The following is a 57,671-nucleotide window of genomic DNA, read 5'->3' on the forward strand; positions in this document are numbered from 1 at the left end:
GCGGGGCGGGCCGGTGGGGCCCGCCCCGCCGCGGCCGGGTCAGCCGCCGAGCTCGGTGAGCAGCTGCTGCATCTCGGCGATCTCGGCGTTCTGGCTGTCGCGGATGGACTGGGCCAGCTCGAGGGCCTCCTTGTTGCGGCCGTTCGCGGAGTGCTCGGCCGCCATCTCCACCGCGCCCTGGTGGTGCACGATCATCTGCTCGAGGAACAGGCGGTCGAACTCCGGGCCGGTGGCGGACATCAGCGCGTGCATGTCGCCCTCGGACATCATCCCGCCCTCGCCGTGATCCATGCCGCCCATGCCGCCCCCCATGCCGTGGTCCATGTGGCCGCCGTCGGCGTCCCAGTCCTCCAGCCAGCCGGACATCGTCTCGATCTCGGGGTCCTGCGCGGCCTGGATGCGGGTGGCCAGGTCGAGCACGCGGGGATCGGCTGCCCGCCCTTCGGCCAGCTCGGCCATGGCGATCGCCTGCCGGTGGTGCGGAATCATGCCTCGGGCGAAGGCGACGTCGGCGTCGTTGAACTCGGCCTGCACGGCCGAGGAGTCGGCCGAGGAGTCGGCCGAGGAGCTGCTGCCGTTCATCATCGAGCCGTGCCCGACGGCGTCGGTGTCGTCGTCGGCGCAGCCGGCGAGGACGAATGCGCCGGCGAGCAGGGCGGCCGTGAGGCCGGTCAGGCGTGCGGTGGTGCGGGTCATGGTGGGTCTCTCCTGGAACTGCGGAACTGGGCCGGTGGACGTGCGCGTACACCGCCGCCGGGCCAGTCCGGTCGCTGAGGGCGGGGCGGTGCAGGCGGTCGGCCTAGATCCGCAGCAGGCAGAGGGCGTGCAGGTCCGGCGGGCGCAGCGGTGCCAGGCCCGCGGAGGCGTGCGTGCGCAGCCGCGCCCACGCCGCCGGTAGGAGCGTCAGCAGGCGGGGCAGCAGCAGGGCGACCAGCACCGCCAGCCCGGCGGCGAGCACCGCCAGGCACAGCGCCCACAGGTGCCCGACCGCTCCGGCCGGCGCGCTGCCGTGGTCGGCGGCGAGCAGGCCGGCCAGCGGGGCGGCGGCGACCATCGCGGCGGTGTCGTGGACGGTGCTGTGCGCATCGAGGCCGTGGCTCACCGCGCCGGTGCGCAGGCCGCCCTCGAGCACCCCGGTGGGGGCTGCGGCGACCGCGGCGCCGTCGGGACCGGCTGTGTGCCCGGTCCCGACGGCGGTGCACTGCAGGCCGTGCATCGCAAAGACGGCGGCCAGCAGCAGCAGCGCTGTCCAAACTCGTGCCGCCATGCCCACCCCCTCCTGAGCGAGGCTACGGCGACCGGGTCGGTCAGTGCCGGCCGGCGGCGGTCGGCTCCGCGGCCGCCCCAGAGCGCCGGGCCGGGGCCGCCGGGCCGGTGGTGACCTCGGCGACGCTGGCCTCCGGGCGCAGGTCCAGCCGCCGCAGCAGCTGGGCGTTGGACGCCACGACGACGGTGGACAGGCTCATCAGCAGCGCACCGACCTCCATCGGCAGGACGAAGCCGATCGGGGCGAGCACCCCGGCGGCCAGCGGGACCGCGATCAGGTTGTAGCCGGCGCCGGCCCAGAGGTTCTCCTGCATCTTGCGGTAGCTGGCCCGCGACAGCCGGATCACCGACACCACCGCACGCGGGTCGGAGGAGGCCAGGATGATCCCGGCGGACCCGATCGCGACGTCGGTGCCTGCACCGATCGCCAGGCCCACATCGGCGCGGGCCAGGCTCGGGGCATCGTTCACCCCGTCGCCGACCATGGCCACCGCCCGGCCCTGTTGCTGCAGGGCGGCGACCTTCTCGGCCTTGTCCTCGGGGCGCACCCCGGCGAACACCTGGTCGATGCCGAGCTCCGCAGCCACCGCGCGGGCGACCGGCTCGGCGTCACCGGTGATCATGACCACGTCGATGCCGAGCGCGTGCAGCGCGGCGACCGCCTCCCGGGACGCCGGCCGGATCTCGTCGGCCAGGGCCAGCGCCCCGACGACGTGCCCGTCGACGAGCACGTGCAGCACCGTCGCGCCCTCCTCTGCCCAGGCCCGGGTGTCGGGCAGCGGGGTCAGGCCGTGCTCGGTGAGCATGTGCGGGCCGCCGACGGCGACGGTGTGCCCTTCGACGGTGGCGGTGACCCCGACCGCGGCCGACGCGCGGAACTCCGTCGCCGGGGACACGGGAAGATTCCGCTGCCGGGCGGCGGCGACGATCGCACGCGCCAGCGGGTGCTCGCTGTCGGTCTCCGCGGCGGCGGCCAGCGCCAGGACCTCGTCCTCGGTCCGGCCGACCCCGGCGATGTGGTTGACCGCCGGCTCGCCCTTGGTGAGGGTGCCGGTCTTGTCGAAGAGCACGGTGTCGACGGTGCGCATCCGCTCCATCGCCCCGCGGTCCTTGACCAGCACGCCGCCGCGCGCGGCCCGCTCGGTCGAGATGGACACCACCAGCGGGATCGCCAGGCCCAGGGCGTGCGGGCACGCGATGACCAGCACCGTGATCACCCGAACCAGCGCGCTGTCCGGCGCGCCGTAGAGGCTCCACACGACGGCGGTGATCCCCGCGGCGGCCACGGCGAACCAGAACAACCAGCCGGCCGCCCGGTCGGCCAGCAGCTGCGCGCGCGTGGTGGAGGACTGCGCCTCGGCGACCAGCCGCTGGATGCCGGCCAGCGCGGTGTCATCCCCGACCGCGGTCACCCGCACCCGGATGGCGGTGTCCGTGGCCACCGTGCCGGCCACCACGGTGTCGCCGACCCCGCGGCGGACCGGCTTGGACTCTCCGGTGATCATCGACTCGTCCACGTCGGCGGTGCCCTCGATCACCTCGCCGTCGGCCGGCACCCGCCCACCCGGACGGATGACGACCACGTCACCGACGGCCAGCTCGGCCGGCGGCACGGTGACCACCTGGTCGCCGACGACCTTCTCCGCCTCGTCGGGCAGCAGCGCGGCCAGCGAGTCCAGCGCCGAGGAGGTCTGGGCCAGGGAGCGCATCTCCAGCCAGTGCCCGAGCAGCATGATCACGATCAGCAGCGCCAGCTCCCACCAGAAGTCCAGCTCGTGGGAGAGCGAGCCGACCGTGGCACCCCAGGAGGCGATGAACGCCACGGTGATGGCCATGCCGATGAGCAGCATCATCCCGGGCCTGCGGGTCCGGATCTCCCCGACCGCGCCGGTGAGGAAAGGCAGCCCGCCCCAGACGAAGATGACCGTGCCCAGGACCGGGGACACCCAGGTCAGACCGGGGACGTCGGGCAGCGGGTAGCCGACGATGTCGGCGAACATGCCACTGAACAGCACCGTCGGCACCGCCAGCGCCAGCATAATCCAGAACAGCCGGCGGAACATCGCCACGTGGTGACCGCCGTGACCGCCGTGACCGCCGTGACCGGCGTGCCCGCCGTGCGCCGCGTGACCGCCGTGGTCCCCCCGGCCGCCGTGGTCTTCATGCCCGCCGTGCACCGCGCGGTCGCCATGGCCGTCGGGGGCGGAGCCGGCGACGGCGCGCAGCGGGTCCTCCACGCCCAGGTGGCTGTCGCCGGGAGCGACCGGCAGTCCCTGTCCGTGCGTCGGCCCGTGGCCGGGGTCGTGGTGGTGGTGGTGGCCGGGCGCTGCCGCGTCCGTCTGCCCCGTGTGGCGGCCCGGGCGGGTCGTCGGATCTGACATGACCGTCTCCTCTGCCTCGCGCTGCTCCACCGACCGGCAGCCGAATCCCGCGGAAGACGGGTGAGTGGCAGCGCGGCGGCCCTGCACCGCCGTCAACCCTATACCCCGCCGGGGTATTTCCCCGACCCTGCTCAGCTCACGATTCAGCCGGTGACGCCGGCCGGTGGGCCGATCGTGCCGCCGTCGCGTCGGCACCGCTCCGTGTCCCAGGGCGACGAGCACGGCCGGCGGCAGGGTCAGCCGGCGGTGGACGTCGACGGGCACCCGGGTCAGCAGCGGGCTGTCGGCGGCGGCGCGGATGACAACGTGCCCGTTCTCCCGGGAGGCGACGAGCAGGGTCTGCGGCGTCCAGCCCAGTGCGCCCAGCGCCTCGCCGAGGTTGACCCGGTTCTGCGCGTCGATGCGCGGTGCGTGCGCGTGCCGGACAGCGCCGTCACGTGACAGCCGCGGCGTGCGGTCGGAGATGTGCACGACGGGGCCGGCACCTCGGCGGCGGCACCGCCACCGGCGCTGTGCGGCGCGGCCTTCGGGTGGAGCGCCCAGGTGCCCGGGTGGGCGCGCGGATGGCGGCGGTGCGGTGGCCGGTGTGGCCTGCCGTCGACGGCGCGGGACGGGGTCCCGGCCATCTGGAGGGACCGGGGAATTCCCGGTCTGGAGTGGGCAAGGGGGGAGTTGAACCCCCACGTCCTTTCGGACACACGGACCTGAACCGTGCGCGTCTGCCATTCCGCCACTTGCCCTGGCGAGGGAGAACAGTATCAGCTGGCACGCCCACCGCCGCCGGGGGGTTCCGAGACCGCTCGCCCCGCGGACGACGTGCGGGGCGTCGCGTCTTCCTGGGCGGTCATGCGCGCCCGGCCCGGCTACGATCACGGGTGGCAGAGTGGGACGTCCGGCGAGCGCAAGGGAGCGACTGTGGGTGTGCTGCAGCGCTTCGAGCGCCGGCTCGAGGGGATGGTCGGCCTCGCCTTCGCGCGCCTCTTCAAGGGCAAGGTCCACCCCGCCGAGATCGCCAAGGCGCTCCAGCGCGAGGCCGACGAGCAGCGCTCCATCCTCGGCGAGGGCCGGGTGCTGGCGCCCAACGTCTACGTCGTCCGCCTCGGGGAGACCGACTTCGAGCACCTGGGCCAGTGGTCCGACCAGCTGGCCGGAGAGCTCGCCGACATGGTCACCGAGCACATCGAGGACGAGGGCTACCAGGTCTTCGACAAGGTCACCGTCGCGCTGGAGCGGGACGACGAGCTGACCACCGGCGTCTTCGAGGTCAGCTCGCAGGTCGCCGACCCCGCGCGCCCACCGGTCCGGGCCGACGCGCCGCCGCTGGCCTCCGCCCCGGTCGCCGGCCACCCCCCGCTGCCTCCGCTCCCGCCGCTGCGCGGGCGGATGGCCACCGACACCGGGAAGCAGAACCCCTCGGTGCTCGGCCGCGCGGGCTCCCGCACGACGATGACCCACGTGCTGGTCGTCGACGGCCCGGGCACGCGGCACGAGCTCTCCACCGGCCGCAACGTCATCGGCCGGGGCACCGAGGCGGACATCCGCATCCCCGACACCGGCGTCAGCCGCAAGCACGTCGACGTCGTCCTCGACGGCGACGTCGCCACGGTGGAGGACCTCGGGTCGACCAACGGCACGCTGGTCAACGGCCGGCGCGTCAGCCGCCAGCCGCTCAGCGACGGCGACGTCATCCGCATCGGTCACTCCGTCCTCGTCTACCGGCAGGACGGGGCGTGACCGGCTCCGTGCGGTCAGGAGAATCCGGCATCCGGGAGCAGACCTCCCGCCGCGATGCCGGGCAGGTGTCTGCCGGGGTGCGGCCGTGACCGAACTCGTAGTGCAGATCTTCCGCTTCGGCTTCCTCCTGCTGCTGTGGCTGTTCATCTTCGCCGCGTTCCGCGTGGTGCGCGCCGACCTGTTCGGCGGGCGTCCGGGTCGCGTCGCCACCGTGCCGCCCCGCTCGGCCACGCCGAAGAAGCGCGGCCACCGCGGTCCCAAGTCCCTGGTGGTCACCGCCGGGCCGCTCACCGGCACCAAGATCACCCTCGGTGACCAACCCATCCTCATCGGCCGGGCCGACGACTCGACCCTGGTCCTAACCGACGACTTCGCCAGCTCCCGGCACGCCCGCCTGACCAACCGGGGCGGCCAGTGGTACGTCGAGGACCTGGGTTCGACCAACGGCACCTACCTGGACCAGCAGCGCGTGCAGGGCCCGCTGCAGGTCGCCCCCGGCCAGCCGATCCGCATCGGCCAGACCGCACTGGAGCTGCGTTCGTGACGTTGGTCCTCCGCTACGCCGCGCGCTCCGACCGCGGCCTCATCCGCGGCAACAACCAGGACTCGGTCTACGCCGGGCCCCGGCTGCTGGCCGTGGCCGACGGCATGGGCGGCCACGCCGCCGGCGACGTCGCCAGCAAGGTGGTGATCGCCGCCCTCGAGCACCTCGACGAGGACACGCCGAGCGGCGACATGCTGCAGTCGATGCGGTCCGCCGTGCACGAGGGCAGCGAGCACCTGCGCGAGGTCATCCGCGAGTCGCCGCAGCTCGAGGGCATGGGCACCACGCTCACCGCCATCCTGTTCGCCGGCGGCCGGCTCGCCCTGTGCCACGTCGGTGACACCCGGGCCTACCTGCTGCGCGACGGTGAGTTCACCCAGATCACCCACGACGACACCTTCGTGCAGAGCCTGATCGACGACGGCCGGATCACCGAGGAGGAGGCGAGCACGCACCCGCAGCGGTCCCTCCTGCTGCGCGCCCTCAACGGCCAGGAGGTCGAGCCCGACCTCTCGATGCGCGAGGCGCGCGCGGGCGACCGCTACCTGCTGTGCTCCGACGGCCTGTCCGGCGTCGTCAGCGAGGAGACCCTGGCCGAGGCGCTCAAGGACCCCGACCCGGAGGCCACCGCCGACCGGCTGATCGAGCTGGCGCTGCGCAGCGGCGGCCCGGACAACATCACCGTGATCGTCGCCGACGTCCTCGAGGACACCGGTGGCAACGGCCGGTTCGACCCGGTCGTGGACGGCGCGGCCGGCGACAACATCGGCCAGCGCGAGGTGGACCCGCGCTCGGCCGCCGGCCGAGCCGCGCTCGCCGACCAGGCCGCTGCTCCCCCGCCGCCGCCCACACTGCCGACGGGCGGCGGCCCCTCCGCCCGCCGCCGCCCGATGCGCATCCTCCTGGTGGCGGGGGCCCTTCTCACCGTGCTGGTGGCCGGGGCGATCGGTACGTACGTGTGGGCGCTCAACCACTGGTTCGTGGGCGTGAACGGCTCCGGTGACGACCGGCAGGTGGCCGTCTTCCGCGGGCTGGACGCCTCGCTGCTCGGGATGGACCTCTCCCGCCTGGACCGGGGCACCGACCTCGCGCTCAGCGACCTGACCCCGGCCGCGCGCAACCGCGTCCTCGACACCATCACCGCCGACGACTCCGAGGACGCCGAGCGGATCGTCTCCGCGCTGACCGACCAGCGGCTGCCGCTGTGCCGCACCGCCGACAGCGGCACCGCCTCGCCCACGGAGGAGCCGGCGGTGCCGCCGGCCGCCGCACCGACGACCGCCCAGGAACCGGCGCCCGGGGAGCCCGCCCTCCCCGAGGCACCCGCGGAGGAGCCGACGAGCGTGCCGTCGCCGGCGCGGACGACGACGTCGCCCGTGCCGGGGGTGGACTGCCGGGAGGCCGACTGATGCCCGGACCCGTCACCGACCCGCGTACCGCCGCGGCCGAGACGCCCACCCGGCGGGGCACCGAGGCGTTGCTGCTCGCCTTCGCCGTCCTCATCACCGTCGCGGCGCAGGCGATCGTCGACCTCACGGTCACCGGCGAACTGCGCCCGGAGATGGCCGGCTTCAGCGTGTGGATCACCGCGCTGTGGGTGGTCGCGCACCTCGTCGTCCGCCGGTGGGCGGCCTACGCCGATCCGCTGCTGCTCCCGGCCGTCGCCCTGCTCGTGGGCCTCGGCCTGGCCGTGATCCACCGCCTCGACCTGGCGGCCGGGCAGGTCGGCAGCACGGTCACCCGCGAGGACGCACCCGTGCAGCTGGTGTGGGCGACCCTGGGCGTCGCGCTCTTCGTGGCCGTCCTCGTCGTCGTCCGCGACCACCGGATCCTCTCCCGGTTCGCCTACACGCTGGCGCTGATCGGGCTGGTGCTGCTGGCCATCCCGGCCGTGCTGCCGGCGTCGATCTCGGAGGTCAACGGCGCCAAGATCTGGATCCGGGTGGCCGGCTTCTCCATCCAGCCGGGCGAGTTCGCCAAGATCTGCCTCGTCGTCTTCTTCGCCGCCTACCTGGTGGACAAGCGCGACGTGCTGGCGCTGGCCAGCCGCAAGGTCGCCGGTATCGAACTGCCCCGCGGCCGCGACCTGGGCCCGGTGCTGCTCGCCTGGATCGTCTCCATCCTGGTGCTCGTCTTCGAGCGCGACCTGGGCAGCTCGCTGCTGCTGTTCGGCATCTTCGTGGTGATGCTCTACGTCGCCACCGAGCGCGCCAGCTGGCTGTTCATCGGCCTGGGCCTGTTCGCCGGCGGCGCGTTCATCGCCTACCAGATCTTCAGCCACGTGCAGGCCCGCGTTAACACCTGGCTGGACCCGTCCGCCCACTACGACGGCGCCGGGTACCAGCTGATGCAGTCGTTGTTCGGCCTCGGCACGGGGGGGCTGTTCGGCGCCGGCCTCGGCGGCGGGCGCCCCGACCAGGTGCCGGTGGCCAAGAGCGACTTCATCGCTGCCGCCGTCGGCGAGGAACTCGGCCTCTTCGGGCTGGTCGCCGTCATCGTGGTGTACCTGATCCTGGTCGAGCGCGGCCTGCGCACCTCGCTCGTCGTCCGCGACGCCTTCGGCAAGCTGCTGGCCACCGGGCTGGCGTTCGCCATCGCCTGGCAGGTGTTCGTCGTGCTGGGCGGGGTCACCGGGCTGCTCCCGCTGACCGGGCTCACCACGCCGTTCCTGGCCTACGGCGGATCGTCGCTCGTGGCGAACTTCGTGCTCGTCGCGCTGCTGGTCCGGATCAGCGACGCCGCGCGCCGCCCGGCGACGCAGCACGCCGCCCCGGTGCGGCTCGGGGACGCCCCGACCGAGGTGGTGACCCCGTGAACGCGCCGCTGCGGCGGGTGGCGATCAGCGTGCTGGTGCTGTTCACGCTGCTGATCGTCAACGTCAACGTCATCCAGGTGGTCCGCTCGGACGATCTCCGGAGCGACACCCGCAACACCCGGGTGATCGCCGAGTCCTACGACCGGGAACGCGGTTCGATCATCGTGGCGGGCACCGAGGTCGCGATGTCCGTGCCCACCGACGGCCGGCTGGAGTACCTGCGCACCTATCCGCAGGGGCCGATGTACGCGCCGGTCACCGGGTACCACTCGCTGGTGTACGGCAACCGGTACCTGGAGAAGGTCATGAACGACGTGCTCTCCGGGGAGGACGACCGGCTGTTCGTCCGGCGCATCGCCGACCTGTTCACCGGGCGCGACCCGGCCGGCGGCGACGTCGTCCTCACCCTCGACCCCGCCGTCCAGGCGGCTGCCATGGCAGGCCTGGAGGGTGTCACCGGTGGTGTCGTCGCCCTCGACCCGCGGACCGGCGCGATCCTCGGGATGGCGAGCACGCCCACCTACGACCCGGGCCTGGTGTCCGGCCACGATCCCCAGGCCATCCGCGAGAACATGGAGGCCATCACCTCGCAGGATCCGGACCCCCGGGTGAACCGCTCGATCGCGGACAACTACCCGCCCGGGTCGCTGTTCAAGGTGATCGTCGCGGCGGCCGCCCTGCAGGAGGGGCTGGCCCCCGAGTCCGTCGTGCCGGCCCCCCGCGAGCTGCCCCTCCCGAACAGCACCCGGGTGATCCCCAACTTCGGCGGCTCGGCGTGCAGCCCCAGTGGCGAGCAGTCGCTCACCGATGCGCTGACGATCTCCTGCAACACCGCCTTCGCCCAGCTCGGCCTCGATCTCGGCGAGGAGCAGGTGCGCGAGATGGCGGAGGCGTTCGGGCTGGACGACCAGGGCCTGCAGATCCCCCTGGAGGTCGCGGCGAGCACCGTCGGTGAGATCCCCGACGACGCCGCCCTGGCCCAGGCGTCCATCGGCCAGCGCAACGTGCGCATGACGGTGCTCCAGGCGGCCATGCTGGCAGCCACCGTGGCCAACGACGGCGTGCAGATGAAGCCCTACCTGATCGACGAGCTGCGCGCGCCCGACCTCACCGTCATCGACTCGACCGACCCGGAGGAGCTCCGCGAGCCCATCTCGGCGACCGTCGCCGACCAGCTCACCGAGATGATGGTCAGCGTCGTCGCCCGCGGCTCGGGGCGGGCCGCCCGCCTCTCCGGCATCGAGGTCGCCGGCAAGACCGGCACCGCGCAGGTGCGCGAGGGCGTGCCCGACCACAACTGGTTCATGGGCTTCGCGCCCGCCGACGACCCGCAGATCGCCGTCGCCGTGTTCGTGGCCAACGGCGGCGGTACCGGCGGCGACGTCTCCGCCCCCATCGCCCGCGACGTCATGGCGGCCTGGTTCGAGGGGCGGGGCTGATGGCACTCGGCATCGGGAGCCTGCTGGCCGGTCGCTACGAGATCACCGCGCCCATCGCCACCGGCGGCATGGGGGAGGTGTGGAAGGCCCGCGACCAGGTGCTCGACCGCATCGTGGCCGCCAAGGTGCTCAAGAGCGAGTACACCAACGACCCGAGCTTCCTGGCCCGCTTCCGCAACGAGGCTCGGCACACCGCGGCCCTGTCCCACCCCAACATCGCCTCGGTCTACGACTACGGCGAGACGACCGACGACAGCGGCGTGCAGACCCTGGCGTTCCTGGTCATGGAGTACGTCGAGGGCCAGCCCCTGGTGACGATCCTCCACGAGGAGGGCCGGCTGCCCGTCGACTGGACGCTGCACGTGCTCGGCCAGGCCGCGGACGGCCTCTCCGCCGCCCACCGGGCCGGCGTGGTGCACCGCGACATCAAGCCCGGCAACCTGATCGTCCGGCCCGACGGCGTGGTGAAGCTGACCGACTTCGGCATCGCCCAGGCCCGGGACGCCGCACCGCTCACCCGCACCGGCATGGTGGTCGGCACCGCGCAGTACCTCTCCCCCGAGCAGGCCCAGGGCATGGAGGTGACCGCCGCCTCCGACGTCTACTCGCTCGGCGTCGTCGGCTTCGAGTGCCTCTCCGGCGCCCGGCCGTTCGACGGCGCCTCCCAGGTGGCGATCGCGCTGGCGCACATCAACCGGCCGCCGCCCCCGCTGCCGGGGGACATCCCGCCGGCGGTCCGCCTGCTCGTCGAGCGCGCCCTGGCGAAGGACCCGGCCGACCGGTTCACCGACGGCGGCGCGTTCGCCGAGGCGGTCCGCCGCGTCGCCGCCGGCGACTCCCTCGCCGCCTCCGTGGTCGCCCCGGCGACCGCCCCGACGCAGATCGTGGACGTCGGCGACGGACACACCCAGGTCTTCGCCACGCCGGCCGCCGGCATGCCCGCGGTGTCGCCGGCCACCGCTGGCCGTCCGATGCCGCCCCTGCACGCTGCTCCGGACGACGACGACGACTGGACGGCCGGCGACGGACCTCCCGCCCGGGGCGGCAACCGGCGCTGGGCCTGGCTGGCCGCGGCCGTCGTGGTCCTGCTGCTGGTGGCCGGCACCACGTACGTGCTGCTGTCCCGTACGGGAGCCGATCCCGGCAACGAGGACGCCGCCCCCACCACCGGCGCACCGACCACCAGCGCCGAGCCCGCCGGGATCCTGCTGGACCCGGCCCGGTACATCGGCCGGGACGCCGACGAGGTGGAGGAGGAGCTGCGGGAGGCCGGATTCACGTCGGTCTCGCAGCAGGAGGCCAGCGCGGGGCTGCTGACCGCCCTCGGCCAGGCCCTGGACGAGGGCGACGTCGCAGGCATCGATCCGTCCGGCGTCGAGGCGACCCCGGACACCCCGGTCACGCTCTACTACTCCCCCGACGAGTACGACCCCGCCGCCGGGGAGGGCAACGAGGGCGACGAGGCCGACGAGGGCGACGAGGGCGACGAGGGCGAGGAGACGGCGACCCCGACGACCACGGCGCCGCCGACCACCACGGCCCCGACGGGGACGACCGATCCTGCGGAGGAGACATCGACGAGCGCGACGAGCTCGTCGACGACCACGACGCCCCCCGCCGGCGGCACGCCTGCTCCGACGACCACGGCACCCCCGCCGCCGACGACCACCGAACCGCCCGCGCCGGAGACCGATGCCGGAGCGAGCGCCGCGCCGACCCAGGGTGACGGACAGTGACCAGCTCGGCACTCGGATCCCGGATCGCGGGGCGTTCTGCGGTTAGGCTCGCCGACGGCCAGCAGTCCGCGGCGCAGATCGCCGCGGGCACGCTCCGCACCACCGGGCCGCGCAGGCCGCACGGAACCGCCCGAGAGGACCGTCGATGACCACGCCGCAGGTGCTCGGTGAGCGCTACGAGATCGGCGGAGTCCTGGGCCGCGGTGGCATGGCCGAGGTGCACCACGGCCGCGACCTGCGCCTCGGCCGCGAGGTGGCGGTCAAGGTGCTGCGCCACGACCTGGCCCGCGACCCCTCGTTCCAGGTGCGTTTCCGCCGCGAGGCCCAGGCCTCGGCCTCCCTCAACCACCCGGCGATCGTCGCCGTCTACGACACCGGCGAGGACCGCACGCCCAGCGGCGCCACCCCGTACATCGTCATGGAGTACGTGGAGGGCGAGACCCTGCGCGACGTCCTCCGGCGGGAGGGCCGGCTGCCGATCGAGCGGGCCATGAGCCTCGCCGCGGACATCAGCGGCGCACTGGACTTCAGCCACCGCAACGGCATCGTGCACCGGGACGTGAAACCCGGGAACGTCATGATCACCCCGCAGGGCACGGTCAAGGTCATGGACTTCGGCATCGCCCGGGCCGTGTCGGACTCCGCGGCCACGATGACCTCCACGGCTGCGGTGATAGGGACCGCCCAATACCTCTCCCCCGAGCAGGCGCGCGGCGAGGGCGTGGACGCCCGGTCCGACGTCTACTCGCTGGGCTGCCTCCTCTACGAGCTCGTCACCGGGGCACCGCCGTTCACCGGTGACTCGCCGGTGTCGGTGGCCTACCAGCACGTGCGCGAGGACCCCCGCCTGCCGTCGTCGATCAACCCCGACGTGCCCCCGGAGCTGGACGCGATCCTGCTCAAGGCGATGAGCAAGAACCCGGCCAACCGGTACCAGTCGGCCGCCGAGATGCGCAACGACCTGCTCCGGGCGCTCGCCGGGCAGCGGGTCGAGGCGACGCCGGTCATGGGCGACGCCGAGAAGACCGCCATCATCGGCGCACCCGTGGGCGCCTACGCCAGCGGCCACGGCGACGACGACTGGGACGACGACGGCGATCGGCGCCGCAAGCGCCGGATCATCGCGATCGTCTCGGTGCTCGCCGTGCTCCTTCTCGGTGGCGTGATCGCCGCGGCCGTGGCCCTGACCCAGGACGACGAGGCGCCGCCGGTCGCGCAGGTGACCGTGCCCGCGTTCGCCGGGCTGGACCAGGCCACGGCCGAACAGCGGATCACCGAGGCCGGGCTCGCCGTCGGCGACGTCACGACCGAGGCGAGCGCCACCGTTCCCGAAGGGCAGGTCGTGTCGAGCACCCCGCCCAGCGGTGCGCGGGTGGATGCGGAGACCCCGGTCGACCTGGTCGTCAGCGCCGGGCCCGACACCATCCTGGTGCCGAACGTCGTCGGCCTCACCGAGGACCAGGCGCGCGCCAACCTGGAGCAGGCCGGGTTCACCAACATCTCCAGCCGGCAGGTCGACTCCATCGAGTACGACGAGGGCCGGGTGGCCGCGGTGAGCCCCGCCGAGTCCAGCCAGGCGAACCCGGATGCCGTCATCACGCTGAGCGTCTCCACCGGCACCATCGAGCTGCCCGACGTCGTCAACCGGACCGAGACGCAGGCGCGGGCCCTCCTGCAGGAGGCCGGCTTCAGCGCCGGGCAGATCGAGATCCAGAACGTCGAGCGCGACGACGTCCCGCAGGGCACCGTCGTCGAGACCGACCCGTCGGCCGGGCAGGACGTCGGCTCGGGGGACACCATCACGCTCCGCGTGGCCGTCCCCACGCCGCCGGAGCAGCCGGCCACGCCCACCACCACGACCACCCCGTCCGTTCCGCCCACACAGCCGGAGACGCCGGACACGCAGGACCCGGAGGACGACGAGACCGGCGGCTAGCGCGACCAGCCACCCGGACGCCGAGCAGGGCCCCTCCCACCGGGAGGGGCCCTGCTCGCGTACGTGGCTCAGGCGGTGGCGGAGCTCAGCCGCTCGGCGCTCGCCGTGGCGGCGGCCACCACGTCCTCCTCGGGCGCCAGACCGCAGGCGGCGAGCCACGTCGCGAGCATCCGGTGCCCCCCCTCGGTGAGCACCGACTCGGGGTGGAACTGGACGCCCTCGATGGGCAGCTCCCGGTGCCGCAGCGCCATCACCAGGCCCGAAGGCGTGTGCCCGGTGACCTCCAGCTCGTCCGGCACCGTGGCGGGGTCGACGGCCAGGGAGTGGTACCGGGTCGCGGTGAACGGCGACGGCAGACCGGCGAGGACGCCGTGGCCCTCGTGCACCACCTGGCTGGTCTTGCCGTGCAGCAGCTCCGGGGCCCGCACGATCTCCGCACCGAACGCCTCGGCGATGGCCTGGTGCCCGAGACAGACCCCGAGGACGGGGGTGCCCTGCTCGGCGGCGGCCCGGACCATCGGCACGGTCACGCCGGCATCGACCGGGGCGCCGGGGCCTGGGGAGAGGAGCACACCGGCGACGTCCAGGTCGGGCAGCTCGTCGACGGTCACCGCGTCGTTGCGCCGCACCACGCAGCGCACACCGAGCTGCCCGAGGTACTGCACGAGGTTGTAGACGAAACTGTCGAAGTTGTCGACGACGAGGACCGGACGGTCGGCGGCGGTCATCGCGGTCGGGCTCCTCGCTGGGCGGTCGGCGGCACGGGACAGCGGCAGTACGGCAGCCGGTTCAGTCGGCGGTGGCGTACTGCAGCGTGAGGCCGCCATCGTAGGCGGGCACCGTCACCTGGGGCCGTTCGCGTACCTCGAACGTGAGGCCGAAGGCCGCGACCGCCTGCTCGAAGACCGCGACCTGCGGCGAGGCGTCCAGCGCCGCCTCCACGGCGGTGGCGTCGACGACGGCGGTGACCACGAACGGCGGGGAGTAGGTGCGCCCGCGCAGCAGCAGGGTGTTCCCCACGCAGCGCACAGCGCTCGTGGAGATGAGCCGCTGGTCCATGATCGCCACGCCGTCGGCGCCGGCCGCCCAGACGGCGTTCACGACCGCCTGCACGTCGCTCTGGTGGATGACCAGGTCGTCGGGGCGGGCGCCGCTGGGCAGGGTGCCGTCGGACCGCTGCGGCGCGTCGTCGAGGGTGATGACCACCCCCGCGCCCGCGACCGGTGTCAGGCCCGCAGCCTCGGCGCCGGCCTCGCCGCGGGCCTGAGCCTCGGCGACGGCGCCGTCCCGGCTCGCGACCTGCTCGGTGAGCCGCTGCACCTGCTCCTGCAGCTCGGCCAGCTGGCGTTCCTGCCGGGCCACCGCGGCGTCGCGCTCCTCCACCAGCTGGGAGAGCTGGGTGACCTCACCGGCGCGCAGGTCGTTGCCCTGAGCGGTCCGGCCCGACGTGGCGAAGAGCAGCCCGGCCGCGAGAGCGACCACGGGCACGAGCGCGCTCCAGGGCGACACGCGGTGTCCGGACGACGACCAGCGGGCCACGGGCACCTCCTCCGGCCGGGACCGACGTCGGCGCGTACGGGTGAGGCACCGGTGCCGACGTCGTTCCGAAGTTTAGTCTGGGTGACAGTTTCCGGTCGGGGAGGACGAGCCCGGCCCCCGGGAGGGAGTAGGCACGTGCCCAAGTCGAAGGTGCGCAAGAAGTCGGTGTACACGCCGCCGGAGGACGTGCTCCGTTCCCGGGGCACGCAGTCGAAGGCGTTGCAGCCCAGCCCGCGCTGGTACGCGCCGGTGATGGTGACCCTCATGCTGCTGGGGCTGCTCTGGATCGTCGTCTACTACGTGGCCGGCGACCGGATCCCCCTGATGGTCTCGCTGTCGGCGTGGAACTTCGCCATCGGCTTCGGCGTCATGGTGGCCGGTCTGATCATGTCGATGCGCTGGCGATAGCGGACCGACCGGTCCCGCGCCCGCGAGGCCCCGTTCGAGGCCCCCGTCCCCCACCAGGGACGGGGGCCTCGGTCGTCGTGGAGCACTTCCGGCCGCCATGTGGACGCTGTGCACAGCCATCGGCTCCGTCCACAGGTCGACATGGCGCCCCGCCCCCAGGCTTGTCCACCGAGTGTGGAGGGAGCGCGCGGGCGGGAACGCGCCTGACCTGCGGTTTCTCTACCGATGGTGCTCGTGTGACAGGACGTCCAACGGCGTAACTACAGACGTGTGAGTCTGTCCCCAGCTGTGTACTCAGCTGTGGACGAGTCGACATGTCCGTGCGTCACCGACGCCGACCGTGCGGCGGTCGTACCCGCCCTGACCTGCGCATACACCCGGTCGGGGCGCTCTCTGGACGGACCCGTCCGGGTCACCGGACGTCACCGGCCGAGCACGGACAGCGGTCCCGGCGGTGGACGACCACCAGCCCGGGACGACGCCAGCCCCCAGCCGGAGGGCCGGGGGCTGGCGCGGAGGCACCGGGATCGGCGCAGAGGTGGGACCGGTCAGGCGTCGAGCAGCTCCAGGATCGTCGCGTTGGCCGTGCCGCCGCCCTCGCACATCGTCTGCAGGCCGTAGCGGGTGCCCGTGGCCTGCATGTGGTGGACGAGCGTGGTCATGATGCGGGCGCCCGAGCCACCCAGCGGGTGGCCCAGCGCGATCGCACCACCGAGGGGGTTCAGCCGGCCGGCGTCGGCCCCGGTGTCGGCCATCCAGGCCAGGGGGACCGGGGCGAACGCCTCGTTGACCTCGAACACGCCGATGTCGTCGACCGACAGGCCGGAGCGCGCCAGCACCTTCTGCGTCGCCGGGATCGGCGCGGTCAGCATGATCACCGGGTCGTCACCGGCCATCACCGTCGTGTGGATGCGCACGAGGGGCCGCAGCCCCAGCGCGCGCGCCTTCTCGCTGGTGGTCACCAGCAGTGCCGCCGAGCCGTCGGAGATCTGGCTGGCGTTGCCAGCGCTGATCACCCCGTCCTCCTTGAACGGGGTCTTCAGCGAGGCCAGCTTCTCCAGGGTGCCGCCGGGCCGGATGCCCTCGTCGGCGCTGACCACCGTGCCGTCGTCGAGGGTGACCGGGGCGATCTCCTCGTCGAAGGCGCCGTCGGCCTGCGCCTTCGCCGCCTTCTCGTGGGAGGCCAGGGCGAACTCGTCGAGCTGGGTGCGGGAGAAGCCCCAGCGCTCGGCGATCATCTCGGCGCCGATGCCCTGGTTGGGGTAGACGCCGTCGTACCGCTCGAGGAAGCGCGGGCCCAGTGGCTTGCCAGCGATGCCGTCCGCCCGGGCCGACCCCATGGGCACCCGGCTCATCGACTCCACGCCGCCGGCGACGACGACGTCGGCCTGGCCGCTGATGACCGTGGCCGCGGCGAAGGCGACGGCCTGCTGCGAGGACCCGCACTGCCGGTCGATCGTGGTGCCGGGCACCGACTCGGGCCAGCCGGCGGCCAGGGGTGCGTTGCGGCCGATGTTGAACGTCTGCTCCCCGACCTGGCTCACGCAGCCCCAGAAGACGTCCTCGACGACGGCCGGGTCGATCCCCGAGCGCTCGGCGAGTGCGTTGAGCACGTGCGCGGAGAGGTCGACCGCGTGCACGCCGGACAGCCCTCCCCCGCGCTTCCCCACCGGTGTACGGACGGCGGCACAGATGACGGCATCACGCATGGACCCACTCCTCGTCGACGACGATCCGGCGCGGCCGGGACCGGCCACCCCGCCGCGATCGTATGTTCCACGTCACCCCTGGCAGGCTGGCGGCGTGCACTGGTCCCCTCCGGCCTACGTCCCGGCGGTCCTCGCAGCGGGCGCCGCGCTGCTCGGGGCGGCCACCCTGCTGCTGGATGCGCCCGGCCGGCTGCTGGTGGGCGGCGCGGCCCTGCTGCTGCTCGGGCTCGCCGCTCGCGAGGCGCTGCTGCGGCCTCGGCTGGCCACCGGCCCCGACGGCGTGACGGTGCGCACGCTGACCGGCACCCGCGTGCTCCCGTGGGGGCTGCTGCGCGTGCACGTGCGCAGCGCCCGCCGCTGGGGGACGACGGTGCGCACCCTGGAGCTGGAGGCACCTGCCGCGGGCGACGACGACGGGGTGCTCGTCATCCTGGGCCGGTGGGACCTGGGCGCGGACCCCGCGACGGTGGCCGGCGAGCTGGCGCAGCTGCACCCACGGGGCGGCCCGGCGACGTGATCTCGCGGACCGCCGGGCCGCCGGGCCGCCGCTGCGCCGGCGCCGTCGTGGTCAGGCCGCCCCGACGTGGGAGACGCCGAGGGCCAGCGCGACCAGGAGCACGGCCAGCAGCCCGATGCCGATCGCCTGGACCGCCGTCCTCCGCCGTGTGCCGACGAACAGGGCGGCAACGGCCGCGCCGGTGACGAGGCCGCCCAGGTGGCCCAGGAGCGAGACCCCGGGCAGGAAGCTGATGAAGATGTTGATCCCCAGCAGCACGAGGATGCCGCGCACGTCCTGCCGACGCAGCACCATGAGGACGCCCAGGGCCCCCAGGAGGCCGTAGATGGCCGTCGAGGCGCCTGCGACCGGCCGGGTGAAGTCCCCGAACAGCTGGATGGCCGTGGAGCCGCCCAGCGCCGACACGAAATAGAGCGCCAGGAACCGCAGGCGGCCGAGCTGGCGCTCCAGCTCGGAGCCGAAGATCAGCAGGGCCAGCATGTTGAGCACCAGGTGCACCAGGCCGATGTGCAGGAAGGTGGCCGTCAGCAGCCGCCACGGCTCCCCCAGCTCCACCAGCAGCGGGTACTGGGACAGGGCGGTGAACACCGGGGAGCGGTAGTTCTCCAGCGGGGCGTTGCCGACCAGGCCGGCCGAGACCGCCGTCACCAGGAACATGACGACGTTGACCGCGATCAGCGTCAGCGTGACGCTGCCCCAGCGCGACGCCGCGGCGGAGACGCCGGAGGTGCGCCGGGGGGCGCGGACCGAGGCAGCGCCCGCGCGCACGCACTCCGGGCACTGGAAGCCCACCGACGCCGGGATCATGCAGTCGGGGCAGATGGGCCGGCCGCACCGCGCGCACGAGATGCCCGTGGGCCGCTCGGGATGCCGGTAGCAGGCCGGCGGCGGGGGCGGCGGCTGGTCGGCCGCGCCCCCGCCGTGCGGTTCCGTGCTCAGCTGCGCTGCACCTCGACGGACTCGATCACCACGTCCTCGACGGGGCGGTCGTTGCGGCCGGTGGGCACGGCGGCGATCCGGTCGACGACCTCGCGGCTGGGCTGGTCGGCGACCTCACCGAAGATCGTGTGCTTGCCGGTCAGCCACGTGGTGGGGGCCACGGTGATGAAGAACTGCGAGCCGTTCGTGCCCGGGCCCGCGTTGGCCATGGCCAGCAGGTAGGGCTTGGTGAAGGCCAAGTCGGGGTGGATCTCGTCGCCGAACTGGTAGCCCGGACCGCCGATGCCCTGACCGAGCGGGTCGCCGCCCTGGATCATGAAGCCGGGGATGATCCGGTGGAAGATCGTGCCGTCGTAGAGCTTGTCCGTCGTCTTCTCGCGGGTCGCGGGGTGCGTCCACTCGCGGGCGCCCTCGGCGAGGTCGGCGAAGTTGGCGACCGTCTTGGGGGCGTGGTCGGGGAAGAGGTCCACGGTGATGTCGCCGTGGTTGGTGTGCAGGACCGCGCGGCGGGCGGGAGTCGATTCAGTCACGGCTCCACTCTCCCACCGCCGTGCCGGCCGGGTGTCGCGGGGCCGGTTTCACGTGGAGCCAGGACGCCGGGCTGGCGCCAGGGGTGGAGACGAGGGGAATCGAACCCCTAACCCCCGCCTTGCAAAGGCGGTGCTCTGCCAATTGAGCTACGTCCCCGGGCGGCCGTGGTCGGCCGGTGGTTCAGCGGGTGGGCGTGCTGACCGCGCCCGGACCGCTCGTCGCCTCGCGCCAGAGGTCGGCCTCGGTGCGGCCGGCCGACCGCTTCCGGACGGCGGCGAGTGCACCGGCCGCAGCGGCGGCGAGCGCCAGCTTCTTCAGCACGCGGAGAACCTCCTCGGGCGCTTCGCTCGCCGCGGGGGCGACGTGCGGGTCACTCGGAACCGTGAGGCTCCGATGCACGGGTGGGCCTGGGAGGACTTGAACCTCCGGCCTCATCCTTATCAGGGATGCGCTCTAACCGCCTGAGCTACAGGCCCGTGAACCTCGAAAAGCGTACCTGACCCCTGGAGCGCTCCCTGCAGGGGGCCCACTCGCACGGAGTGCTCCCCCGTCCGCGCCGGCTCACGGGCCCGCCTTCGGCGAACTCGGGCCCTGCGCCGGCCCCTGGACCCCCGCTTCCCCCGCGCCGGCCCGCGCTCTGGGGGTGTTGTCCGTGCTCCCGGGACCCTGCAGGCCCACCAGAGCGCGAGATGAACCCCTACAGCGCGCCTGCCCGGTCGTCCCGAATAGGCCCGGAGGGTCCGCGCAGGGACGACGGACACGCTCCGCCCGACCGGGGAACGGCACCTGGCCGCGGCGTCCTCCGGATGAGGACGGAGTGCTCAGTCGCGCTCGGAGAGCGTGACCTCGAGCCCCCCGACCAGGTCGGAGCAGAGGTTGTAGATGAACGTGCCGACGGTGCACAGCGCGGTGAGCAGGACGACGTTGATGGCGCCGATGAGCGCCGCGCCCCAGAACACGACTCCGATCGTCACGACGTCCCCGGAGGACTCGTTCCCCGAGGCGCTGCCGATCTGCCCGAAGAGGTCGTTCACCGCGTCGAAGACGCCCAGCCCGCCGAGCACCATGTAGAGCAGGCCGACCGCCACCATCCAGATGAAGAAGAGGGCGATCGACAGCATCAGCGAGATCTTCAGCGCCGACCAGGTGTCGATGTGGCGGATCTGGAGCCGGGCCCGGCGGGGGCCACGGCCGGCCTTGCCCCGACCGGAGCGGGCTCCCCCGACGCTGACGCCGACCGGACCGGCTGCGCCGTCCGGGGCGCCCGCGGGCGGCTCCGCGCCGGAAGCCTGCGCCTGCGGCGTCGAGCCCTGCGGCGCCGGACCCTGCTGTGTCGCAGCCTGCTGCGCCGAGGCCTGCGGCGCCGAGCCCTGCTGAGTCGAGCCCTTCGGCGCCGAGCCCTGCTGAGTCGACCCGGGCTGCGCCGGGGAGGAACCGGTGTCCGGGGCCAGCGGCTGCGGGACCACCGGGGCCGCCCCGGTGCCAGGGGACTGGACCCGCTGACTGCCGGTCGCGGGGATGGACTGCGTGGGGGCGGGGTTGCCGTGGGTGGGCGTGCCCTCCGCCGCGCTTCCGTCCCCGGCCCGGGAGTCGGTGCGCACCGAACCGTCCGTCCGGTCGCTCATGCCTGTCTCCCGTTCCGCAGCGGCTGTGCCGCTCCTTCGGTCCCGGGCTCCGCGACGGCTCGTGACCGCCGCGGAGCCGCAGTCTCCTGCGTGCCTAGCTACTCACCCTAGGCCGAGGGCTCGTCGTTGTCCGTCGTACGCGCGATCGCCACGATGGAGACGTCCTCCGGCAAGTTCATCAGCTTGACACCCATCGTGGCCCGATCCTTGTTGTGGCGCACGCCGTTGACCGGCGTCCGGATCACGCCACCCCCGGAGGTGATCGCGTACAGCTCGTCGCCGAGGGTCACGGCCAGCGCCCCCACCAGGGCCCCCTTGCGGGCCTTCGGGTCGGCGGTGAGCACGCCCTTGCCGCCCCGGCCCTGGTTCGGGTAGTTCTCGATGCCGGTGCGCTTGGCGAAGCCGCGCTCCGTGGCGACGAGGACGTCCACCCCCTCCTGCGCGACGATCATCGACAGCAGCCGGTCGTCGTCGGCCAGCGAGATGCCGCGCACGCCCTCGGTCGCCCGGCCCATCGGACGCAGCGCGGCGTCGTCGGCCTTGAAGCGGATCGACATCGCCTTGCGGGTGACCAGCAGCAGGTCCTGGTCGGGGCCGATCAGCGCGGCGCCGACCAGTTCGTCGCCGTCGCGCAGGTTGATGGCGATCACGCCACCCTGGCGCGGGGAGTCGAAGTCGGTCAGCCGGGTCTTCTTGACCTGGCCCTTCGCGGTGGCGAGCACCAGGTACGGCGCGACCGTGTAGTCCTTGATCTGCATGACCTGGGCGATCTTCTCGTCCGGCTGGAACGCGAGGATGTTCGCTACGTGCGCACCGCGGGCGGTCCGGTTGGCCTCCGGCAGCTCGTAGGCCTTCGCCCGGTAGACCCGGCCCTTGTTCGTGAAGAACAGGATCCAGTCGTGGGTGGAGCCGACGAAGAAGTGGTCGACGATGTCGTCCTGCTTCAGCTGCGCGCCCATGACGCCCTTGCCGCCCCGGCGCTGCGACCGGTAGAGGTCGCTCTTCGTGCGCTTGGCGTACCCGGTGCGGGTGATGGTGACGACGACCTCCTCCTCGGCGATGAGGTCCTCCATCGAGACGTCACCCTCGTTGGCGACGAACTGGGTGCGCCGGTCGTCGCCGTACTTCTCGACGATCTCGGCCAGCTCGTCACGGACGATCTGCCGCTGCCGCTCGGGGGACTCGAGGATGGCCTGCAGGTCGGCGATCCGGGCCTCGATCTCGGCGAGCTCGTCGAGGATCCGCTGCCGCTCCAGCGCGGCGAGCCGGCGCAGCTGCAGGTCGAGGATCGAGACGGCCTGGATCTCGTCGACGTCGAGCAGCTCCATCAGGCCGGTGCGCGCGGCGTCGGCCGACTCGCTGCTCCGGATGAGGGCGATGACGGCGTCCAGCTGGTCCAGCGCCTTGGCGTAACCGCGCAGGATGTGCGCGCGCTCCTCGGCCTTGCGCAGCCGGTAGCGGGTGCGCCGCTGGATGACCTCGATCTGGTGCAGCACCCAGTTGCGCACCAGCTCGTCGAGGCGCAGCGTGCGCGGGACGCCGTCGACGATGGAGAGCATGTTGCAGCCGAAGGACGTCTGCAGCTGGGTGTGCTTGTAGAGGTTGTTCAGCACGACCTTGGCAACGGCGTCGCGGCGCAGCGTGATGACGAGCCGGCGGCCGACCCGGTCGCTGGACTCGTCGGCGATCTCGCTGATGCCCTGCAGGCGGCCTTCGCGGACGCCCTCGGCGATCGCCTCGGCGAGGTTGTCGGGGTTGACCTGGTAGGGCAGCTCGGTGACGACCAGCTGCACCCGCCCGCGGCTGTCCTCCTCGACGGTGACGACGGCGCGCATCCGCACGGAGCCACGGCCGGTGCGGTACGCGTCCTCGATGCCCTCGCGGCCGACGATCAGGCCGTGGGTCGGGAAGTCGGGGCCCTTGATCCGCTCCATGCACGCGGTCAGGGCCTCCTCGGCCTCCGCCTCGGGGTGGTCGAGCATCCAGAAGACCGCCTGGGCCACCTCGCGCAGGTTGTGCGGGGGCATGTTGGTGGCCATGCCGACCGCGATCCCGGCCGAGCCGTTGATCAGCAGGTTCGGGATGCGCGAGGGCAGGACGACGGGCTCTTCGGTGCGGCCGTCGTAGTTGCCCTGGAAGTCGACGGTCTCCTCGTCGATGCCGGCCAGCATCTCCATCGCCAGCGGCGTGAGCCGGCACTCGGTGTACCGCATCGCGGCCGCCGGGTCGTTACCCGGGGAGCCGAAGTTGCCCTGCCCGTCGATCAGCGGGTAGCGCATCGACCAGGGCTGGGCCAGCCGCACGAGGGCGTCGTAGATCGCCGAGTCACCGTGCGGGTGGTAGTTACCCATCACCTCGGCGACGGGGCGGGCGCACTTGACGTACCCGCGGTCGGGGCGGAAGCCCTGGTCGTACATGGCGAACAGCACGCGCCGGTGCACCGGCTTGAGGCCGTCGCGCACCTCGGGCAGCGCGCGGCCCACGATCACGCTCATCGCGTAGTCGATGTAGCTGCGCTGCATCTCCTGCTGGAGGTCGACCGCTTCGACGCGGTCGCGGGGTGGGGTCTCCGTCACGGTTCAGATCTCCACAGGTCGGTGCACAGGGGTGGACAAAAGGCCAAGTCGACCGTTAAAGGACCCCGTCCTCCCACCCTTCGCGAGCTCAGGGCGGGACCCGGGACGGGGCCTCAGACGTCGAGGAAGCGGACGTCCTTGGCGTTGCGGGTGATGAAGCTGCGCCGCGCCTCGACGTCCTCGCCCATGAGCACGCTGAAGATCTCGTCCGCGGCTGCGGCGTCCTCGAGGGTGACCTGGCGGAGGATCCGGGTCTCGGGGTTCATCGTGGTCTCCCAGAGCTCGCTGGCGTTCATCTCACCGAGCCCCTTGAACCGCTGGATCATCTCGTCCTTGATCTTGCGGCCGTTCTCCACGCCGGCCTTCACGACCGCGTCGCGCTCCTTGTCGCTGTAGGCGTACTCGTCGCCGATCTTGCCGCCCCACTTGATCTTGTAGAGCGGGGGCTTGGCCAGGTAGACGTACTGGCCCTCGACCAGCGGCCGCATGAAGCGGAACAGCAGCGTCAGCAGCAGGGTGCTGATGTGCTGGCCGTCGACGTCGGCGTCGGCCATCAGCACGATCTTGTGGTACCGGAGCTTCGAGATGTCGAACTCGTCGTGGATGCCGGTGCCGAAGGCGGTGATCATCGACTGGACCTCGGTGTTCTTGAGCACCCGGTCGATGCGCGCCTTCTCGACGTTGATGATCTTGCCGCGGATGGGCAGGATCGCCTGGTACATCGAGTCGCGGCCGGACTTCGCCGAGCCGCCGGCCGAGTCGCCCTCGACGATGTAGACCTCGGAGTTGCGCGGGTCGGTGGAGCGGCAGTCGGCCAGCTTGCCGGGCAGCCCGCTCACCGACAGCAGGCTCTTGCGAGCCAGCTTGCGGGCGTCCTGCGCCGCGCGGCGGGCGCGAGCCGCGGAGGCCGCCTTGGTGATGATCGTCTTGGCCTCGGTCGGGTTGGCCTCGAACCAGTGGCCGATCTGCTCGTTGCACACCCGCTGCACGAAGCCCTTGACCTCGGTGTTCCCGAGCTTGGTCTTCGTCTGGCCCTCGAACTGCGGGTCGCCGAGCTTGACCGAGACGATCGCCGCCAGGCCCTCGCGGATGTCGTCCCCGGTGAGCTTGTCGTCCTTCTCCTTGAGGAGCTTCTTCTCCACCGCGTACCTGTTCACGATGGAGGTGAGCGCCGCGCGGAAACCCTCCTCGTGGGTGCCGCCCTCGTGGGTGTTGATGATGTTCGCGAAGGTGTGCACCGACTCTGAGTAGGCGTCGGACCACTGCATCGCGATCTCCACCGACATCGCGGTGTCGTTCTTGCCCACGCCGTCGGCGGAGAAGCCGATGACCGACTTGTGGATCGGCGTCTTGCGCCGGTTGATGTAGGCCACGTAGTCGACCAGGCCGCCGTCGTACCGGTAGGTGACCTCGGTCGGCTCGAACGCCTCCTCCTCGCCCGCGACCGGCGCGGCCGCCTCGGCCAGCGACTCCTCGCCGATGCCGGTCTCGGCCTTGCCGTGACCGGGGCGCTCGTCGCGCACCACGATGGTCAGGCCCTTGTTCAGGAAGGCCATCTCCTGCAGGCGCCGGCTGATCGTGTCGAACGAGTACGTCGTCGTCTCGAAGATCGTCGGGTCGGCCCAGAAGGTGATCGCGGTGCCGCGCTTCTTCGTGGGACCGATCTCCTGCAGCGGACCGGGCTTGGCCTCCGCGTACTCCTGGAACCACTCCTTGCCGTGGGTCCAGACACGCACGTCGAGCCTCGTGGACAGCGCGTTGACGACGGTGACGCCGACGCCGTGCAGACCACCGGAGACGCCGTAGCTCTTCCCGTCGAACTTCCCGCCCGCGTGCAGGACGGTCATGATCACCTCGACGGTGGGCCGCTTCTCGACCGGGTGCATGTCCACCGGGATGCCGCGGCCGTTGTCCTCGACCCGGACGCCGCCGTCGGCCAGCAGGGTCACCCGGACGGTGTCGCAGTAGCCGGCCAGGGCCTCGTCGACGGCGTTGTCCACGACCTCCCACACCATGTGGTGCAGGCCGCGCTCGCCGGTCGAGCCGATGTACATGCCGGGGCGCTTGCGCACCGCCTCGAGACCCTCGAGGACGGTGATGGAGCTGCCCGAGTATGCGGACTCGGTCTGGGGTGCTGCGACCACGTGGGGCCTTCCTCTCGAGCAACCGGCGCATCGCGGCCCCAGCCGGTGCGGGGGGCTCGACGGCGCAGGCGGGCGCTCAGCCGGTTGCTGGCGGTTTTCGTCTCCCACGATACCGCGAGGTGTGACAGGAACAGCGTCGTGCACGCCCTCACGCCGTGTCTGCGCCTCTCGCGGGAGCTCCGCCACCATCCTGCTTGGCCCCCACCCCGACACGCCGTCAGGGCGACGCTGGCCGGTTCCGTGCCGCGCGCGGCCGTCGGAGGGGCCGCAGACTCGGCCGTATGGCACCACCCGCCGCCCCCGGCAACGACCAGTCCGGCCCACCCCTCACCTGCCTCGTCACCGGAGCCACGGGCTACGTGGGGGGCCGCCTCGTGCCCGCGCTCCTCGCCGCCGGCCACCGCGTGCGGGTCATGAGCCGCTCGCCGGAGCGGCTGCGGGACCACCCGTGGGCCGGGGACGTGGAGATCGTGCGCGCCGACGCGGGGGACGCGCCGTCGGTCGCAGCGGCGTGCGCCGGGGTCGACGTCGTCTACTACCTGATCCACGCGCTGGGGACCGGGCCGGAGTTCGAGGCGGCCGACCGGCACACCGCGACGGTGATGGCCGCGGCGGTGCGCGCGGCCGGCGTCGGCCGGCTGGTCTACCTGGGCGGGATGGCGCCGGCTGACGAGGAGCTCTCCCCGCACCTGCGCTCCCGGGCCGAGGTCGCGGCGATCCTGCTCGGTTCCGGCGTGCCGACGGTGGTGCTGCGCGCCGCCGTCGTCCTGGGCTCGGGGTCGGCGTCCTTCGAGATGCTGCGGCACCTGACCGAGCGGTTGCCGGTGATGGTCACGCCCCGGTGGGTGCACAGCCGGATCCAGCCGATCGCGATCCGCGACGTGCTGCGGTACCTCGTCGCCTGCGGCCGGCTGCCGGCCGACGTGCACCGCTGCTTCGACATCGGCGGCCCCGACGTCATGGACTACGCCACGATGATGCGTCGCTACGCCCGGGTCGCGGGGCTGCCGCGGCGGCGCATCCTGCCGGTGCCGATCTTCACCCCGTCGCTGTCCAGCCACTGGGTCGGCCTCATCACGCCGGTGCCCGCGTCCATCGCGCGCCCGCTGGTCGAGTCGCTGCGCAACACCGTCGTCGCGACCGAGCACGACATCGCCCGCTACGTGCCCGATCCGCCGGAGGGGCTGCTCGGCTTCGACGAGGCGGTGCGGCTGGCCATCCAGCGGGTGCACGACTCCGACGTCGTGACCCGCTGGGCGTCGGCGTCGGTCCCCGGCGCGCCCTCCGACCCGCTGCCGACCGACCCGGACTGGGCGGGGGGCAGCCTCTACGTCGACGAGCGGGTACGGCCCACGACCGCTCCGGCCGAGACCGTGTGGCAGGTGGTGGAGGGCATCGGCGGGGACGCCGGCTGGTACTCCTGGCCGCTGGCCTGGCGGGTCCGCGGCTGGCTGGACCGGGCGGTCGGTGGGGTGGGTCTGCGGCGGGGACGGCGCGACCCCGACGAGCTCTACGTCGGCGATGCGCTGGACTTCTGGCGGGTCGAGGAGCGCGAGGAGGGCCGGCTGCTCCGGCTGCGCGCCGAGATGCGGCTGCCCGGGCTCGCCTGGCTGGAGTTCCACGTGGAACACGACCCGGCCGCGGGCGGTACGACCCTGCGCCAGCGGGCGACCTTCGCCCCGCGCGGACTGGCCGGGCACCTGTACTGGTGGGCGGTCGCCCTCTTCCACGGCTTCGTCTTCGGCGGCATGCTGCGCGGCATCACCCGAGCGGCCGAGCGACGCAGCGGACGGGCCGACGCGCCGTCCTGGCTCACCGCGCGGGGTCCTGGCTCAGCGTCGACGGTGAGCCAGGACCCCTGACGATCAGGTGACCTGATCATCAGCGGACTCAGACGAGCAGCTGGGCGGCGGCGAGCTCCCGGTAGAGCGGGCTCGTGCCGACCAGCTCGTCGTGGGTGCCGCGGGCGACCACCCGGCCCTCGTCGAGCACCACGATCTGGTCGCTGTCGAGGACGGTGGACAGCCGGTGGGCGACGACGAGCAGCGCCCGGCCCGCCGACGCCGCCGCCAGCGTCGTGCGCAGCAGGCCCTCGTTCCGCGCGTCCAGGCTCGCCGTCGGCTCGTCGAGCAGCAGCAGCTCCGGCCGGGCGAGCAGGGAGCGGGCGATGGCCAGGCGCTGCCGCTCACCCCCGGAGAGCAGCACGCCCTCGTCGCCGACCAGCACGTCCAGGCCGCGCGGGGACCGGCGCACCACCTCGGTCAGGCCCACGTCGGCGAGCACCGCCCACAGCTCGGGATCGGTCGCGTCGGGCCGGGTGAGCAGCAGGTTGTCGCGCACCGACCCCGCCAGGACCGGCGCCTCCTGCTCCACGTAGCCGAGCCGGGCGCGCAGGGCCGCCCGGGGCAGGTCCCGGACGTCGGTGCCCGCCCACCGGATCGCCCCGCCGGAGAGCGGGTAGAAGCCCTCGATCAGCGCCAGGACCGTCGACTTGCCCGCACCCGACGGGCCGACCAGCGCGACCCGGCTGCCGGCGGGGACCTGGAGGGACACCCCGTGCAGCACGGGGGTGCCGTCGGGGTAGGCGAACGAGACGCCGTCGAGCTCCAGCAGCGGTGCGCCGGCGACCGGCACCACTGATCCCGACCCGGTGCGCTGCGGGCGCTCGTCGTCCTCCGGCGCGAGGGCGAGCACCTCCTGGATCCGGGCGAGCGCGCCCAGGCCGGTCTGCAGCTGGGTCCACGCGCTGATCGCCTGACCCAGAGGCATGACCAGCAGGAACAGGTACAGGATGAAGGCGACCAAGGACGCCACGGTGATCGAGCCGCTCGCCACCCGGTAGCCGCCGACGCCGAGCACCGCCAGGAAGGCCCCCTGGACGGCGATCGAGCCGGCCGGCGAGACCAGCGCCTCCAGCCGGGCCACCTGCACGCCGGCCGCGTAGGCGCGGCGGGCACTGGCGCCCACGGCCGCGACCTCCCGCGTCGTGGCCCCGCTGGCCCGGATGGTGCGGACCGCCGACAGCGCCCGCTCGACCGCCGCCGTCATCGCCCCGACCTCCTCCTGGGCGCGCTGCGACAGCCGGCGCACGCCGCGGGAGGCGAGGACGGCGGCGACCGCACCGACGGCGACGGCCAGCACCGTGACGAGCAGCAGCCAGACGTCGACCACGGCCATGGCCACCAGGGCGCCCACCCCGACGACCACCGAGCCGGCGACCTCGACCACGCCGGCGGTCACGGTGGCGCGCAGCAGCGTGGTGTCCGAGCCCACCCGGGACATCAGGTCGCCGGTGCGGCGGCGGTCGTACTCCGCCACGGGGAGCCGCAGCAACCGGTCGACCAGGGTCAGCCGGGTGGTGAGCACGAACCCCTCGGCCGTGCGCTGCAGGACGAACTGCTGCACCGCCGAGAGGGCCGACGCGGCCACCAGCACGACCACGAGCAGCCCGACCGCGGGAAGCAGCGGGTCGCCGGCACCCACCACGTCGATGACCCGCGCCACGAGAGCCGGCTGGGCGAGCGCAGCGGCCGCGCCGACCAGCGACAGCCCGGCGGCCAGCAGGAGCTGGCGGCGGTGCGGGCGCAGGAGCGGCAGCAGGTCGGCCAGCCGCGCGGCCGGGGCAGGGCCGTCCGCCGGAGCTGTCACCGCGGGCGACGCCGTCAGGCGCCGGCGGTGAGGCCGGCGGTGATCGCCGTCAGCAGCCGCGTGTGGTGCTCCAGCAACTGCGGCCGGTGCCCGTCGGGCCGGACCGCCGCCACGTGCCCCGCAGCCGACCAGAACTCGTCGCCGTCGTCGCTGCCGAGCAGCAGCGCGTGCACGGCCGGGTCCTGGGCCAGGCGGCGCAGCCGCGGGTCGTCCTCGGCGGCCAGCAGCAGCCAGCGGGCGTCGAAGGCCTCGTCGCCGCTGGGCATCGGCACGAGGCCGCCGGTCCGGTGCCGCCAGAAGCGGGCCGGGCTCAGCCGGAAGCCCGGCACGCTGCCCAGCATCGGGACGGCGGTGACCGCGTACTCCGGCACGAGGTAGCGGCCCGACGCGTAGACGACGTCGAACGCGACCAGCTCGAGCGTGCCCGCCCGGCCGCGCAGCACGTTCCCCGCCCGGTGGTCCTTGGTGGCGCGCACGGGAGCGCTGGCGATCAGGTCGGCGAGGGGGGCGTCCTCCGGAGCGGTGCCGTCGGACACCGTCCAGCCGTTCTGCAGCGCCCATCCCTGGGCGCCCACCAGGTCGCCCTCGTAGCGGAACACCTGCTCGACGGCGCCCGGCGTGCGCCGGCGGCGGCCGAACAGCCCCCGTCGCGCCGGCTGCTCCGGTGGCGGGAACTCCTGGGGCGGGAACTGCTGCTGGGGGTGCTGCTCCTGCGGGGGCTGCGCCTGCGGGTACTGCGGGCCCTGCGGTGGCGGGTAGCCCGCCGGCGGCACGTCCTCCCGGGACGGAGCCGGACGCTCGGGCTCCGCGGCGGGCAGGTCCCACCCCGGGGGCTGCCAGGGCTGGTTGGCCGGCGGCTCGTCGCGGGGCGTCCTCCGCCGGTCGGCGAAGTTGGGGCGGTCCTCGTCCTCGGCCCCACCGGCGCCGAGGTGCGGCGGCTCGCGCCAGCCGCGGCCGTCGCCGTCGTCGAAGCCGTCCCGGTCACCGTCGCGGGGGGTGCTCATACCTGCATCGTCCTCCCCGGCGCCGGCCCGCCGGGCGGGCGCCTCATCCGTAGGTGTCGCGCGGCCCCCGGCCGCGCACCGAGCGCGGACCCTTCTTCCAGCTGGGAGCCGTCGGTCCGACAACGCGCAACCGGGTCACGACGTCCCCGCCCACCTGCGCGCGCAGCTTGCCGAGGATGGACGGCGCCAGCAGCCGCAGCTGCGTGGCCCACGCCGTGGACTCGGCGACGACCAGCAGCTCGCCCTCGCTGAGGGTCTGCGGCCGGCAGTGCGCGGCGATGTCGGGGCCGACGATCGCGTCCCACCGGCCGAACACCGAGCCCACCTTCGTCCGGGCCGACCAGTCCTGCTGGTTGACCAGGGCGTCGACCAGGTTGCCGAGCGGCTGGGGGTCGTCGGCGCCCGGGCGCGGCCCGGTCCAGGTGCGGCGCGGGCCGGCGATCCGGCGACGGGTGGGCCGCGGCCGGGCCGCCGAGGCGGCCCGCGCCGCCTCGAGCGCGGCTCGCGCGATGTCGCTCGGCCGCGCCGGCCGGTCCTCGCTCACCGGGCTCCTCCCTCACCGGCCGGGACGGCGTCCTTCACCACGAGCGCCAGGCCACCGCCCACCTCGACCCGGGTGCCGCGCAGCTCCGTGGGCACGTCGTCGACGACGGCCGCGGTGATCAGCGTCTGCTCGGCCGACCGTGCGACCTGGGCGAGGGCCGCCCGCCGCTCGGCGTCGAGCGTGGCGAACACGTCGTCGAGGATCAGGATGGGGTCCTCGCCCTCGCTCCGGAGCAGGGCGAAGGTGGCCAGCTTGAGCGCCAGGGCCAGCGACCAGCTCTCCCCGTGGCTGGCGAAGCCCTTCGCGGGGGCGGGGCCGAGGTGGATCACCAGGTCATCGCGGTGCGGCCCCACCAGCGTCATGCCGCGGTCGAGCTCGTCGCCGCGGCGCTCGGCGACCCGCGCCCGCATCGCCTCGGTGAGCTCCGCCCCGGAGGGCAGCTCGTCGTCGGCCCGCAGGGCGGCGCCGTCCCCGGCCAGCGGCACCGTCGAGCTGTAGCCCAGGCCCGCGGTCGCGGCGCCGTCCCCGGCGACGCCGGCGTAGGACTCGGCGACGTGCGGCGCCAGGTCGGCGACCAGCCGTAGGCGGGCGGCCAGCAGCTGACCGCCGAGGTCGGTGAGGTGCCCGTCCCAGACGTCGAGGGTCTCCATCGCCTTGCCGCGCGCCAGGCGGGCGGTCTTCAGCAGTGCGTTGCGCTGCTTGAGCACGCGCTCGTAGTCGCTGCGCACGCCGGCCAGGCGGGGCGTCCGGGTGGCGAGCAGCTCGTCGAGGAAGCGACGCCGCTCGGTGGGGTCGCCACGGATCAGCAAGAGGTCCTCGGGCGCGAACAGCACCGTGCGCACCAGGCCCAGCACCTCGCGGGGGCGGGGCAGGGCGGCCCGGTTCACCCGCACCCGGTTCGCCTTGCCCGGGTTGATCTCGATCTCGACGAGCAGCTCCCGGTCACCGCGGCGCAGCGCCGCGCGGACCACCGCCTGGGCCGCTCCGTGGCGGACCAGCGGAGCGTCACTGGAGACCCGGTGGCTGCTCATGGTCGCCAGGTAGCCCACCGCCTCGACGAGGTTGGTCTTGCCCTCGCCGTTGCGCCCGACGAACACGGTCGGCCCCGGCCCCAGGGCCAGGTCCACCCGGTCCCAGCTGCGGAAGGAGCCGACCTGCAGGTGCCTCAGGTACACCTCAGGCCCTCCCCGGTCACGCGGGCCGCTCGGCCTCCTGCGCCTGGACGGCGCGCACCGAGTGCCCGCCGAACTGGTTGCGCAGCGCGGCGACCGCCTTCATGGTCGGCGAGTCCTCCTGGCGGGAGGAGAAGCGGGCGAACAGCGAGGCCGCGATCGTCGGCACGGGGACGGCGTTCTCGATCGCCTGCTCGACGGTCCAGCGACCCTCGCCGGAGTCCTCGGCGTAGCCGCTGATCTCCTCGAGCGCCGGGTCCTCCTCCAGCGCGCGGACCAGCAGGTCCAGCAGCCAGGAGCGGATGACGGTGCCCTGCGTCCAGGACGCGATGACGCCCGGGACGTCCTCGACGAGGTCGACGGCGGCCAGCAGCTCGTAGCCCTCGCCGTAGGCCTGCATCAGCGCGTACTCGATGCCGTTGTGGACCATCTTGCTGAAGTGGCCGGCGCCCACCGGGCCGGCGTGCACGAACCCGGCGCCGGGCATTTCCTGCCCGGACTCGTCGTGCGGTGCCGGCGGCTTGAGCGCGTCGAAGATCGGCTGCGCCTTGGCGACGTCCTCCTTGGTGCCACCGACCATCAGCGCGTAGCCGTTCTCCAGGCCCCAGACGCCACCGGAGACGCCGGCGTCGATGTAGCCGATGCCCTTCTCGCGCATCATGACGTCGTGCACCTGGTCGTCGGTGTACTTCGAGTTTCCGCCGTCGATCACGACGTCGCCGGGGCTGAGCAGCTCGCTCAGCTCCTTGATCGTCGCCTTCGTCGGCTCACCCGCGGGCACCATCACCCACACCACGCGAGGCGTTGTGAGCGCCTCCACCAGTGCGGGCAGGCTGTCGACGTCGCGCTTGCCGGGAGCACGGTCGTATCCCACGACCTCGTGCCCGGCGCGGCGCAGCCGCTCGGCCATGTTGCCGCCCATCTTGCCCAGCCCGATCAGCCCCAGCTGCACGGTCCCGCCTCTCTTCGCCGTCGTGGTCGCGATCCATCGTGCTCGTGCCGGGCGGCTCCCGCCCGGCGGCCGACCCCGGGCCCGCGCAGGGGCCCTGGGGCGGAAGTGGCTCAGCCCGGCAGCCGCACCGGCATGATCAGGTACCGGTAGCTCCCGGGACGCTCGACCGGCGCCGGCTTGTCGTCGTCGGCCGCCGGCTCCTCGACGCCGGACAGCACGGCCGGCTTCAGCGGGCTGGTGAAGTCCATCCGCGCGCGCTCGGTGTGCACGGCGGCCAGCCCGTCGAGCAGGAACGTCGGGTTGAACCCGATGGTCAGCGGCTCGCCGTCGAACTCGACGTCGCAGCGCTCCTCCGCCTGCCCCTCGTCGTCGCTGCCCCCGGCCCGCAGGGTGACCTGCCCCGGCGTGAACTCGCAGCGCAGCGGCGTCCCCCGCTCGGCGACCAGGGCCACCCGCTTCGCTGCGTCGGTGAACAGGCCCACCGGCAGGGTGGCGTTGGCCAGCGACTCGTTGGGCATGATCGCGCGGTACTTCACGAACTCGGCGTCGAGCAGCCGGGTGGTGGTCTGCCGGTCCTTGCCCGAGAGGCCGAGGATGCCCTCGCCCGAGCTGCCCGAGGACAGCGAGAGCGTGATCTCCGGGCCGCTGGTCAGCGTCTTGGCCGCCTCGGCGAGCGTGCGCGCCGGGACCAGCACCGCGGCCGAGAGCCCGGAGGTCTGCGGGCGCCAGGCGAACTCGCGCACGGCGAGGCGGTAGCGGTCGGTGGCGGCGAGGGTGATCTGGTCGTCGTCGATCTCCAGCCGGACACCGGTGAGCATCGGCAGCGTGTCGTCCCGCCCGGCTGCGACCGCGACCTGGGCGACGGCCTCGGCGAAGACGTCGCTGTCGACGTTCCCGGCGGCCGAGGGCATGGAGGGCAGGGACGGGTAGTCCTCGACCGGCAGCGTCGGCAGGCTGAACCGAGCGTTGCTGCAGGTGATCGCCAGGCGCGGGCCCTCGGCGCTGATCTCGACCGGGTGCGGGGGCAGCGCGCGGGTGATCTCGGCGAGCAGCCGCCCCGGGACGAGGACGCGGCCGCTCTCACTGGTCTGCACGTCGACCTCGGAGCGGGCCGACACCTCGTAGTCGAAGCCGGAGACCGACAGCTGGTTCCCCTCGGCCTCGAGCAGGATGCCCGCCAGCACCGGTACCGACGGCCGCGGCGGCAGGCTGCGCGCCGTCCAGGCGACGGCGTCGGCGAGCACCTCACGTGCCACCCGGAACTTCATCTCTCGACCCACCCATGTTCGGTCCGGCCCTGCGGCCACCGGGAGGGCGGACGGCGCGGGCACGGAGCTCGTCGTTCGTACTGCTGCGAGGCCAGGGCTCCGCTGCGGTGCTCATCGTGCCTGTTGCAGCCCCCGGTGGGGAAACCCCGGTCCCTCGATGGGCTGCTGATCCGGATCCTGCCGCTGCGCTCCGGGGGGCCTCGCAGCGCAGCGTCCCCACCCAGAGTGTGGTTCGAGAATTTTCCGGGATAACTCCTTCATCCTCGTCATCACTGGTGTGGAAGCTGGGGATCGAGGCCCTTCCCGCAGGTCAGCGGCCGATCGGGGGTGTTGGCCGACTGTGGGTGGTCGGCGTCCTCCTGTTGTCGACACGTGGACAGATCGACGGTTGTGCACCGTGACCCGCGGCGGTCCACCTGCTGTCCCCTGCGTCTCCCCGGTCCGTCCCCAGGTCCTGTGCGTGGCGTGCGGTGGGCGTCCCTGGCGGAGTGAGCCCGGCGTCGCCCGGCACGGTGTTCTCCCAGGTCAGGCGCTCGCTGAGCGGGCGGAGCCGGCGGGACCGGGTGCCGGCGGCGGCGTCCCGTGACGGCGGGGAACGACGTCGTCGCGGTTTCCCCCAGTCTGTGCACATTCCTGGGGACAACTTCTCGACGAGTCGACGTCCTCCGGCGCCCTTGCGCGGGTCATCGCGCCCAGAACCTGCGGATCCGTCGTCCCCAGGGATCCACACAGGTGTGGACAACCACTTGTCGACCACCACGGGACGGTGGCCGGTAGCTGTCCGGACGGTGACCGTTCCGGCCGCGCGCCGTCACCGCCGGCGTCCCCGGACCAGGCCTCCGCGATGTTGATCAGGTGACCTGATCGTTCTGGGTCCTGGCTCACGATCGGTGGTGAGCCAGGACCCCACCAGGTGAGCCAGGACCCCCGCCAGGTGAGCCGGGGAAGGCCACGAGCGGGCGCGTGAAGGGCCCCCGAGGTGGACGGATCCCGCGCAACCGGCGAGCGGCTGGCGGGCGCGGAGTGCTCCGGGGAGCCGGTTGTGGGCGCGGTGCGGTCCGGCCGGCCCCTCCCAAGGCTCGCCACGAGCGAGCGAGTGGGGAGAGGGAGGGGTCCTCTTACTGCCGGGCGCGGCTCTTGATGCGGGCGGTGAGCTCGGTGACCTGGGTGTAGGTGGCCCGCCGCTCGCTCATCAGGTTGGTGATCTTCTTGACGGCGTGCATGACCGTGGTGTGGTCCTTGCCGCCGAACGAGGCACCGATGCGCGGCAGGGACAGCTCGGTCAGCTCGCGGCAGAGGTACATCGCGATCTGCCGGGCGTTGACCAGCGTGCGGCTGCGGTTGGTGCCCTGCAGCTCCTCCATCGTCACGGAGAAGTACTCCGCCGTGGCGGCCATGATGATCGCCGCGGTGATCTGCGGGCCCTGCTCGTCGCTGATCAGGTCCTTGAGCACAAGCTCGGCCAGCGGCAGGTCGACCTGCTGCTTGTTCAGCGAGGCGAACGCGGTGACCCGGATGAGCGCGCCCTCGAGCTCGCGGATGTTGGTCTGCACCTTGCTGGCGATGAACTCCAGCACCTGGTCGGGCACCTGGAGCCGCTCGCCCCACGCCTTCTTGCGGAGGATCGCGATACGGGTCTCGAGGTCCGGCGCCTGGACGTCGGTGATCAGCCCCCACTCGAAGCGGGTGCGCAGCCGGTCCTCCAGCGTGGTCAGCTTCTTCGGCGGCCGGTCGGAGGTGATCACGATCTGCTTGCTGGCGTTGTGCAGCGTGTTGAAGGTGTGGAAGAACTCCTCCTGCGTGCGCTCGGCCCGCTCGAGGAACTGGATGTCGTCGATCAGCAGGAAGTCGATGTCCCGGAAGCGGCGCCGGAACTCCTCGGCCCGGCCGGAGTGCACCAGGTTGATGAACTCGTTGGTGAACTCCTCGGTGCTCACGTACCGGACGCGGACGTTGGGGAACATCCGGGCGGCGTAGTGGCCGATGGCGTGCAGCAGGTGGGTCTTGCCCAGCCCCGACTCGCCGTAGATGAACAGCGGGTTGTACGCCCGGGCGGGGGCCTCGGCGACGGCGACCGCGGCGGCGTGCGCGAAGCGGTTGCTGTTCCCGATGACGAAGGAGTCGAAGACGTACTTCGGGTTGAGGCCGGGATCCAGCCCGCCCGGTCGGCCCGACTCGGCGCGCCGGGGGCGGGCTGCCGAGCCGCCACCGGAACGGCGGGGCTCCCCCGCTGGTGCGTCGACGTCGAAGGGGAGCACGTCGGCGGTCCGCTCGTCCTCGCCGCCCCAGTCCCGGCTGCCGGAGTCGGGGGCGGGCCCGGTCGGGCCCCACGTCGTGGTGCTCCAGTCCTCCGGAGCGCCACGGTCGGCCGGCGGACGCTGCGGGCCGTCGGCCGGGTGGAGCTCGCGGACCTCGGGGAACTCGGGGGTGGCCGACCGGTCGGCGGATGCGGACCGGTCCCAGGGGGCGGCGGTGCCGACGACGTCGGTCCGCACGCCGAACGCGCTGCGCCCGTCGTCGGCACGGTCGCGGGTCGCCTGGTCCTCCTCGGCCCGTTGCGCCTCCACGGCCGACCACGGTCGCCGGGTCGGCTCGGGCTCGGCGGGCGGCGGAGGAGGAGCCGGGGAGTCCTCCACCTGGACGGCGACGCGGATGTCGCGGCCGTAGGTCTGGGACAGCGCCTCGGCGAGCACCCGGCGCATGCGGGACTCGAGCACCGTCTGGGTGAATTCGTTCGGGGCCTCCAGGACGGCGGTGTCCTCGAACAGCCCGACGGGTCGCGTCAGGTTCAGCATCGCGTTCTGCTGCGGGGAGAGGCTGGTCGCCAGTCGCTCCCGGATCTGGTCCCAGACCGTCGCCAGGTCCAGCGTGGCATCGGCCATGCCGTCTCGTCCTCCCCTGCTGTCCACCCCGCGGCCGTCCCCGGTTGCGTCCGTCCCGGCCGCACCTGGCCTCCGCGAACCGCGGACCGTCCACCGGTGGGGTGCCCCGGTTGTGGACATCCGAACGCTTGTGGTCCACATCGGTGTCCACAGGCTGTGCACGGCCGGCAGAGGTGCTGCGCCGGCTCCGCACGGGACGACGGCCGGTGCAGCATATTCGCTGGTCACGGCCCGGATCGGGCGGCTGGAGGAGTGGCTCGGCGGTCGGTCGACCGACGGGGTCGGCCCGCGCGTCGTGACCCTGACGCCCGACGCGGAGCGACGGCGACGCTAACAGCCCCGTCCACAGCCCGGCAACGCTGCGGGGCCGGAACCGCCGGTTCCCCGCGGCGCGAGCGTGTCGGGCCCGGGGGGAGCTCCCCGGCGCGCCGCGGACTTCCGCCCGGGCCGCTCGGGCCACCATGGGCGGTCGGTCACCGGCACCCGCCGGTCCTCGGCTATGCTGGCCGGAGTCTGTGGACGGGTCTGCCCGTGTCCCGGCCACGCCAGTCTGCGCGGTCGGGCCTGGGTGCGCCGGTCCGCAGTGCCAGCTTCCAGGGCTCCGGGGACGGTCACCGTGCCGCTCCGACGCCCTGCGCGCGTCCGTCCACCGACGGGAGCGCACCGCCGATGTCGTGTAGTGGGAGTACCTCGTGAGCAAGCGCACCTTCCAGCCGAACAACCGCCGCCGGTCCAAGACCCACGGCTTCCGGCTGCGGATGCGGACCCGCGCGGGCCGGGCGATCCTCGCCACCCGTCGGCGCAAGGGCCGCGAGAAGCTCTCCGCCTGACGTGCTGCCTGCGCAGGCACGCCTGCGCCGGCGCCCGGAGTTCAGCGCGGTCGTCCGATCCGGCCGGCGCGCCGGGCGGCCGACCATGGTGCTGCACTACCTCCCCGAACGGCCCGAGCAGCCGGCCGGCGACCCCGCGTCGCCGCCGGCCGCGCGGGCCGGTTTCGTGGTGGGGAAGAGCGTGGGCAACTCGGTGGTCCGACACCGGGTGACCCGTCGCCTGCGTGCGGTCGTGCGAGCCGAGCTCGACCGCCTGCCCGCCGGTGCGGACCTGGTGGTCCGCGCCCGCCCCGAAGCAGCCGACGCCGACTCGGCGGTGCTGCACCGGGACCTGGCCTCGGGCCTGGACCGCCTCCTCGGCGACCGGGCCTCCCGGCGATGAGCGCGCCGGCCGGGGCGAGCCCGCGGCGCTCCGCCGTCGCGCGGCTGCTGCTGCGCGCCGTCGGCTTCTACTCCCGGGCGATCAGCCCGGCGCTGCCGCCGCGCTGCCGGTTCCACCCGACCTGCAGCGCGTACGCCGCCGAGGCGGTCGGCACGCACGGAGCGGCTCGCGGCAGCTGGCTGGCGCTGGTCCGGCTGGCCAAGTGCGCGCCGTGGCACCCGGGCGGCGTGGATCTCGTCCCGCCGGCGCGTGGAACCGGGACGGGTGCCCGCTCGTCCAGCACAGCGGCACGTCCTCCCGGCGCGCCGTCCGATGACCCCGGCCGCGAGGCCACCCCGCCGGCCGCGTGCCGGACCCCGCAGGAGGAGTCCTCCGTTGCTTGACTGGCTGTACACCGCCATCTCCTGGGTCATGGCCCGGTGGCACTCGCTCTGGAACTGGATCTTCGGCGACCCGCCCGCCGAGTCCGGTCTCTCCGGGCTCAGCTGGGTCCTGGCGATCGTCTTCCTGGTCGTCACCATCCGGCTGATCCTCTTCCCGCTGTTCGTCAAGCAGGTGAAGTCGCAGCGGGCGATGCAGGAGCTGCAGCCGGAGATGGCGAAGCTGCGCAAGCAGTACGGCAGCGACCGCCAGGGCATGGCCCAGGCGCAGCAGAAGCTGTTCAAGGAGCGCGGGGTCAACCCGCTGGCCGGGTGCCTGCCGATCCTGCCGCAGATCCCGGTCTTCCTGTCGCTGTTCCACGTCCTGCGCCGGCTGGCCCCGGACAAGCAGGGCCTCTACTCGTGGACCGACGAGCTCACCGACCAGGCGGCACGCGCCAAGCTCTTCGGTGCGCCGATCTCCGCGTCGTTCAACATGAGCGGCGCCAAGGAGCAGGCGATCCTGGACATCGCCAGCTACACCACCATCCGGATCGTCGCCTTCGCGCTGATCGTCGTGATGTGCTTCACGACGTACTTCACGCAGAAGCAGATCATGGCGCGCTCGGGCCCCGTCGAGGGTCAGGCAGCGATGGTGCAGAAGCTGATGCTCTACGGCGTGCCGCTGAGCCTCTTCGTCTCCGGCTTCATCTTCCCCATCGGTGTCCTCATCTACTGGATGACGAACAACCTGTGGACGATGGGCCAGCAGTTCTTCATCCTCCGCAAGCTGCCGCCGCCCGGCTCCGACGCCGGGAAGGCGAAGGCGGATGCGGACAAGCCGGCCGTCGACCCGAAGACGCTCGCCCCGAAGCCGGGCGCGAAGCCGGTGCGACCCAAGCAGGGGCGCCCCGCCTCCACCACGGCCGCGCCGTCGAGCACCGTGGACGGCGACGGTCGCGTCGGCGACGACCCGACGTCCGACGGGTCCACGGGGAACGGGTCCACGGGGAACGGGTCCACGGCCACCGGGTCCACGGCCACCGGGTCCACCGGCTCGCGCAGCGCGGGGTCCGGCGCCGGCCGGAACTCCCGCTCCGGAGCGGGCCAGGGGCCGGCCAACCGCGGGAAGCGGAAGCGTCGCTGACCCTCGCCCGACCGCTTTCCAGCCGGCCCGCCCGGCACACAGTCCACCGGGGCCACCCGGCCGCCGCACCGAACTGGGAGGAACACCCGTGAGTGCTCCGCAGCAGCCCGTGACAGACAACCCGCCCGCTCTGCCCGACGCGGACGCCGCCAGCGACGACGCCGTCGTGGAGCCCGTCGACGTCGAGACCGCCGAGACGGGTGGGGCCGGTGGGACCGCTGACGACCTGCTGGTCCGTGAGGGCGACGTCGCCGGGGACTACCTCGAGCGGCTCCTCGACATCCTCGACGTGGACGGCGACATCGACCTCGACGTGGAAGGGGACCGGGCGTCGGTCGCGATCGTCGGCGGCCGGCTGGACGACCTCATCGGTCCCGACGGCGCCACGCTGGAGGCGCTCCAGGAGCTCACCCGCCTCGCCGTCGCCCAGTCCACGGGTGTGCGCAGCCGGCTGATGCTCGACGTGGGTGGCTACCGGGCCAAGCGCCGTGCGGATCTCACCTCGCTGGCCGGCGAGACCGCGCGCCGGGTCTCCGCCAGCGGCCAGCCGGAGCGGCTCAGCCCGATGAACCCCTTCGAGCGCAAGGTCGTGCACGACGTCATCGCCTCGGTGGCCGGCGTGCACAGTGAGTCGGAGGGCGAGGAGCCCCGCCGCCGCGTCGTGGTCCTGCCCGACAGGTGAGCGACGGAGGTCCCGGGCCCGACGCCCCGGCCGCCCCCGAGGTGCCCGCGCCGACGGCGGCCGTCGCCGTTTTCGGCGACGCCCTGCCCGCGGCGCAGCGGTACGTGGCCAAGCTGGCCTCCGATGGGGTGACGCGCGGCCTGATCGGCCCCCGCGAGGTACCGCGGCTGTGGGAGCGGCACGTCCTCAACAGCGCGGCAGTGGCCGAGGCCGTCCCCCGGGACGCCCGGGTGGTCGACGTCGGCAGCGGCGCGGGCCTCCCCGGCATCCCGCTCGGGCTGGCCCGCCCGGACATCGCCCTCACCCTGGTCGAGCCGATGGCCCGGCGGGTCGAGTTCCTGGAGGAGGCGGTCGCCGACCTCGCGGGTCCGTCCGCCACCTGGCGCGTGGTGCGCGGACGGGCCGAGGACCGGTCGGTGGTGACCGCCGTCGGCCGGGTCGACGTGGTCACCGCACGGGCGGTCGCCCCACTCCCCCGGCTCGTCGGCTGGTGCCGCGGCCTGCTCCGGCCAGGCACCCAGCTGGTGGCCCTGGTCGGCGCCCGCGCGCTGGCCGAGCTGCCGGCCTTCCTCCCCGAACTCCACGCCGCCGGCATGCGCGACATCGAACCGCGTGCCGTCGGTGCATCCCTGGGAGACGCTGCCACTACCGTGGTGGTCATGACGCGGGGAGACCGGTGAGGCTGCCGGACGGCGCTCCCGCGTCCTGTTCCACGTGGAACAGGCACTGCTACCCCGATCCGTTCCACGTGAAACGGCGCCAGAGGAAGGACCTGCGATGACCGACCCGGGCGAGCGGCTGCGCAGCAGCCTCGCCGCTGACCAGTCGTCGACCGCGTCGTCCTCCGGTGGGCTCGCGGACTTCGACAGCCCCATCGCCATGGAGGCCCTGCGTGCCACGCGTGTCCTGCACGCCGCCGAGCAGGAGCCCTTCCCGGCGCCCGGGCGCATCCGGGTCATCACGATCGCGAACCAGAAGGGTGGGGTCGGGAAGACGACGTCGACGGTGAACCTCGGCGTCGCGCTCGCCCTCTACGGGCTGCGCACCCTGGTGATCGACCTCGACCCGCAGGGCAACGCGAGCACGGCCCTCGGCGTCGAGCACACGGTCGGCACGCCGTCGATCTACGACGCCCTCGTCGGTGACAGCACCCTCTCCGAGGTGGTGCACCCGACGACCGCCAGCCCGAACCTGCTCTGCGTCCCGGCGACCATCGACCTGGCCGGCGCCGAGATCGAGCTGGTCTCCGTCGTCGCCCGGGAGCACCGGCTGCGCCGGGCCATCGAGGCGTACGTGGCGGCGCTGCCGCGGGAACGGCGCCCGCACTACGTGCTCATCGACTGCCCGCCCTCGCTCGGCCTGCTGACGTTGAACGCGCTGGTGGCCGGCGACGAGGTGCTCATCCCCATCCAGTGCGAGTACTACGCGCTGGAGGGGTTGGGGCAGCTGCTCAACAACATCGACCTGGTCCGCCAGCACCTCAACCCGGGGATCGCGGTGCGGACCATCCTGCTCACCATGTACGACGGGCGGACGAAGCTCGCCGACCAGGTCGCCGACGAGGTCCGCAACCACTTCGGGGACCTCGTGCTGAACGCCGTGATCCCCCGCAACGTGCGGGTCTCCGAGGCGCCGGGCTACGGGCAGTCGGTGCTGACCTACGACCCGGGCTCGCGCGGCTCGACCAGCTACGTGGAGGCCGCCCGCGAGCTGGCCCAGCGCGGGGTGGCCCTCGAGCCCCTCGATGCGTCCACCGGAAGCAACGGGGCCACCCCGGTCGGCGCGCTCGCCTTCGGGGAGACGTCGGTGCCGTTCGGCGGCCAGGAGTCCCAGTGACCATCCCTGCCAGCGAGGAGCTGTCATGACGAAGCGAGGCGGCCTCGGACGCGGGCTGGCGGCGCTCATCCCGACCGGGCCGGCGCCCACGCCTCCCCCGGTCGCGCCCACCACCCCGGCGCCGGGCACGGAGCGGGACGAGCAGTCGGCTCCGCGCTCCGGGACCGGGCCGGACGGCGCCTCGCCGGTCGCGGAGGCGACCGAGCCGTCGCGTGCGCCGGTCAGCCTGGTGCCCTCCCCGGCGCCGTCCCCGGCCGCGGAGACCGATGCGGTGGGCGTCCCGGGTGCGCAGCTGCGCGAGGTCGGGGTCGAGGACGTCGTGCCGAACCCGAAGCAGCCGCGGCAGGTCTTCGACGACGAGGCCCTGGAGGAGCTGACCCACAGCGTCAGGGAGTTCGGGCTCCTCCAGCCGATCGTCGTGCGCGAGTCCGACGGTGGGCGCTACGAGCTCATCATGGGCGAGCGGCGGCTGCGCGCCGCGCGGGCGGCCGGTCTCGGCACCGTGCCGGCGATCGTGCGCGACACCACCGACGACGCGATGCTGCGCGACGCGCTGCTCGAGAACATCCACCGGGTCCAGCTGAACCCGCTGGAGGAGGCCGCCGCCTACCAGCAGCTGCTGGAGGAGTTCGGGGCCACGCACGAGGAGCTCGCGCAGCGGATCGGGCGCAGCCGCTCGCAGGTCACCAACACCATCCGGCTGATGAAGCTGCCGGTGAAGGTGCAGACCCGGGTTGCCGCCGGCGTCATCTCCGCCGGGCACGCCCGCGCGCTGCTCGGACTGCAGGATCCGGTGGCCCAGGACGCGCTGGCCACCCGGATCGTCGCCGAGGGCCTCTCGGTGCGGGCCACCGAGGAGGCCGTCGCGCTGGCGGCCGCCGAGGAGCCCGCGGCCAAGCGACGCACCCGGCGGATCTCCGCACCCGGGGTGGAGGAGCTGGGCTCCCGGCTGTCGGACATGTTCGAGACCAAGGTGAAGATCCAGATCGGCCGGTCGAAGGGCAAGATCGTCGTCGAGTTCGGTTCGGTGGACGACCTGCAGCGGATCATCGGCGTCATGGCGCCGGACATCACCGGGCGTCGTCCCGACGCCTGATCCACCACCGGTAACGACAGAGGCCGCCTTCCGTCACTGACGGAAGGCGGCCTCTGTCGGCTGCGCCACGTTCAGCGCGGGTTCTCCGCGCACCGGGCGATCAGGCGGGCCAGCACCGCGCCCAGGTCGTAGCCGGCCGCCTCGACCGCCATGGGGAACATGGAGGTCTCGGTCAGCCCCGGGGAGACGTTCACCTCGAGGAAGTGCACCTCGCCGTCGGGGGTCACGATCGCGTCGGTCCGGGAGAGGTCGGCCAGCCCCAGCACCTCGTGCACCCGGACGGCGACCTCGGCGGCGCGGGCCGCCGCCTCCTCCGGGATGCGGGCGGGCGCGTGGTACTCGGTGAGCCCCGGTGAGTAGCGGGACGCGTAGTCGAAGACCCCGGATTCGGGCTCGATCTCGACGGCCGGCAGCGCGACCGGCCCGTCGCCCAGGTCGACGACGGCGAGCGCGACCTCGACCCCCTCGACGTAGCGCTCCACCATCACGGTGTCGCCGTAGGCGAAGCAGCTGACCATCGCGGCCGGGAGGTCCTCGACCCGGCTGATCTTCTGCACGCCCAGGGCCGAGCCGCCCGACGCCGGCTTGACCATCAGGGGCAGCCCCAGCCGGGCCACCATCAGGTCCAGCACCGCACCGGCACCCAGTTCGCGGAAGGTGCTGTGCGGGAGCGCCACCCAGTCCGGCGTGGTCAGCCCGGCGGTGCGGACCACGGACTTCGCGGCCGGCTTGTCCCAGGCCAGCCGGCACGCGGCCGCGGGCGACCCCACGTACGGCACCCCGGCCAGGTCGAGGACCGCACGGAGGGCACCGTCCTCGCCGGTGGCGCCGTGCAGCGCGATGAAGACCGCGTCGGCCGGGGCCGCGGCCAGGCCGGGCAGCAGCTCGGCATCGGCGTCGCGCAGCTCGGCGTCCAGGCCGGCGCGGGTGAGCTCCTCGACCACCTGGGTGCCGGAGGAGAGGCTGACCTCGCGTTCGAAGGTGAGCCCGCCGGCGAGGACGACGGCCCGCAGCGGGTGTCGCTCCTCGGGCGCGGCGGGCACTGCGGCGGGCGCGGTCTCGCTCATCGGCCGTCCTCGTACGTGTCGCTGTTCGCCGGCCCCACCATCGACTCGGCGTCGTGGCCGGAGCCCGGCCGGATCGCCCGGAAGGTACCGGTGTCGACCTTGTCGAAGGTGGAGTGCAGGTCCAGTTCCGCCTCGACGACGCGGGACAGCCGGCGGACCCCCTCCCGGATCTGATCCGGCTCGGGGTAGCAGTACGACAGGCGCATGTACTCCTGGCCGCTGCCGTCGGCGTAGAAGCCGATGCCCGGGACGTAGGCGACGTGCGCGCCGACGGCGCGGGGCTGCATGAGCTTCGCGTCCAGCCCGGCGGGCAGCTTGAGCCACACGTAGAAGCCGCCGTCGGGGCGGGTCCAGGTGGTGCCCGCCGGCATGAGCGCCTGCAGGGACTCCAGCGTGGCGTCGCGGCGCTCCCGGTAGAGCTCGGTGAACAGCTTGATCTGCTCGCGCCAGGGCTGGGTGTCCAGGTACCGGGCGACGGCGTACTGGGTGAGCGACGGCGGGCAGAGCACCTGCGCCTCGGTGGCCAGCACGAGCTTCTCCCGGACGGCCAGCGGCGCGAGCACCCAGCCCACCCGCAGGCCCGGGGAGAACGTCTTGGAGAAGGAGCCCAGGTAGATCACCCGGTGGGCGTCCCGGGCGCGCAGTGCCCGCATCGGCTCGCGGTCGAAGCCCAGCAGGCCGTAGGGGTTGTCCTCGATGATCAGCAGGTCCCAGCGCTCGGCGATCGCCATGATCTCCTCGCGGCGCGGCTCGGAGAGGGTCACGCCGGCCGGGTTGTGGAAGTTCGGCACGGTGTAGAGGAACTTCACCCGGTCGCCGTCGGCGCGGCACGCGGCCAGGGCCTGCTCCAGCGCCTCCGGGATCAGCCCGTCGTCGTCCATGGCGACGTGCCGCACCCGGGCCTGGGCGGACTGGAAGACGCCGAGCGCGCCGACGTAGGACGGCGCCTCGGCGAGGATCACGTCACCGGGGTCGACGAAGACGCGGGTGACCAGGTCCAGCCCCTGCTGCGAGCCGACCGTGACCACGACCTCGCTCGGCGAGGCGTCGGTGATGCCCTCGAGCGCCATGACGTCGCAGATCCGCTCCCGCAGCCGCGGGTCGCCCTGACCCGATCCGTACTGGAGCGTCTGCGCGCCCATGCCCGAGACCAGGTCACCGATCATCGAGCCCACCGCGTCCAGCGGGAGCGCGGTGACGGCAGGCATGCCACCGGCCAGGGAGACCACCTCGGGCCGGCTGACCACGGAGAAGAGCGCCCGGATCTCCGAGCTCTTCATCCCGTGGGTGCGGGCTGCGTAGCGGTCGGCCAGCGGGTCGAGCCGCGGATGACGCGGCGCGGGATGGGGGTGCGCACCCAGGTGCGCCCCCTGCTGTCCGGAACCGGCAGGCGTGCCGGGCGGGATGGTGGCCACCTCAGGAGTGTAGGCGCGGGCGGATGGACGCCTGGTGGGACCACCGGTGCCAGGTGGACCGTTCGGGCCCGGCCGGGGCCTGGGGGCGAGTGGCCGGCTACGCCTTCTCGGGGAGGACGAAGGTGCCGGTCGGTGGGTCGGACTCGGCCGGGAGGTAGAGCCGCTGCACAGCGGCCAGGACGCCGTGGGCGATGGAGCTGCGCACCCGCGCGTCGAGCAGCAGCTGCCGGTCGACCGGGTGGGAGAGGTAGCCGCAGTCCAGCCGGACCGCCGGCATGCGCGTCATGCGCAGCAGCTCCCACGTCTTGGGGTGCGAGCCGAGGTCGAGCATCCCGGTGCGGGCGACGACCTCGCGGCGGGCCAGGTTGGCGAACTGCTCCCCCACCGTGGACGAGGCACCCGATCCGGTGCCGTAGTAGTAGGCGGCGACCCCCCGGGCGTGCTCGGACGGGTGTGCATCCAGGTGCAGGGCGATGAAGAGGTCGGCCCGGGCGTCGTTGGCGAAGGCGGTGCGTTCGGCGGGCGTCGGGTTCTGCTCGCGGCCGCGGGTGAGGTACACGGTGGCGCCGGCGGCGGCCAGCCCGCCCTCGATCCGGGACGCCAGGTCGAAGGCCAGGTCCGCCTCGGTCGTCTCGCCCACGGTGAAGCCGGTGTCCGGACCGCCGTGGCCGGCGTCGACGACGATCCGGCGTCCGATCAGGTGCGGGCCGCTCTCCACGAAGGAGGCGCTCTGCCGCAGCAGCTGGGGACGGCCACCGGTCACCTTGCGTCCCAGCTGGCGCAGGGCGCGCAGCGTCGCCGGGCCGCAGGTGCCGTCCGAGGTCAGCCCGTAGTCGCGCTGGAAGGCGCGCAGGCCGACCTCGGTCTCCGGGCCGAGGATGCCGTCGGCCCGGCCGGCGTCGTAGCCGAGCTCCAGCAGGCGTTCCTGCAGGTTCGTCACGTCGTCGCCGCGCATCGGCCGTTCCGGGTCGTAGCGCAGCAGCCGGTCACCCAGCGACCAGCGGGCCTCGGTGAGGGCCCGGTAGGTCTCCTCCCCGACCCGCCCGTCGACCGAGAGGCCGCGGACCTGCTGGAAGTGGCGGACGGCCAGCTCGGTGTCGGCGTCGTACTCCGCCGACTCCAGACCCGGTTCGTTCCCGTTCTCGGCAGCGGGGAGGAGGCCCAGGCTGCGGAGGGCGGCGTGCACGTCGGCGACGGCCGGCCCGCGGTCCCCCCGCCCCAGAGGCTGCATGCGGCTGTCGGTTCCCATGGTGTGACCGATTGTGGTCCCTCCCGCCGGGGACGGCGCACCGGGGGCGGACCAGCCCCCCGTACGACGCAGGCCCACCCGTCCGGAGGGACGGGTGGGCCCGGTGACGTGCTGGAACGGCCGCCCTTCAGGGTCCCGCGCCGAGCGTGCGAGGCGTGGGGGGAAGGGTGGCCCTTCTACAGGTAGTCGGCGAGGTCGCTCAGGATGGCGCCCTTGGGCTTGGCGCCGATGATGCTCTTGACCGGCTTGCCGCCCTGGAAGACCGTCATGGTCGGGATCGACATGACCTGGTAGTCGCGGGCGATCTGCGGGTTCTCGTCGATGTTCAGCTTCGCGATGGTGAGCTTGTCGCCGTGCTCGGCGGCGATCTCCTCCAGCACGGGGGCGACCATCTTGCACGGGCCGCACCACTCCGCCCAGAAGTCGACGAGCACGGGCTTGTCGCTGCCCAGCACATCGGTGGCGAAGCTGGAGTCGGTCACCGTCACGGTGTTGCCTGCCATGGTCGTTCTCCCTCTCGGTCGACTGGCTCGTTGCATGCGCTGACGAGGTGTGCCTGCCCGGACAACCGGCCGGACGGGTCGGTTATGCCCGGATCCGGCCGTTGCCCCGGCAGGCCCGCGGTCAGCGCTCGTCGAAGGTCTCGGCGAGCCACCGCTCGGCGTCGATGGCGGCGGCGGCACCCGTGCCGGCCGACGTGATCGCCTGGCGGTAGATGTGGTCGACGACGTCGCCGCAGGCGAAGACGCCGTCGATGTTGGTGTGGGTGGTCGGGTGGTCCACCTGGATGTAGCCCTCGTCGTCGAGCTTCAGCTGGCCGACGAACAGCTCGCTGCGCGGGTCGTGCCCGATGGCGAGGAACATGCCGGTCACCGGCATCGTCTCGGTGTCCCCGGTGGCGAGGTCGGTTAGCTGGACGGCGGAGACGGTGCTCTCGCCCAGGACGTCGGTGACCTGCTTGCCGAGGGCCCAGCGGATCTTCTCGTTGTCCTGCGCCCGCTTCTGCATGATCTTCGAGGCGCGCAGCTCCTCGCGGCGGTGGACCACGGTGACGCTCTTGGCGAACCGGGTGAGGAAGGTGGCCTCCTCCATCGCCGAGTCGCCGCCGCCGACGACCACGATGTCCTGGTCGCGGAAGAAGAACCCGTCGCAGGTGGCGCAGGCCGAGACGCCGCGGCCGAGCAGCCGCTGCTCGTTGTCCAGGCCCAGGTACCGGTACTTCGACCCGGTGGCCACGATGACCGCGTGGGCCCGGTGCACCTGGTCGCCGACCTTCACGATCTTCGGCTCGGCGGTGAGGTCGACCTCGGTCACGTCCGACGGCACGAGCTCCGCGCCGAAGCGCTCGGCCTGGGTGCGCATGTCGTCCATCAGCTGGGGGCCCTGGATGCCCTCGGGGAAGCCGGGGAAGTTCTCGACCTCGGTGGTGGTCATGAGGGCGCCGCCGAACTGCGAGCCCTCGAACACCAGAGGGTGCAGGTTCGCCCGGGCGGCGTAGGTGGCCGCGGTGTAGCCGGCGGGCCCGGACCCGATGATGATCAGGTCGCGGATGCCGTCGTGCTCGGCCGGGGGGATGACCGGCTGCTCGATCTCGCCGGTGGTCACGGCGGGGCCCGGCGTCGGCTGGTTCTCGGTGCTCGCGCTCACGGTCGCCACAACGACGATCCTAGGGGGGCCATTCCCGGGCGGGCCCGTCCCGTGCCCCGGTGGGGTGGGGGACGGCGTCCGTCCTCAGCCGGCGGTGCGGATCTCCACCTCGGCCAGCTGTGCGGAGAAGCCGTCCGGGCTGTCGACCAGGCCGGTGAGCCACACGAGCACGTAGCGGGCGGTCACCGGGTCGTCGAACGCGAGGTCGGTGGTCTGCTCCAGGGTGCCGTTCGCAGCCACGGCGAAGTCGTCGAGAGCGCCCCCGGCCGTCTCCGCGGTGCGGACCTCGACGGTGGCACCGGGCAGTGCCGTCTGGATGGTGACGCCGGAGAGGTCCTCGGCGCCCCCGAGGTCGTAGAGGACGCCGACGCCGGGCTTGAGGTTCCCGAACGCCGGGGAGCCGCGGTAGTTGAGGGTGGACCAGGTGGTGGCGGGGTCGCCGTCGTACGACAGCGGGACCGCGCGGTCGTTCTCCGGCTCGCCGTCGCCGAAGGGGTCGAACACCTGGGCGGCGGCGATGGTGGCCACCGGGCCGGGTGCGCTCCCCGGGTCGTCGCCCTCCGCACCGCCGTCCGCGACAGGGGCGCTGCTGGCCGGGGGCGTGGTCCCGTCGATCTCGGACTCCACCGAGTCGGTCACCGACAGGACGCTCGACCCGAACCACCACGCCAGGGCGATGACCACCAGCAGGGCGAGCAGCGGCAGGCCCACGACGACCAGCCGGTGCTTGCGGGCGTCGTCCTCGTCGTCGTCGAGGTCGACCGGGTCGGCGTACGGGTCCTGGTCCGACATCACGTCCGGCTCCAGCACCCCGAAGGGCTCGTCGTCACCGGCCGACGGGGCGGGAGGCAGTGCTCGGCCGGCCACGATGGTGTCCCGGCTCGGGTTGACCGCCGGCACCGGCTCGTCCTCGCCGGTCGGGCGCACCGGGGGCACGGGGGGCAGAGTGCCGGGCTCCAGCCGCACCGGCGCCGCGTTGTCGCCGCGGCGGTCCCGCGAGCGGCGGCGCCGTCCGCCGTCGGCGTCCTCGCCGCGGTACGACGCCAGCGCCTGGTTGGGTCCGGTGCGGGGCCGCTCGGCGAGCAGCGCGGCCATGGCGGCGACGCTGGACATCCCCTGGCCCGGCTCGGTCGAGCGCGCCCGGCGGGCGAGCGCCACCAGGTCGGACGGGCCGGACGCCGGCCGAGCGCCGGGGCCGATGCCGGTGAGGCAGGCCTCCAGCAGCTCGCCGAGCGCGGTGATGTCGCCCTGGACGGTGCCCGAGGCCGCGGGCACGGCCCGCAGCCCGACCAGCCCGTTGGGCCGGAGGACGACGTTCTCCAGCGTCAGGCCGCCGACCGCCAGCCCCACCCGGTGCGCCTCGGCCACGCCCTCGGCGAGCCGGCGGAGGACCAGCCGCACCTCCCGCTCCGGCATCGGCCCCGAGCGCAACCGGTCGGCGAGGGTCTCGCCGTCGATCCACTCGTTGACGACGTACGCCGCGCCCCCCGGTGCCTGCGGGTCGCCGCTGCCCTCGGAAGCGTCGTAGACCATCGCCAGCGCCGGGGTGGCCAGCCCACCCGCGGTGAGCGCGCGGGTGATCCAGGCGTGGGCGGCGGGGCCGGCCGGCACGTGCACCCGGACGGCGACGTCGCGGTTGAGGACCCGGTCCTTGGCGCGCCAGCTCTGGATGACGCCGGTGGGGGTGGTCTCGTCCGGACCGATCTGGTCGAGGGGCCGGTAACGCTCGGGCAGGCCGGTGGTCGTGGACGCCATCGACACTGTCGACTCCCTGTGCTGCTCCGGCCGCCGAGGCGGACGCTCCGGCACGGTCGGCCCCAGCGGCCGGCCCTCGGTCACCTGCGTCCCAGCCGGGCCCTGACCGCAGCCAGGGGCTCCCGGAGCTCCGGAACGCGGGCCACCACCAGACCGACCAGTGCGACGCCGCCGACGACCACGGTACCGAGGACGACTTCGACGAGCGAGCCTGCCATGGAGCGTTCGCCCAGGTCGCCGGTCACGATCCGGACAAGACCGCCGACGAGACCGGCCACGAGCGAGACGGCGGCGATCCGGGCGAGGGGGGTGAAGGTCTCGCGGGTGCGCAGCCCGCCGAACCGGCGGCGCAGCGCGAGGTCGCCGATGACCCACCCGGCGACGTAGGTGAGGCTCGTGACGAGCATCAGCCCGGCCACGACGAGCTCCGGCTCGACCACCACGGGAACCAGCACGAGCAGCGGCACCCGGACGGCCACCATGCCCATCTGGATGAGCGTGGGGGTGCGGGCGTCCTTCATGGCGTAGAAGACCCGCAGCTGCAGGAGCGTGACCGCCATGGGCAGCAGCCCGAAGGCGCCGACGGCGAGCGCGGTGCCGATGGCCTGCGCCTCGTCCACCGACGTGTTGCCGCGGGCGAAGGCGAGCACGCCCAGCGGCGGGCCGAGCACGGTGAGGACGGCGGTGACCGGCAGGAGACCCAGGGCCGAGAGGCGGGTGCCGAGCGAGAGGTCCTCGACCACACCCGGCACGTCCCGACGCGCGGCGGCCCGGCTCATCCGGGGCACCAGCGCGGTGAGCAGCGCGACACCGATGATCCCGTAGGGCATCTGGAAGAGGAGGCTGGCGTACTGGAACGCGGTGGAGCCCAGGCCGCCCGCGCGCTGCGCCGCGTTGGCGATCCGCAGCGCCACCACGACGCCGATCTGGCTCACGGCCACGTAGCCGATGACCCACAGGCCCAGGGTCCCGGCCTCGCGCAGGCCCGTCTCCCGCAGCCCCCACCGGGGCCGGAGCGGGATGCCGGCCTTGCGCAGCAGCGGGACGAGCACGACGGCCTGCACCCCGATGCCGAGCACCGTGCCGATGCCGAGGAGCCACACCAGCCCGGGGGCGATGGTGGCCGGCTCGAGCTCGCCGGGGCCGGCCGCCGCGAGGAACACCAGACCCGTGGCGATCACCACGAGGTTGTTGAGCACCGGCGCCCAGGCGGGTGGCCCGAAGACGCCCCGCGAGTTGAGGATCGCCTGGGCGAACGCGCCGAGCCCGTAGAAGACGATCTCGATCAGCAGCATCCGGGCCAGCCAGTTGGCCACGCGGTACTGCGCCGGGTTCTCGTCGAGGCCCAGCAACGAGGTCAGCAGCGGTGCGGCGAGCATGGCGAGCGCGGTCATGACCAGCAGGCCGGTCAGGGCGATGGTGGCCAGTCGCTGCGCGTAGGCGACACCGTCGTCCCGGTCGCGTTCCTGCGCGTGCACCAGCAGCGGGACGATCACCGAGGTCAGGACGCCGCCGAGGAGCAGCTCGTAGACGATGTTGGGCAGCGTGTTGACGGTGTTGTAGGCGTCGGCGAACAACCCGACGCCCAGGGCGGCGGCGAGCACCATCGTGCGCAGCAGACCGGTGATCCGGGAGACCAGCGTCGCGACCGCCATCGTGCCGGCCGCCCGCAGGATGCCGCCGCTGGCGCCGGGCGCGCCCTCGCGCCGCTCGACGTCCTCGTCGGTCTCCTGCTCGGCGCGCGGTACCGGCGGCAGCACCGGCATGGGGAAGACCTGGGTGTCGTCCGCTGCCGGCACCCAGCGGTGCCGCAGCGGCGGCAGCGGCGGCACGGGCGTGGCCGGTCGTCCCGGCCGGGCGGGCGGGACGGGTGGCAACCGGGGTGGCGACGGCGGCCGGGCCGCGCCGTCCACGACGGCCTCCGCGGGGCCGCCGTCGGTGGTGGGCGGCGCGGCGAAGACCGCGTCGCTCGGCGGGGTCGCCAGGTAGGGGGCCGGTGGCAGCGGTGCGGGAGAGCCCCAGCTGCGGCGGCCCGGTGCCGGCCGGGCGGGTGCCGACGGCGGGGGCAGCGGGAGCGCGCGGGGGCGGTCGCCGCCCTGCGCGCCGTCCACGGCGTCGGGGGGGTTCCCCGGGGAGCCGGGTCGCTCGCTCACACCGGGCTCCGCGTGGGGGCGGCGGACAGCCCCGGGGACCCGGGTCCGGCGCCGTCGCCACCCGGAACGGCGCCCCGGCGCCGCCGGAGCACGAAGCGCACGAGGCGCCGCAGGAACAGCAGGCCGAGGAGTGCGGCGGCACCGATGGTGATGGACAGGGAGATCGGGCCGTAGGCGGTGCTCTTGACCTGCATCTCCACCGGGTCGCCCAACGGGCTCCCGGACGGCGTCGTCACCTGCGCGGTGACGGTGAAGCCGCCGGACCGGCGCAGCTCGGTGGGCACCTGCAGGGTCGTGCGCTGCTCGGGCGCCAGGGTCTGCACGCCGATGTCCCCGATGGCCAGACCGCCGCTGGCCGGCGGCTCCACGTGCAGCCTGACGTCGACCGGGAAGGGCAGTGGGTTGTCCACGGTCAGGACCAGCGGCGCGTCGCTGGAGGCGAGGCTGTAGGTGCCGTCGGCCGGGGCGACGACGGTGACGCGCTCCATCACGCCGCCGAGCGTGCCTCGCGCGTCGGCGGCGGCGGCCACGAACGCCTCGGGGTCGTCGCGGCGGAGCACCGAGGCGGCACGAGCGATGCCGGCGTCGTAGGACCGCAGGGCCAGGTCGGCGTTCCCGGGGATCGCCTCGGCGAGTTCCTCCCGGGCGGCCACGGCCTCGGCGAGGACCGCCATCCCGGCCGGGTCGAGGGCGGTGTCCGTGCTCGGTGCGGTGAGCGTGCCGGCGTCGGCTGCCGGTGCGTCGCCGATCGCGGCCACGCTGCCCGCCTGCAGCCAGGGCAGGCCGGCGGTGTCGGAGATCATCGCGCCGGCACCCTCGACACCGGCATCGAGATCGCGCGGCGGGGCGACGAGCACCGTCTGCTCGCTCCCCGGTGGGGCCTGCAGGTTGAGCGCGGCCAGCTCCGCCAGGTAGCGCTGCTCGGCGATGCGGGGACCGCCCTGCGTCACCTCGGCGGTGCCGACCACGGCGCTCAGCGTGGGGTCGGCGACCAGCACGTCCAGCGCCCCCGCGCCGAACGGCACCGAGCTGCGGGCGATCGCGTCCGATCCGTCCAGACCGACTGCGGAGTCCCCGTCGGTGAGCGCGCCGCTGCCCAGCACCACCTGGTCGATCCCGCCGGCGCGCAGCGTGTCCAGCGTGGCGGGGGCGTAGGACCCGTCGGGGGCCCAGGCCAGGTCGGTGATCGGCGTGACGTCCAGGACGTCGGTGAGGATCGCCGTCCCCGCGCCGGTGTCGGATGCCTCGGCCGGCTCCGCGGGCGGCGCGCCCCCGTCGACGGCGGGGTTCTCGGTCACCGGCGGTGGGCCGGGAGGGTCCTGCGCGGTGCCCTCCGGGGTGCCCGGCAGGCTGCGGGTGACGACCATCGGGAGCCCGGCGGCCTGCAGCCCGTCGGCGTCGACGTCGCCGTAGGGCAGCGCCACGACCGGACGGGTGGCCACCACCGCGCGCAGCCGTTCGAGGAACGACCGGGCCGCGTCGGTGCCGGTGCCGGCGCCGGCCACTCCGTCGACGGCGTAGGGACCGTCGGCCATGAGCGCCAGCTCCTCCACGAGCGCGGGGTCGAGCGCGAGGGTGACCGGCAGGGGCGCGGCGGGCTCGGTGGCGGGCGGGCCGCCGGGCAGCCGCTCGATCACGGTCAGGGCGCGGTCCAGCCGACCGCCGGCGCCCACGGCCTCGGCGAGCCCGTCGTCGACGAAGTCCCCGGAGGCGTCGCGGTGGCTGGGCTCGGACAGGGGCCACAGCCAGGCCACCGTGGTCCGCGAGGAGGGCACGACGGGCTGCTGGACGAGGAAGGTCGACAGCTCGCCGACCCGGCGCTCCTGGTCGCCGTCGACGGTGCCGTTGACGTTGAACAGGACGGGGTAGACGCCGTCCTGGTCCAGCCGGAGCTCGGCGGAGTCGAGCGTGTAGCTGAACTCCACGCTGCTCCCGGGGGCGAGCTCGCCCGGCAGCGGGATGAACGCCGGCTGCACGGTGGTCGCAGGGTCGGGATCGCTGACCGCTTCCGAGAGCTCGGGCCGGTCGGTGCGGACGTCGCCGCGCTGCAGTCGCGCGGTCAGCCCGGTGATCGGTTCCGCCCCGGTGTTGGTCAACGTGCCGCTGAGGGTGATCAGCGCGCCCGGGGTCACCGTGCGGGGCTCGAAGCGGGCGACGTCGATGCGGACGGGCCGGTCGGCGGACGCGGCCTCGTCCGGGGCGCTGGGGGCCGGTGCTGCCACTGCCGGGGGCAGGCCGGTCGCCGGCGCGAGGAGGGGGGCGCCGAGCACGAGCGCGCCCGACAGCAGCGGGGCGAGCGCGGCCGCACGCCGGACGGCACCCGGCCGGGCGGGAGCGACGGCGGGGCGGCCACCGGCTCGGGTGGCAGCCGGCCGGGTCACGCGCTGTCGGCCAGGAGTCCGGGGGCGCGCTCGACCAGGGCACGCTCGTCGGCGTAGGCCAGCCGGGTGCTGAGCTCCTCCAACGGGACCCAGGCGACCTCGGTGACCTCGACGTCGGCGTCGGAGAGGGCGCCGCCGACCGCGCGCAGGAGGAAGTGGTGCACCGTCTTGTGCACCCGGCGGCCCTCGGCGACGAACCAGAAGTCGATGATCCCCAGCGGCGCGACGACCTCGCCGATGATGCCGGTCTCCTCGGCGACCTCGCGGACGGCGGTGTCCTCGGGGGTCTCCCCTGCCTCGATGTGCCCCTTGGGCAGCGACCAGAGGAGGCGGCCACGGCGGTCGGTGCGGCCGATCAGGGCGGCACGGGGCCCGGTCACGCCGTCGTCGGCCACCACCAGGCCCCCGGCGGAGGTCTCGTCGACCCGGCGCAGCCGGCGGCCCGGGCGTCCTCGCCCGCCCGTCCCAGCCATGTCAGGAGGGTAGCGCGCGTCCGGCGACAGCTCCGGGAGCATCGCAGCGAGCAGAAGGACCACGCTGCCCCCCACCGCTCGCGAGCTCGCGGCGGGACCCTGCAGCGGGGCCACGATCATCGGTCGACCGCGCGGAGCCGGACCGGTGCTCTCGTCGGCGACAGCTCCGGGAGCATCGCAGCGAGCAGAAGGACCACGCTGCCCCCCACCGCTCGCGAGCTCGCGGCGGGACCCTGCAGCGGGGCCACGATCATCGGTCGACCGCGCGGAGCCGGCTGGGGCGTTTCCGGGCCCGCACTACGCTGGCTCGTCGTGTCCGCCACCCCGCCGAGCCGCCCCGAGCCCGAACCGGTGCCCCCGGCCGTCCAGGAGACCGTCCGCACCCTCGTGGACCTCTCCCCCGTACTCATCGAGCTCGGGCAGCGCTTCGCCGCCGCCGGCTTCGAGGCGCACCTGGTCGGCGGCTCGGTGCGCGACGCCCTGCTGGCCGCTGGTACCGGCGGCGCCGGTGAGGTCGGTGCGGGCCAGGGTGATCTCGACGTCACCACCGACGCGCGTCCGGAACAGATCCTCGAGCTGCTGCGCGGGTGGGCCCGTTCCACGTGGAACACCGGCATCGTCTTCGGGACCGTGGGCGCCGACATCGGCGGGGTCCGGGTGGAGATCACCACCTACCGCGCGGACCGGTACGACCGGACGTCACGCAACCCGGAGGTCGCCTGGGGGAACTCGCTCACCGACGACCTGGCGCGGCGGGACTTCACGGTGAACGCGATGGCCGTCTCGCTCGGCCCGGACCGGACGGTGACCGATCCCTTCGGCGGCCTGGGTGACCTGCTGGCGAAGCGGCTGCGCACGCCCGGCGCCGCCACCGAGTCGTTCGCCGACGACCCGTTGCGCATGCTGCGGGCCGTCCGGTTCGTGGCCCAGCTGGGGCTGGCCCCCGACGAGGAGGTCGTCGCGGCGATGACCTCGCTGGCCGGCGAGCTCGCCCGGATCACCCCCGAGCGCGTGCAGGCCGAGCTCTCCAAGACGCTGCTGCAGGACGCCCCGCGCGCCGCCCTGGAGCTGTTCGTCGCCGCGGGCCTGGCCGACGTCGTCCTGCCGGAGCTCTCCGCCCTGCGGATGGAGATCGACGAGCACCACCAGCACAAGGACGTCTACACCCACTCGCTGACCGTCCTGGACCAGGCGATCGCCCTGGAGCTCGCCGACGAGGCGCACGAGTCCCCCGACCTGGTGCTGCGGCTGGCCGCCCTGCTGCACGACATCGGCAAGCCGGCCACCCGCCGGCACGAGGACCGCGGCCGGGTCTCCTTCCACCACCACGAAGTGGTCGGCGCCAAGCTGGTCCGCAAGCGGCTGACCGCGCTCCGCTACCCCAAGGACGTCGTCGAGGCCGTCGCCCGGCTCACCTTCCTGCACCTGCGCTTCCACGGGTACGGCGACGGCCAGTGGACCGACTCGGCCGTCCGCCGGTACGTCACCGACGCCGGAGAGCTCCTGCCCCGGCTGCACAAGCTCGTGCGGTCGGACTCGACCACCCGCAACAAGCGGCGGGCCGCGGCGCTGTCGGCGACCTACGACTCGCTGGAGCAGCGGATCGCCGAACTGGCCGCGCAGGAGGACCTGGCGCGGGTACGTCCCGACCTCGACGGCAACGCCATCATGGAGCTCCTCGGCCTGGGGCCGGGTCCCGAGGTGGGGGCGGCCTGGCGCTTCCTCAAGGACCTGCGGCTCGAGCGGGGGCCGTTGGACCGCGAGGAGGCCGAGGAGGCCCTCCGGGCGTGGTGGGCCGCACGCCAGCGCTGACCCCCCGGACTGGGCGGGCCGGCTCCAGGAGGGTCGCGACGGTGCCGACATGAGCGGTGTGCACCCCGAGCACCCCGA

At 73.7% G+C, this 57,671-nt stretch carries 48 protein-coding genes and 3 tRNA genes (1 of these 51 running past the window's edge); 20 read left to right on the forward strand and 31 right to left on the reverse strand.

Features of this window, described 5'->3' with window-relative positions:
• Positions 1-39: 39 nt before the first annotated feature.
• From ACI8AP_RS11935 to ACI8AP_RS11950, 4 genes are all read right to left on the reverse strand, one after another.
• Positions 40-696 (reverse strand): DUF305 domain-containing protein, encoded by a 657-nt coding sequence (locus ACI8AP_RS11935; protein WP_456589563.1) that lies wholly within the window; start codon positions 694-696, stop codon positions 40-42.
• Between the two features lie 103 nt (positions 697-799).
• A complete protein-coding gene (locus ACI8AP_RS11940; protein ID WP_456589564.1) occupies positions 800-1,267 on the reverse strand; it encodes a hypothetical protein in 468 nt (155 codons plus the stop codon).
• A gap of 40 nt (positions 1,268-1,307) precedes the next feature.
• Positions 1,308-4,118 carry a heavy metal translocating P-type ATPase gene (locus tag ACI8AP_RS11945; protein WP_456589565.1) on the reverse strand — a complete coding sequence of 937 codons (2,811 nt, stop codon included), beginning with the start codon at positions 4,116-4,118 and terminating at the stop codon, positions 1,308-1,310.
• A gap of 186 nt (positions 4,119-4,304) precedes the next feature.
• Positions 4,305-4,387 (reverse strand) — tRNA-Leu (locus ACI8AP_RS11950).
• Between the two features lie 175 nt (positions 4,388-4,562).
• Here ACI8AP_RS11950 and ACI8AP_RS11955 point away from each other — a divergent pair.
• The 7 genes from ACI8AP_RS11955 (at position 4,563) to pknB (ending at position 13,851) form a co-directional block, all read left to right on the forward strand.
• Positions 4,563-5,381: an FhaA domain-containing protein gene (locus ACI8AP_RS11955; protein WP_456589566.1), complete on the forward strand. Its 819-nt coding sequence runs from the start codon at positions 4,563-4,565 to the stop codon at positions 5,379-5,381.
• A gap of 85 nt (positions 5,382-5,466) precedes the next feature.
• Positions 5,467-5,925, forward strand: a complete 459-nt coding sequence (locus ACI8AP_RS11960; protein ID WP_456589567.1) for an FHA domain-containing protein FhaB/FipA — start codon at positions 5,467-5,469, stop codon at positions 5,923-5,925.
• Complete coding sequence (locus ACI8AP_RS11965; protein WP_456589568.1) at positions 5,922-7,334, forward strand: PP2C family protein-serine/threonine phosphatase; 1,413 nt, start codon at positions 5,922-5,924, stop codon at positions 7,332-7,334. The genes ACI8AP_RS11960 and ACI8AP_RS11965 overlap by 4 nt, the downstream gene beginning before the upstream one ends.
• Positions 7,334-8,740 (forward strand): FtsW/RodA/SpoVE family cell cycle protein, encoded by a 1,407-nt coding sequence (locus ACI8AP_RS11970; protein ID WP_456589569.1) that lies wholly within the window; start codon positions 7,334-7,336, stop codon positions 8,738-8,740. Before ACI8AP_RS11965 ends, ACI8AP_RS11970 begins: the two co-directional genes overlap by 1 nt.
• Entirely contained in the window at positions 8,737-10,179 is a 1,443-nt protein-coding gene (locus ACI8AP_RS11975) for a peptidoglycan D,D-transpeptidase FtsI family protein (RefSeq protein WP_456589570.1), read from the forward strand. Before ACI8AP_RS11970 ends, ACI8AP_RS11975 begins: the two co-directional genes overlap by 4 nt.
• The gene (locus ACI8AP_RS11980) at positions 10,179-11,915 is read left to right on the forward strand and encodes a protein kinase domain-containing protein (protein WP_456589571.1); all 1,737 of its coding nucleotides are present in this window, start codon (positions 10,179-10,181) and stop codon (positions 11,913-11,915) included. The genes ACI8AP_RS11975 and ACI8AP_RS11980 overlap by 1 nt, the downstream gene beginning before the upstream one ends.
• A gap of 145 nt (positions 11,916-12,060) precedes the next feature.
• Complete coding sequence (gene pknB / locus ACI8AP_RS11985) at positions 12,061-13,851, forward strand: Stk1 family PASTA domain-containing Ser/Thr kinase (RefSeq protein WP_456589572.1); 1,791 nt, start codon at positions 12,061-12,063, stop codon at positions 13,849-13,851.
• 68 nt (positions 13,852-13,919) lie between these two features.
• Here pknB and ACI8AP_RS11990 read toward each other — a convergent pair whose 3' ends face one another.
• Together ACI8AP_RS11990 and ACI8AP_RS11995 are read right to left on the reverse strand one after the other, a co-directional pair.
• On the reverse strand, positions 13,920-14,579 hold the full coding sequence (locus tag ACI8AP_RS11990) for an aminodeoxychorismate/anthranilate synthase component II (protein WP_456589573.1): 660 nt from the start codon (positions 14,577-14,579) through the stop codon (positions 13,920-13,922).
• A gap of 61 nt (positions 14,580-14,640) precedes the next feature.
• Positions 14,641-15,339, reverse strand: coding sequence for a DUF881 domain-containing protein (locus tag ACI8AP_RS11995; RefSeq protein ID WP_456589574.1), 699 nt, complete (start codon positions 15,337-15,339; stop codon positions 14,641-14,643).
• Positions 15,340-15,525: 186 nt separating this feature from the next.
• Between ACI8AP_RS11995 and crgA the strand changes: the two genes are divergently transcribed.
• A complete protein-coding gene (gene crgA, locus ACI8AP_RS12000) occupies positions 15,526-15,798 on the forward strand; it encodes a cell division protein CrgA (protein WP_456589575.1) in 273 nt (90 codons plus the stop codon).
• A 548-nt stretch (positions 15,799-16,346) separates the two neighbouring features.
• Here the strand turns inward: crgA and ACI8AP_RS12005 are convergent.
• Positions 16,347-17,507, reverse strand: coding sequence for a thiolase family protein (locus ACI8AP_RS12005; protein WP_456589576.1), 1,161 nt, complete (start codon positions 17,505-17,507; stop codon positions 16,347-16,349).
• 94 nt (positions 17,508-17,601) lie between these two features.
• Between ACI8AP_RS12005 and ACI8AP_RS12010 the strand changes: the two genes are divergently transcribed.
• A complete protein-coding gene (locus ACI8AP_RS12010; RefSeq protein WP_456589577.1) occupies positions 17,602-18,024 on the forward strand; it encodes a PH domain-containing protein in 423 nt (140 codons plus the stop codon).
• A 51-nt stretch (positions 18,025-18,075) separates the two neighbouring features.
• Here the strand turns inward: ACI8AP_RS12010 and ACI8AP_RS12015 are convergent, their stop codons facing one another.
• The 8 genes from ACI8AP_RS12015 to gyrB form a co-directional block, all read right to left on the reverse strand.
• A complete protein-coding gene (locus ACI8AP_RS12015) occupies positions 18,076-18,831 on the reverse strand; it encodes a rhomboid family intramembrane serine protease (RefSeq protein ID WP_456589578.1) in 756 nt (251 codons plus the stop codon).
• A 128-nt stretch (positions 18,832-18,959) separates the two neighbouring features.
• Positions 18,960-19,493 carry a peptidylprolyl isomerase gene (locus tag ACI8AP_RS12020; RefSeq protein WP_456589579.1) on the reverse strand — a complete coding sequence of 178 codons (534 nt, stop codon included), beginning with the start codon at positions 19,491-19,493 and terminating at the stop codon, positions 18,960-18,962.
• An 84-nt stretch (positions 19,494-19,577) separates the two neighbouring features.
• Positions 19,578-19,650 (reverse strand) — tRNA-Ala (locus ACI8AP_RS12025).
• Between the two features lie 24 nt (positions 19,651-19,674).
• Positions 19,675-19,815, reverse strand: coding sequence for a DLW-39 family protein (locus ACI8AP_RS12030; protein WP_456589580.1), 141 nt, complete (start codon positions 19,813-19,815; stop codon positions 19,675-19,677).
• Between the two features lie 81 nt (positions 19,816-19,896).
• Positions 19,897-19,970 (reverse strand) — tRNA-Ile (locus ACI8AP_RS12035).
• 345 nt (positions 19,971-20,315) lie between these two features.
• Positions 20,316-21,119 (reverse strand): DUF3566 domain-containing protein, encoded by an 804-nt coding sequence (locus ACI8AP_RS12040; RefSeq protein ID WP_456589581.1) that lies wholly within the window; start codon positions 21,117-21,119, stop codon positions 20,316-20,318.
• A gap of 107 nt (positions 21,120-21,226) precedes the next feature.
• Positions 21,227-23,695, reverse strand: coding sequence for a DNA gyrase subunit A (gene gyrA, locus ACI8AP_RS12045; protein WP_456589582.1), 2,469 nt, complete (start codon positions 23,693-23,695; stop codon positions 21,227-21,229).
• A gap of 113 nt (positions 23,696-23,808) precedes the next feature.
• Positions 23,809-25,839, reverse strand: coding sequence for a DNA topoisomerase (ATP-hydrolyzing) subunit B (gene gyrB, locus ACI8AP_RS12050; protein ID WP_456589583.1), 2,031 nt, complete (start codon positions 25,837-25,839; stop codon positions 23,809-23,811).
• Between the two features lie 281 nt (positions 25,840-26,120).
• On the opposite strand from gyrB, the gene ACI8AP_RS12055 reads away from it, so the two are divergent.
• On the forward strand, positions 26,121-27,701 hold the full coding sequence (locus ACI8AP_RS12055; protein WP_456589584.1) for an SDR family oxidoreductase: 1,581 nt from the start codon (positions 26,121-26,123) through the stop codon (positions 27,699-27,701).
• 28 nt (positions 27,702-27,729) lie between these two features.
• Here ACI8AP_RS12055 and ACI8AP_RS12060 read toward each other — a convergent pair whose 3' ends face one another.
• The 7 genes from ACI8AP_RS12060 to dnaA all read right to left on the reverse strand — a co-directional run bounded on the left by ACI8AP_RS12060 (position 27,730) and on the right by dnaA (position 37,309).
• Complete coding sequence (locus ACI8AP_RS12060) at positions 27,730-29,487, reverse strand: ABC transporter ATP-binding protein (protein WP_456589585.1); 1,758 nt, start codon at positions 29,485-29,487, stop codon at positions 27,730-27,732.
• 14 nt (positions 29,488-29,501) lie between these two features.
• Positions 29,502-30,491, reverse strand: a complete 990-nt coding sequence (locus ACI8AP_RS12065; RefSeq protein WP_456589586.1) for a hypothetical protein — start codon at positions 30,489-30,491, stop codon at positions 29,502-29,504.
• 43 nt (positions 30,492-30,534) lie between these two features.
• The gene (locus tag ACI8AP_RS12070; RefSeq protein WP_456589587.1) at positions 30,535-31,035 is read right to left on the reverse strand and encodes a DUF721 domain-containing protein; all 501 of its coding nucleotides are present in this window, start codon (positions 31,033-31,035) and stop codon (positions 30,535-30,537) included.
• Positions 31,032-32,210 carry a DNA replication/repair protein RecF gene (recF, locus tag ACI8AP_RS12075; RefSeq protein ID WP_456589588.1) on the reverse strand — a complete coding sequence of 393 codons (1,179 nt, stop codon included), beginning with the start codon at positions 32,208-32,210 and terminating at the stop codon, positions 31,032-31,034. Before recF ends, ACI8AP_RS12070 begins: the two co-directional genes overlap by 4 nt.
• 16 nt (positions 32,211-32,226) lie before the next feature.
• Positions 32,227-33,159: a phosphogluconate dehydrogenase (NAD(+)-dependent, decarboxylating) gene (gene gnd, locus ACI8AP_RS12080; protein ID WP_456589589.1), complete on the reverse strand. Its 933-nt coding sequence runs from the start codon at positions 33,157-33,159 to the stop codon at positions 32,227-32,229.
• Between the two features lie 110 nt (positions 33,160-33,269).
• Positions 33,270-34,427: a DNA polymerase III subunit beta gene (gene dnaN, locus ACI8AP_RS12085; RefSeq protein ID WP_456589590.1), complete on the reverse strand. Its 1,158-nt coding sequence runs from the start codon at positions 34,425-34,427 to the stop codon at positions 33,270-33,272.
• 1,118 nt (positions 34,428-35,545) lie between these two features.
• Positions 35,546-37,309 (reverse strand): chromosomal replication initiator protein DnaA, encoded by a 1,764-nt coding sequence (gene dnaA, locus ACI8AP_RS12090; protein WP_456589591.1) that lies wholly within the window; start codon positions 37,307-37,309, stop codon positions 35,546-35,548.
• A gap of 692 nt (positions 37,310-38,001) precedes the next feature.
• Here dnaA and rpmH point away from each other — a divergent pair.
• The 8 genes from rpmH to ACI8AP_RS12130 all read left to right on the forward strand — a co-directional run bounded on the left by rpmH (position 38,002) and on the right by ACI8AP_RS12130 (position 43,641).
• Positions 38,002-38,139, forward strand: a complete 138-nt coding sequence (rpmH, locus tag ACI8AP_RS12095; protein ID WP_091930872.1) for a 50S ribosomal protein L34 — start codon at positions 38,002-38,004, stop codon at positions 38,137-38,139.
• Between the two features lies 1 nt (position 38,140).
• Positions 38,141-38,521, forward strand: coding sequence for a ribonuclease P protein component (rnpA, locus tag ACI8AP_RS12100; protein WP_456589592.1), 381 nt, complete (start codon positions 38,141-38,143; stop codon positions 38,519-38,521).
• On the forward strand, positions 38,518-38,904 hold the full coding sequence (yidD, locus tag ACI8AP_RS12105; protein ID WP_456589593.1) for a membrane protein insertion efficiency factor YidD: 387 nt from the start codon (positions 38,518-38,520) through the stop codon (positions 38,902-38,904). Before rnpA ends, yidD begins: the two co-directional genes overlap by 4 nt.
• The gene (gene yidC, locus ACI8AP_RS12110; RefSeq protein ID WP_456589594.1) at positions 38,897-40,027 is read left to right on the forward strand and encodes a membrane protein insertase YidC; all 1,131 of its coding nucleotides are present in this window, start codon (positions 38,897-38,899) and stop codon (positions 40,025-40,027) included. The genes yidD and yidC overlap by 8 nt, the downstream gene beginning before the upstream one ends.
• 88 nt (positions 40,028-40,115) lie before the next feature.
• A complete protein-coding gene (locus tag ACI8AP_RS12115; protein ID WP_456589595.1) occupies positions 40,116-40,709 on the forward strand; it encodes a Jag family protein in 594 nt (197 codons plus the stop codon).
• Positions 40,706-41,389: a 16S rRNA (guanine(527)-N(7))-methyltransferase RsmG gene (rsmG, locus tag ACI8AP_RS12120; RefSeq protein ID WP_456589596.1), complete on the forward strand. Its 684-nt coding sequence runs from the start codon at positions 40,706-40,708 to the stop codon at positions 41,387-41,389. Before ACI8AP_RS12115 ends, rsmG begins: the two co-directional genes overlap by 4 nt.
• A 97-nt stretch (positions 41,390-41,486) precedes the next feature.
• On the forward strand, positions 41,487-42,545 hold the full coding sequence (locus ACI8AP_RS12125) for a ParA family protein (protein ID WP_456589597.1): 1,059 nt from the start codon (positions 41,487-41,489) through the stop codon (positions 42,543-42,545).
• Positions 42,546-42,570: 25 nt separating this feature from the next.
• Entirely contained in the window at positions 42,571-43,641 is a 1,071-nt protein-coding gene (locus ACI8AP_RS12130; RefSeq protein ID WP_456589598.1) for a ParB/RepB/Spo0J family partition protein, read from the forward strand.
• A 71-nt stretch (positions 43,642-43,712) separates the two neighbouring features.
• Here ACI8AP_RS12130 and ACI8AP_RS12135 read toward each other — a convergent pair whose 3' ends face one another.
• The 9 genes from ACI8AP_RS12135 to ACI8AP_RS12175 form a co-directional block, all read right to left on the reverse strand.
• Positions 43,713-44,708 carry a D-alanine--D-alanine ligase family protein gene (locus ACI8AP_RS12135; RefSeq protein WP_456589599.1) on the reverse strand — a complete coding sequence of 332 codons (996 nt, stop codon included), beginning with the start codon at positions 44,706-44,708 and terminating at the stop codon, positions 43,713-43,715.
• Positions 44,705-46,123, reverse strand: coding sequence for an aminotransferase-like domain-containing protein (locus ACI8AP_RS12140; protein WP_456589600.1), 1,419 nt, complete (start codon positions 46,121-46,123; stop codon positions 44,705-44,707). Before ACI8AP_RS12140 ends, ACI8AP_RS12135 begins: the two co-directional genes overlap by 4 nt.
• Before the next feature lie 97 nt (positions 46,124-46,220).
• Positions 46,221-47,372: an N-acetylmuramoyl-L-alanine amidase gene (locus ACI8AP_RS12145; RefSeq protein WP_456589601.1), complete on the reverse strand. Its 1,152-nt coding sequence runs from the start codon at positions 47,370-47,372 to the stop codon at positions 46,221-46,223.
• Between the two features lie 176 nt (positions 47,373-47,548).
• The gene (gene trxA, locus ACI8AP_RS12150) at positions 47,549-47,875 is read right to left on the reverse strand and encodes a thioredoxin (protein ID WP_456563417.1); all 327 of its coding nucleotides are present in this window, start codon (positions 47,873-47,875) and stop codon (positions 47,549-47,551) included.
• A gap of 121 nt (positions 47,876-47,996) precedes the next feature.
• The gene (gene trxB, locus ACI8AP_RS12155; protein ID WP_456589602.1) at positions 47,997-49,028 is read right to left on the reverse strand and encodes a thioredoxin-disulfide reductase; all 1,032 of its coding nucleotides are present in this window, start codon (positions 49,026-49,028) and stop codon (positions 47,997-47,999) included.
• Between the two features lie 75 nt (positions 49,029-49,103).
• On the reverse strand, positions 49,104-50,774 hold the full coding sequence (locus ACI8AP_RS12160; RefSeq protein ID WP_456589603.1) for a hypothetical protein: 1,671 nt from the start codon (positions 50,772-50,774) through the stop codon (positions 49,104-49,106).
• A gap of 80 nt (positions 50,775-50,854) precedes the next feature.
• On the reverse strand, positions 50,855-52,927 hold the full coding sequence (gene murJ / locus ACI8AP_RS12165; protein WP_456589604.1) for a murein biosynthesis integral membrane protein MurJ: 2,073 nt from the start codon (positions 52,925-52,927) through the stop codon (positions 50,855-50,857).
• Entirely contained in the window at positions 52,924-55,308 is a 2,385-nt protein-coding gene (locus ACI8AP_RS12170) for a DUF6049 family protein (protein WP_456589605.1), read from the reverse strand. Before ACI8AP_RS12170 ends, murJ begins: the two co-directional genes overlap by 4 nt.
• Complete coding sequence (locus ACI8AP_RS12175; protein ID WP_091930860.1) at positions 55,305-55,781, reverse strand: NUDIX hydrolase; 477 nt, start codon at positions 55,779-55,781, stop codon at positions 55,305-55,307. The genes ACI8AP_RS12170 and ACI8AP_RS12175 overlap by 4 nt, the downstream gene beginning before the upstream one ends.
• A gap of 312 nt (positions 55,782-56,093) precedes the next feature.
• On the opposite strand from ACI8AP_RS12175, the gene ACI8AP_RS12180 reads away from it, so the two are divergent.
• Complete coding sequence (locus ACI8AP_RS12180) at positions 56,094-57,593, forward strand: CCA tRNA nucleotidyltransferase (RefSeq protein ID WP_456589606.1); 1,500 nt, start codon at positions 56,094-56,096, stop codon at positions 57,591-57,593.
• Positions 57,594-57,642: 49 nt separating this feature from the next.
• Positions 57,643-57,671, forward strand: partial view of a matrixin family metalloprotease gene (locus ACI8AP_RS12185; protein ID WP_456589607.1) — the start only. The gene runs 919 nt beyond the window's last position; 29 of the gene's 948 nt are visible here — the first part of the coding sequence; the start codon lies at positions 57,643-57,645; its stop codon lies beyond the right edge, outside the window.

This window comes from Blastococcus sp. SYSU DS1021 (assembly GCF_054050995.1).

Coding starts and splice junctions, on each gene's coding strand:
- ACI8AP_RS12125 (WP_456589597.1), top strand. CDS start 41,487: ATGACCGACCCGGGCGAGCGGCTGCGCAGCAGCCTCGCCGCTGACCAG.
- pknB (WP_456589572.1), top strand. CDS start 12,061: ATGACCACGCCGCAGGTGCTCGGTGAGCGCTACGAGATCGGCGGAGTC.
- ACI8AP_RS12015 (WP_456589578.1), bottom strand. CDS start 18,831: ATGATCCCGGCGTCGGTGGGCTTCCAGTGCCCGGAGTGCGTGCGCGCG.
- ACI8AP_RS12135 (WP_456589599.1), bottom strand. CDS start 44,708: ATGAGCGAGACCGCGCCCGCCGCAGTGCCCGCCGCGCCCGAGGAGCGA.
- ACI8AP_RS11970 (WP_456589569.1), top strand. CDS start 7,334: ATGCCCGGACCCGTCACCGACCCGCGTACCGCCGCGGCCGAGACGCCC.
- ACI8AP_RS11940 (WP_456589564.1), bottom strand. CDS start 1,267: ATGGCGGCACGAGTTTGGACAGCGCTGCTGCTGCTGGCCGCCGTCTTT.
- dnaN (WP_456589590.1), bottom strand. CDS start 34,427: ATGAAGTTCCGGGTGGCACGTGAGGTGCTCGCCGACGCCGTCGCCTGG.
- trxA (WP_456563417.1), bottom strand. CDS start 47,875: ATGGCAGGCAACACCGTGACGGTGACCGACTCCAGCTTCGCCACCGAT.
- ACI8AP_RS12160 (WP_456589603.1), bottom strand. CDS start 50,774: ATGGCGTCCACGACCACCGGCCTGCCCGAGCGTTACCGGCCCCTCGAC.
- ACI8AP_RS11990 (WP_456589573.1), bottom strand. CDS start 14,579: ATGACCGCCGCCGACCGTCCGGTCCTCGTCGTCGACAACTTCGACAGT.
- ACI8AP_RS12005 (WP_456589576.1), bottom strand. CDS start 17,507: ATGCGTGATGCCGTCATCTGTGCCGCCGTCCGTACACCGGTGGGGAAG.
- yidD (WP_456589593.1), top strand. CDS start 38,518: ATGAGCGCGCCGGCCGGGGCGAGCCCGCGGCGCTCCGCCGTCGCGCGG.
- ACI8AP_RS11980 (WP_456589571.1), top strand. CDS start 10,179: ATGGCACTCGGCATCGGGAGCCTGCTGGCCGGTCGCTACGAGATCACC.
- dnaA (WP_456589591.1), bottom strand. CDS start 37,309: ATGGCCGATGCCACGCTGGACCTGGCGACGGTCTGGGACCAGATCCGG.
- ACI8AP_RS12040 (WP_456589581.1), bottom strand. CDS start 21,119: ATGAGCGACCGGACGGACGGTTCGGTGCGCACCGACTCCCGGGCCGGG.
- ACI8AP_RS12130 (WP_456589598.1), top strand. CDS start 42,571: ATGACGAAGCGAGGCGGCCTCGGACGCGGGCTGGCGGCGCTCATCCCG.
- ACI8AP_RS12175 (WP_091930860.1), bottom strand. CDS start 55,781: ATGGCTGGGACGGGCGGGCGAGGACGCCCGGGCCGCCGGCTGCGCCGG.
- ACI8AP_RS12065 (WP_456589586.1), bottom strand. CDS start 30,491: ATGAGCACCCCCCGCGACGGTGACCGGGACGGCTTCGACGACGGCGAC.
- ACI8AP_RS12055 (WP_456589584.1), top strand. CDS start 26,121: ATGGCACCACCCGCCGCCCCCGGCAACGACCAGTCCGGCCCACCCCTC.
- ACI8AP_RS11935 (WP_456589563.1), bottom strand. CDS start 696: ATGACCCGCACCACCGCACGCCTGACCGGCCTCACGGCCGCCCTGCTC.
- ACI8AP_RS12145 (WP_456589601.1), bottom strand. CDS start 47,372: ATGGGAACCGACAGCCGCATGCAGCCTCTGGGGCGGGGGGACCGCGGG.